Genomic DNA, 57,671 nt, shown 5'->3' with positions numbered 1-57,671 from the left:
CGAAGAACAATTTAAAGCTGAAATCGCTGACCGTAAATATCAAATACCAGATCTGGTAGCAAAAGAACTTAAAAAAAGCATTGAAGTACTAGATGTGAATCTTGAAGAACAAAGTATAAATGAGAATGGAACAATAGATTACACATACACAACTGTATTAAAGGTGTATGATGAGAATTCCTCTAAAATTTATGAGAAAGAGGGAGAGCTCACAATATCCACCATAAATAATGAATTGAAAATCACTCGTGAATGGAGTAGAGGGGTTAAAATTGAGGGTAAAGGGTTATCTTTAATGAGTTATCCGCCATCCTTTTTGATTTTTCTTCTGACATATGTAAATACATCCTTTCTTGATATTTATTACAGGATAAGTATATAAAGAAGTTATGAATTGAATATGAACTCCTGAGCATTTTTTCTATTTAGTCTTAGTTATTCCACGAAAATTCGTGTGAACCTTTTCTGAATGATAAAGTTGAAAAAATGCGGCGGACACTTAAAATAGTGTCGGCTTTTTTTAATGAAGATACAAGAAAATTAAATATTCGATGGTATGTGTAAGGACCTCAAGGCTAGATCTGGGCTTTTTTTCATGTCCCAAATGACCATTATGTCAAGTGGTATAGGTAAAAAGGCACAGTTAAATCTTGCTTTTTAATTCCTTTTTAATAATAAATACCTATTTACGCTAAAAACTTACCGGTTTTAACCGATTAAATATGGAGATACAAAAAACAGTATAAGTTAGGTGGAAAAAATGATTATTTTGAATGAGTCCATTGTGTCGCCAATTCTTCTAAAGGTGTTAGAGGAAAGGCAAATTCCAGTATTGGAACAAGGGCAATGGGGAGACGGATTCACATCAGAAAAGCTAAACATTCAAAAGGATACCGAATTTTTCAAGTCCATGGAAATGGACAAAAGAATTCTAACAAACTCCGAAAATGGCATAACATTATTAGGTCATTTTCAACCGAATAGCAATGAATACATATGGTCAAAGTTATTGAAGGATAAGAGTCAGGTACGAAATTTGACGAAATCTATATATCCTGATTTCTATTTCCAAGATATTGATTTATCCATAATAAGTGACCTGGATAAAAATCAAATACCGTTTCCGGTAGTTATCAAACCCAATATTGGCTATTCAAGTGTAGGGGTGCACAAAGTCAAGAATGAGCAGGATTGGGATATAGCCGTGAACCAGCTTAAAGCGGATTTACTTCATTCGGATGGATTATATGATTCAGAGGTGATCGGTTCCCAGACCGTTTTAATAGAAGAGTGGATTCAGGGTGAAGAGTATGCCATTGATGGTTATTACAATCAAGATGGTGAACCGGTCATTTTGAATGTCTTCAAACGATTATTCAAGGATGATTACGATACTTCCGATCGAATTTATTATACTTCCAAGCTGGCCATTAATGAAATCTATCATGATGCACTAAAGTTCATGAGGAATATCCAAACGGTCCTTCCACTTAGGAATTACCCTGTACACTTTGAAATTCGCAAAAAAGGAAACCGGGTGATACCGATCGAAATCAATCCCTTGCGTTTTGCTGGGGCGGGTACAACGGATCTAGGTTACCATGCCTATGGAATGAATATGTACGAACACTATTTTTCTGGGACGAAACCCGATTGGAATCGGATATTGGAAGAGATGGACGATCATATATATAGCTTTTTCTTTGCAGAGGTTCCGCTGGAAATAAATCTGGAAGATGTTGCACGCATTGATCATGACGGACTTCGCCATGAATTCGAACATGTCATGGAATATAGGCAGCTTCCTTTGCAAAATGACCGGAGCATGGCAATCATCTTTTATAGAAGTGAGGATTTGAATAAAAATCTCCAATTGCTTCATTTGGACTTAATACCATATTTGACTATAAAACATCTGGTTTTTAACTAAGGGGGCATGGAAATGAGATATTCAAAGCTGAATCCTAAAAAATCTCTATTGGCAAAACTATTCTTGTTTTATATTATTCCTTTCGTACTTTTCGCAGGGGCCATGGGTCTTTGCTTTTCCTATATTACTAATAAAATGATCAATGAGAATGTCCTTCCGCAATTCGATGATCGTCTTTCTGAAAATGCCCACAGTTTGGCAGCAAGCCTCAATCCCACTTTGATAAACAAAGCTTCGGTACGGGGAGAAGAGATCAAGCGGAAGTTAGATGCCTTCGTTAAAGATAAAAAGGGAATCGAATATGTTTATGTTTTGAAGCGGGAGAATGATACCGACATGATTGTAGCCTTGAACGGCAGCGAGGACTACATGGTGGAATCCCCCTTCACGCCGGAGCAGGCAAAATCGATAAATGGGAAAGAAGATGTATTAAGTGAAGTATATAAAGATAAGTGGGGTACACACAAGTCATACTTTACACCAATCGAAGGAACGGACGCGATTGTCGGAATCGATATGGATGCAAAATTCATTGATGAATTGAAAAGCACAATGATATTCTACAATATCTTATTTCTTGCAAGTGCCATTATATTGGGGGTGCTATGCTCCGTTGTCATCGGGAAAAAGATCTCGGGACCCGTCAATGAACTTGTCGGTTACACGAATGAAATGGCAAAAGGGGACTTAAGTAAATCGATTCCCGTTGATAGACGAGATGAGATTGGGGACCTTTCAAATGGGTTTGAAGATATGAGATTAAGTTTGGCCCATATTATCAAAAATGTCCGTGAACATGCTCAAACGATGAATCAAACGACAGTGTCCATTCAACAATCCTTTGAAGAGATGGTGGAATCCTATGGCCAGATAGTGACTGGGACAACGGAAGAAGCAAAAGCTTCAGAAGAACGTGCCCATCATATTGACCGAATATCCAATATGATCAGTGACTTATCGGATACAATCCGTTTAATGAACGAGCAAACGAATGAAATGAATGAATTTACCATGCATACGAATACACTTGCTGAACAAGGAAGTAAGCAAGTGCAAGATGTAACGAGCCAGATGGATAAAATCATGGAAAACGGCCAAGCGAATAAAGCCAATTTGGTGAGCCTGGAAGAGGATGTAGTGAAGATAAATGAAGTGATCGGACTAATAAGGATGATTGCTTCTCAAACGAACCTGCTATCCCTTAATGCCTCCATTGAAGCGGCACGGGCGGGGGATGCGGGCAGAGGCTTTGCCGTAGTCGCTCAAGAGGTGCAAAAACTGGCCGTGCAAACAGATGAATCCATCGATATCATTTCAGAATCCATTATGCGGATTAATGAACAAACAGCCAAAGTCATCCAAAATAATGATGAGAGTTTTCAGGATATATTAAATGGTGTTTCCTTAGTGGAAAACAATGGCGAGATTTTCAATAAGATCTTTGAATCCGTAGAGAAATTGCTGAAAGGAACAGAACAATTAGCCGCCCATTCGAAAAAAATCAATGAGTCTTCGGATGAAAGCCTGGCATCCATTCAGGAAATTGCGGCGATATCAGAAGAAGGAGTCGCAACAACGGAGCAAATCTCGGCAGCTGCCATTCAACAAAGTACCATAATGACTGGATTGAAGGAACAAAATGAAGATTTAGCAAAAGAATCGGCCATTTTAGAAGAAATGGTAGAAAAGTTCATTACCGAAAAATGAAAAAAGTAAACATCTACAAAATCCTCTCTTAACTTTGTATACGAGAGGTTTTTGCTTGGATGAATGCATGTGAGAGGTAATGAAGCCATTTTCTGAATAGATAGAGTCCATTGGTTACTGCTTAATTTTAAACGAATTTAGAGATTATTAAAAATTGCTGGAAAAAAGTTTACCCAAACTATTTGCAATCGCTACCATTTAATGTTATGCTTAGTCTTAATTATTTTTGTTCGGTACTAAGGATACTAAAAGTACTACTTTTCGTTTTCGATGATGACTTAGAGCAAGGATAGTAATACATTGTGCTTAGATGCACTAGGAGGCAACAACAATGGAACAAGGTAAAGTAAAATGGTTTAACGCAGAAAAAGGTTTTGGATTCATCGAACGCGAAAACGGAGACGACGTATTCGTACATTTCTCAGCTATCCAAAGCGAAGGTTTCAAATCTTTAGACGAAGGTCAAGAAGTTACTTTTGAAGTAGAACAAGGTCAACGCGGACCTCAAGCTTCTAACGTTCAAAAAGCATAATTTCAATAACAAAAAAAGACGGATCCTTGTAAAAGGGTCCGTCTTTTTTTTGGTTTGTGAAAATGCATAACAAAAAACCCTGCTCAACGTTAAGCAGGGTAAATGGTACAAGTAAAGTAAAACGCTTAAAAAGGTTTGACTAAGTATATCATAGTTTTTCTAAAAAATACTAAATTAAATATATTATACTTACCAAGTTATCAATAGGTAATTACTGAAATCATTGGATTGAAGGGGCGTAAAGAAATTTATCTCCCTTTTTTTTTCGCCTGAATATAGGAAAGAGGACATCTCGGCAAATTCCAGGGGAGCCACTCCAAAAAAACCCACATATAAAGACATATAGGGCACTTTCACTAACTTGAAGGAAGGAGAAAAGATTCCAAAACATTCAAATATGGATTTGAATATTCAGGGAATTGTGTTATATTATAATCAAACGAAGATTTGAATGAGAGGTGTGAGAAGATGACGGAACTGAAAGATATATGTGATGTTCACCTGCATGATGAAGTGAAGGTTAATCGCATTCAAGAAGAAATGAGCCAGGTGGATATATCCAGCATGTCGAAGCTGTTTAAAGTTATAGGCGATGAAAATAGGGCGAAGATAGCTTATGCGCTCTGTACGGACGAGGAATTGTGTGTGTGCGATCTGGCCAATATCATTGGTGCTTCGATGGCGACAACGTCACATCACCTTCGTACCCTTTATAAACACGCAATTGTAAAATACCGGAAAGAAGGAAAGTTGGCTTTTTATTCTTTGGATGATCACCATATAAAGCAATTGATTCTGATTGCATTAGAACATCAGCAGGAGGTAAGGGTCGATGGCTGAGTCCCCATTGAAAACATATCGTATCCAGGGTCTATCCTGCACGAATTGTGCGGCTAAATTTGAGAACAATGTCCGTGAACTAGAGGGTGTGAAGGATGCCAAAATCAACTTTGGTGCCTCGAAGATTTCGGTACAGGGCAGCGCGACTATCGAAGAGATTGAAAAGGCGGGGGCTTTTGATAACCTGAAGATACGTGGTGAACAGGAACAGGTAAAGCAAAAGGAACCATTTTGGAAGCAAAAAGAAAATATTAAAGTGGTGTTCTCGGTTATCCTATTGCTGGTCAGCTGGATATTGGATAATCGATATCCTGATGGAAGCATCATGCCAGTAATCGGTTATGCGGCTGCAATCATAATTGGAGGATATTCATTATTTGTCAATGGATTGAAAAACCTTGTAAGGCTTCGCTTTGATATGCACACACTTATGACGGTTGCCATCATCGGAGCGGCCGTGCTTGGTGAATGGGGCGAGGGCGCGACCGTTGTCATTCTATTTGCGATAAGTGAAGCGCTGGAAAAATATTCGATGGATAAAGCCCGTAATTCCATCGAATCATTAATGAACATCGCACCTAAAGAAGCCTTGATCCGCAGGGGGCATCACGAAATGATGGTTGCTGTTGATGAGATTGAAGTGGGCGACATCATGATCGTTAAACCGGGTCAAAAGCTTGCCATGGATGGAAGGATCATGAAAGGGGCCTCGACACTTAATCAAGCAGCCATTACTGGGGAATCCGAGCCGGTTTATAAAACGGTTGAGGGTGAAGTGTTTGCCGGAACCTTAAATGGTGAAGGGTTGCTCGAAGTGGAGGTCACGAAGCGAGTCGAGGATACGACGATTGCAAAAATCATCCACCTTGTTGAAGAAGCACAGGCCGAAAAGGCCCCTTCCCAAGCCTTCGTGGATAAATTCGCAAAATTCTATACGCCGGCCATTATGCTCATTGCCTTGGGGATTGCCGTGTTACCCCCGATTGCGATGAACGGTGATTGGAGTGAATGGATTTACCGGGGATTGGCTGTACTGGTTGTCGGCTGTCCTTGTGCTTTGGTCATTTCTACGCCCATCGCCATCGTGACGGCTATCGGAAATGCTGCGAAACATGGGGTGCTGATTAAAGGCGGGGTCCATTTGGAGGAAGCGGGAGCCTTAAAGGCGATCGCGTTTGATAAAACGGGTACTTTAACAAAGGGCGTACCTGTAGTGACTGATTTCAAGGTGTTATCTGATGTGTTGAATGAACAGGACGTGCTGGTTATCGCTGCTGCTTTAGAAAGCAGATCACAGCACCCTCTTGCCACGGCCATTCTTCAAAAGGCGGAAACCCACGATGTGGACTATCATTCTTTATTGGTAGAGGATTTTACTGCGATCACCGGTAAAGGCATAAAAGGGAAAATCAATCAAGAAATCTATTACATTGGTAAACCCCATCTTTTTGAAGAAGAGGCAGGCTTTGTTTTCTCTGATGATGTGCTTGAATTAATTGGCGGCTTTCAAAATACAGGGAAAACGGTGATGGTGCTTGGCGATCAAGTGAAGCTACTGGCACTCATCGCAGTGTCTGATGAAATAAGGGAAAGCAGTAAGGAAGCTATTCGGAAACTGCATGCATTGGGCATTGAAAAAACGATCATGCTGACAGGCGATAATATCGGAACAGCTAAAGCAATTGGAGCGGCAGCTGGCGTTTATGAGATTGAGGCGGAGCTATTGCCGCAGGATAAATTGACCATCATCAAACGATGGAAACAAAAATATGATCGAGTGGCCATGGTAGGCGATGGTGTCAATGATGCTCCGGCCTTGGCAGCTTCCACGGTAGGAATCGCAATGTGCGGGGCGGGTACAGATACGGCCCTTGAAACTGCCGATATCGCCTTAATGGGTGATGACTTATCGAAGCTGCCGTATACAATCCGCTTAAGCAGGAAAACATTAAAAATCATTAAGCAGAACATCACGTTTTCATTGGTGATTAAAATCCTGGCCTTATTATTGATAGCTCCAGGCTGGTTAACACTTTGGATGGCGATTTTTGCCGACATGGGTGCGACGTTATTAGTTACATTGAACAGTCTTAGGTTATTGAGAATAAAAGAATAGAATAATATGGGCTCCCTGGTGCATCTTAAGGTGCACCAGGGAGCTTTTATTTATCGGCTTTCCAATTGTTTCATGTGAAACTTTGAAAAAAATTAATCGGTCCTGTTATTTTTTTGTTGAGTAAAAGGAAGTCCGATAAAAACACTTAGATTTGGCGGCGATCGTTATGCAAGCGATGTCTGGTATGCTACAATGTGCTGGCTTTTAGGCAGCATGATAGGTTATTTTAAGGATAATATAGGGAGTAAGGTGTGTACGGAAGGGATTTGAAATGATGGAATTACAGCAGAGGGCAATCTTGGTTGGAGTTAATCTCAACGGTCAAAAGGATTTTGAGTATTCAATGGAGGAATTGGCCAATTTGACGGAAGCATGTGAGGTAGAGGTTGCAGGGACCATCACACAAAATTTGCATCGGGTGAACTCATCACATTTTATCGGTACCGGGAAGATCGAGGAAGTAAAGAATCTCGTTGAGTATAAAGAAGCTAATGTCGTCATTTTTAATGATCAGCTCTCCCCTTCGCAACTTCGTAATCTGGAGAGGGACATGGATTGCAAGGTGATCGATCGGACAATCTTGATTCTGGACATCTTCGCGCATCGGGCGAAAACGAAGGAAGCACAGCTTCAGGTAGAAGTGGCGAAGCTTCAGTATATGCTCCCGCGTCTTGTAGGTTTGAGGGAGTCATTAGGTCGTCAGAGTGGCGGAGTCGGTACAAACAAAGGTGCAGGTGAAAAGCAGCTAGAGCTTGACCGCAGGAGAATCGAGGAAAATATAAGTGTTTTGAATAAAGAATTGGAAGACCTTGTTGCGCACCGGCAAACGCAGAGGAAACAGCGGAAAAAGAATGCCATCCCTGTCGTATCCTTAGTCGGTTATACCAATGCAGGCAAATCTTCAATCATGAATGCATTGATCGAGGTGTTCCATCCAACAGCCGAGAAGCAGGTGTTTGAGAAGGATATGCTGTTCGCTACGCTTGAAACATCCGTCCGAAACATTCCGCTGCCGGATAATAAGGAATTTTTATTGACGGATACGGTGGGATTTGTGTCTAAATTGCCCCATCATCTCGTGAAAGCATTCCGATCCACATTGGAAGAGGTGGTAGAAGCGGATTTGTTGATCCATGTTGTCGATTTTTCCAATCCAAATCATGAGCAGCAAATAGAGATAACGGATAAGACTTTAAATGAGATAGGCATTAAAGGGATTCCAACGATTTTTGCCTATAATAAAGCGGACCTTACCGATTTGGAAATCCCTCAGGTGAATCGTGACTCTGTATATATGTCAGCAAAAAACAAAGTCGGCATCGAGGAATTGATAAATCAAATTCGCAAGCATATTTTTGTCGACTATGCTCACTGTGAAATGCTGATTCCATATGATCAAGGGCAGCTGGTTTCCTATTTCAATGAAAATGGACACATAACGGAAACTGAATATGAGTCAAACGGATATCGAATTAAGCTTGAGTGCAAGAAAACGGATTATGAGAAATATAAACGATACGTTATTCATCCAGAATGAACCTTTCTGTTGATAAAGTGTTAACGGCTTGTTGATAAGTGGAAAAGTAGATTCGATAGTGTGGATAACTTTTGTTAAAATGCTTCTGCTATGCACAGAAAAAGAGAATACTGCCATATAATATGTGAATAAGTTGTGGATAAAAGCGAAAAGCCCCAGGAAACCTTGAAATGAGTTTCTGGGCTTTTTTTATGTGGACAAAGTGTTGATAAGCAGGTATCAGAACAAATCATCCAAAGAATATCAGTAAGTATGATGAAAAGTACGTTTGATGTAGAAAAATGCCGATGTTTATCGTTTATTGTTAGGAAATATAACATGAATATTACATATTGCATATCTAGCATCTGGAAATGCTTTACACTTTGTATAATGTAACTTGCTTTTTAACATTATAAAATAAAGAATACTCATTTCTCTGATAATCATCAGGATTTGAGTTTTTAAGATTAGTAGGGGGGCTTTTTATGGCCGGAGGAAGCAGGGACCGAGGCGTGGCCAGTGAGAGAATGATAGAAAATAATAAACGGAATGAGAGAATTTTGGCTAGGAAATCGCCATGACTGTTTGTTGAATAAATTGAAAAACAATGTTGGCAATGATTTTAATATGAGGACAGTAGAGAGAAATGCATGCAATTCCTCCCTTTTTATTTTTTAAAATAAATTTTTGGAAGGAGAAATAGTGGATGAGTATGACGAGCCAGTTAAAAGGTGGCCTAGAGATTAACTTTCAGGAAGCGGAGAGGGGTTTATCCCCAAGGGAAGCTTTGGAAGAATCGAATCGGTGTTTATACTGCTATGATGCCCCATGTATCCAAGCCTGTCCGACCGGAATAGATATTCCAGGTTTTATCAAGAAGATAGCTTCAGGAAATTTTAAGGGGTCGGCCAAGACGATCATGACGGCCAATCCTGTCGGTGCCAGCTGTGCGCGGGTATGTCCGACTGAAGAGTTATGTGAGGGGGCTTGTGTCCTGAACCATTCTACAAAGCCAATCATGATTGGCAATCTCCAGCGTTATTCCACAGATTGGGCCATCCAAAATAAACAAGCCCTATTCAAGGCCGGGAAGCAGAATGGCAAAAAAGTTGCCATTGTAGGAAGCGGTCCGGCGGGTTTGTCTGCAGCAAGGGAGTTAGCCTTGCTTGGCTACAGTGTAACCATTTTCGAAGCTGAAAAGAATCCAGGCGGATTGAATACTTACGGAATTGTATCGTTCCGTTTGCCTCAGAGCATTTCTTATTGGGAAGTTGAACAAGTAAAGAGTTTGGATGTTGATATTAAAACGAATACACGGGTTGGAGTGGATGTTTCCGCAAATCAGCTGACTGCCGACTATGATGCGGTCATTTTAGCTATCGGCATGTCCGATGTCCCTAAGCTTGGAATTGAAGGGGAGGATTTGGCTGAAGTTTATGATGCGATAGATTTCGTAAAAGCAACGAAAACAGGGGCAATCACTGATAAATTCATTGGGAAGAAGATGGCGGTAATAGGGGCTGGAAACACGGCGATCGATGCCGCGACCTGTTCTGTACGCCTGGGCGCCGAACAGGTGAGCATTATTTATCGTCGTACCCAAAAGGAAATGACAGCCTATGATTTTGAATATGAGTTTGCCAAACAAGATGGTGTCGGGTTTCACTGGCTGACTAATCCCTCCAGGATCCTATCGGATGAAAGCGGTCAGGTTACGGGCATCGAGTGCGTGAAGATGGTGCTTAGCGAGGCAGGGGAAGATGGCCGGCGCCGTCCAGTCCAAATTTCCGGATCGGAGTTCGTCATACCGGTCGATGGGGTCATTCGTGCTATAGGCCAATCCAGGTATGTAGGATTGATTGAACAGTTCGGCATTCAACATGATGATGGTGTCGTTACATTGGAGGGGGATTCCTACAGGACATCGAATGAAAAGGTCTTTGCGTGCGGTGACGTGATCTTCGGAAAAGGCCAAGGTGAGGCAATGGTTGTTTCAGCTGCCCAGCAAGGGAAGAAGACAGCCTATGAAATTGACTCGATTTTAAATGGCGAATCGGTGGATATTGCTTAATAACTATGAAAATTAGGAGGCTTATCATGGCTGATTTATCAATTGATCTTGCAGGTATTAAATCTCCCAATCCTTTTTGGCTTGCTTCAGCACCACCTACTAATTCGGGTTATCAAGTTCAGCGCGCATTTGAAGCTGGCTGGGGAGGAGCTGTTTGGAAGACATTGGGTGATCCCATCCTGAATGTCTCATCACGTTTTGCAGCGGTCAGCTTTAATGGACAAAGAGTTGCCGGGTTCAACAATATAGAATTGATTACGGATCGTCCGCTTGAAGTGAATCTGAAGGAAATATATGAAACGAAGAAAAGGTTCCCTGATCATGCAATCATTGCATCGGTGATGGTGGAGCCGCAACAGGAAAAGTGGCATGAAATCATCAAGCGTATAGAAGATGTAGGGGTCGATGGTTACGAGTTGAACTTTGGCTGCCCGCACGGTATGGCAGAGCGTGGGATGGGAGCTGCTTCGGGACAGGTTCCAGAACTTGTGGAAAAGCAAACATACTGGGCGAAGGAAGCTGCATCCAAACCTGTCATCGTCAAGCTTACACCGAATATAACCGACATTACGGTTACGGCTGAAGCGGCGGTGCGCGGCGGTGCGGATGCAATAAGCATGATCAATACGATCAATAGCTTGGCAGGAGTGGATATCCATTCATGGAATACGATTCCCCATGTTGGCGGCAAGGGGGCTCACGGAGGGTATTGTGGTCCCGCTGTGAAACCGATTGCTTTGAATATGGTGGCAGAGTGTGCAAGGAATAAAAAGATAAATGTTCCCATTTCCGGAATAGGCGGGATTTCAAATTGGCAGGATACGGTGGAATTTTTATTGATGGGTTCGACTGGAGTGCAAATTTGTACGGCTGCCATGCATCACGGTTTTAGAATAGTAGAAGACTTGATTGATGGACTTTCCAATTACCTTGATGAAAAAGGGATTTCCTCCGTGATGGATATTGTCGGTAAGTCCGTACCGCGCTATTCCGACTGGGGGAATTTAGATCTTAATTATAAGGTCGTTGCGCGCATCAATAATGATGTGTGCATTAACTGCAATAAATGCCATATTGCCTGTGAAGATACTTCTCATCAATGTATAGATATGTTAAAGGACACGTCAGGCAGCTCCTTTTTGAGAGTGCGCGAAGAAGATTGCGTAGGCTGTAATCTTTGCTCGATCGTCTGTCCGGCCGATGGGGCGATCGATATGATCGAATTGACAAATGAATTACCGCCAATGACGTGGAATGAACGCCAATCGTTCCTTGGGGGCATAAGCAGTGAAAGTGTTGATTTCGTAAAATGATGGAGGGGATGAATATGAAGAAAATCATTAAAAATGGAACGATTGCAACGGCTGCAGATACGTATCAAGCCGATATATTGATTGAAAATGAGAAGATTGCAATGATTGGCAAGGATCTGCAGGCTGTGGGGGCCGAAATCATTGATGCAAAAGGCGCTTATATTTTTCCGGGGGGCATTGATCCGCATACACATCTTGATATGCCGTTTGGCGGGACAACGACAAAGGATGATTATGAAACGGGTACGATTGCTGCTGCATATGGAGGCACGACAACGATCATCGACTTTTGTTTGACCGAAAAAGGGGTGCCGTTAAAGAAAGCGATAGAAACATGGCATGAAAAGGCAAATGAAAAAGCGGCCATAGATTATGGTTTTCATTTAATGATCAGTGAGATTAATGATGATGTATTGGCTGAGCTGCCAAGTATCATCGATAATGAAGGGATTTCTTCCTTTAAAGTGTTCATGGCTTACAAGAATGTTTTTCAAGCTGATGATGCCACGCTATACCGCACTCTGTTGCAAGCAAAGGAACTTGGCGCACTTGTCATGGTTCATGCTGAAAATGGTGATGTCATCGATTATCTTACAAAGCAGGCGCTAGCTGAAGGTAACACCGATCCAATTTACCATGCATTAACAAGGCCTCCGGAGCTTGAAGGGGAAGCAACCGGACGGGCTGCTAAACTGACGGAAATGGCAAATGGCCAGCTCTATGTCGTTCATGTCACCTGTGAAGATGCGGTTGAAAAGATCACTGAGGCAAGAAATAAAGGGGTGGATATTTGGGGGGAGACTTGTCCGCAATATTTGGTCCTTGACCAGTCTTATCTTGAAAAGCCCCATTTCGAAGGATCTAAGTATGTATGGTCCCCGCCTTTAAGGGAGAAGAAAAACCAGGAAGTGCTATGGAATGCTTTGAAAACGGGACAGCTGCAAACGATCGGCTCCGATCAATGCTCTTTTGATTTTAAGGGACAGAAGGAACTTGGGCGTGAAGATTTCACGAAAATACCGAACGGTGGCCCAACGATTGAGGACCGCATGAGTATCCTCTTTTCTGAAGGGGTCATGAAAGAGCGTATTACCTTGAATCAATTCGTCGACATGACCTCTACGCGTGCTGCCAAACTATTTGGGTTATTCCCTAAGAAAGGGACGATTGCAGTAGGTTCGGATGCTGATATTGTCATTTTTGACCCGAAAGTTGAAAGGGCCATTTCTGCTGAAACCCATCATATGGCTGTGGATTATAATGCGTTTGAAGGTATGGAAATTACAGGTGAACCTGTTTCCGTTTTATCGAGAGGTCAATTCGTCATTAAAGACAAACAATTTGTAGGCGAAGCTGGAAAAGGGCAATTCCTGAAAAGGGCAAAATATAATGCGGCGCTGAAGCCAGATGCAGGGAAAAAGCTTCCAGTCTAACTTCGGTAAGGAATCTTGCAAATTAATTTAGGGGGATTTTCTATGGGTGAGAAGAAAGATTATTTAAAGTCTCCCGATTTGCTGCCTATACCTCATAGTGAGAAAAACATAAGTGCAGCCGGATTTGGTTTCATTTGGGTGGGGATGGCTGTAGTATTGGCAGCCTTCGCAATCGGTGGGAACGGTGTCCAAAGTTTATCCTTAGGCTGGGTCGTTCTTGCAACGGTCATTGCCTGTGTGGTTCTCGGCTTTTTGATGACAATGACAGGGGATATTGGTGTTGAACATGGAATATCCTTTCCAGTCTATATGAGGGCGCCGTTCGGTACGATTGGCACCCACATCCCTTCGGTTGTACGGGGTTTTGTAGCGTCATGCTGGTTCGGCCTGAATACTTACTTTGGAGCTACTGCCATGAATGCTATCTTCACAACCCTTTTTGATTTTGATAATTGGTTTATCTGCTTCCTCATTTTTGCCGTTTTACAATTAGTGAATACGGCAATGGGAATAAAGTCGATAGAACGATTCGCCGACTTGGCTGCGCCCGTCATCATTTTAATTTCCGGCTGGATGTATTTCACTCTATCCGATCAGGCTGTAGCCCAAGGAAGAGATGTATGGTCCTGGATTGAAAGTCCGGTCACCGGCGGGGCTGCCGGCACGGCTTTCATGGTCGTCATTATGGCAAATATGGGATTTTGGGGCACGTTGACTGCAGATATGCCCACGCTTTCCCGCTATATAAAGGCACCAAAAAATGAAAAAAATTGGTTCAAGCGCAATAAGGGGCAAATAATTGGGAATATTATCACCTATCCCATCACTCAGACGTTCATGGTGATTATCGGAGCGGTTTCTTATATGGCCGTTTCCAATTATGATCCTGTAGTTGCCATACAAGGATCTGCAAGCGGAATTGCTCTCGGCGTCCTTTTAATCATGATCGTATTTGCTCAATGGTCGACGAATACTACGGCCAACGTCATTCCAGCAGCTACCATTTTCTCCAATGTCATGGGTCCTAAAATGCCATTTTGGGCGGGGGTCGTTGTAGCGGGGGTGATTGGGATAGTAGTTCAGCCATGGAGCCTGTTCGGCATCATCATAGAAGTTTTATTAATAATAGGCGGAATCCTGGCATCCATTGTCGGCATCCTGGTAGCGGATTACTATTTCCTCCGTAAACGGCGAGTGAATGTACAAGAACTCTATGAGAGCGAAGGCCAGTATAAATACTTGAATGGAGTGAATTGGGCAGGAATCATTTCTTGGGTGATTGGAGGAATCGGTGCAATGGTTTTTTCAAATTATTCGTTTATTGTTGGCTTTGTTCTCGGCGGTGCAAGTTATTATATATTAGCCAAGTATTGGTGGTTCAAGCAATATGAACAAGCTGAAATCATTGATCCCAGCGATGAGAAATATTTAGGTATTTCCGTCGGCAGGGATTGGAAAATCGAAAAAGGTCCAGGACTTGAGGAAGAGATGGTTTTTACGGCTTCAACCGGCAAGGAGAACGTGTGAAAAAGGGGGAATGGAAATGTCCGAATATCAAGAGTATCGCTTAGAAAGGGAACAAATCGATTTTTTACTTGAAAGAGGATATCGAATCACCCGGGTTTCCGAAAGTTTAAGTGGAGCCTTTCTCGATTTTGAACTGATTGAAGGAACGAAGCAGGAATGGAAGCAATTGAACATCAAAACCCCGGAAGGAAGGAAATACTTCTCTACATTGCTTTTCAAAAAAAAATTGAATTGAAATAGTTATGGACCGGGCCTATTCCTCACGAATGGGTCCTTTTTGTTCGAGTTTTTTGTAGAATTTTGACGTTAGATTTTCTAACAAGTGTCTGGAGATTTAAGGGTTGTCCGTTTATAATAGGTTTTAAAGCAGTTTTATAAAAGGATGTGGATGGATGAATACATCGATTACAATCGAGGAAATTCTAACACGCAAGCATTTTAATCTGACGGATATAATTGCAGGAAGAAGTGGGATAAAGCGTCAAGTGAAGTGGGTACACTGCATGGAAGTCACCCAAATCAGCCATTTGTTAAATGGAAACGAACTGATTCTGACTACCGGTTTAGGGTGGAAAGATTGCGATGACACATTTCTATCCTACTTAAGGCAGTTAATTGAATGCGATGCAGCTGGACTCTGTATAGAGATTGGCGCCAACATCATGGAAGTGCCGAAATGTGCCATTGATCTCGCAAATGAACGGCAATTCCCTATCATCCTATTTCATGAAGAAGTCCCTTTCGTAGAAATCACCCAGGATATTCATTCCCTTATCATCAATAAACAATATCAGATGATCTCCAACTTAGAAAACTACTCCCAGCAGCTAAATAAAAATCTCCTCGAAATTGACCATTATGAACCAATTCTAAAATTTCTCCACAGCTATTTAAATGTACAGGTTATTCTTATCTTTAATGAAAATGATATAGCCAGCATTCCAAAAATAAAGAAAAAAATAACCTATCAAATGGTAGCGGACATATACGAAGAGAAGCGGAAATTGGATAAAACCGTTCTTGGACAGCCGATTCAAGTGCTCGGTGAAAATTATGCGGAACTGCTCATTTGCAGCAACGACAGAGAATTGACTGATTTTGATTCACTGATCTTGGATCGAACGGCTACCGCATTGGCACAGCATCTATTAAGGGAGTTATATATAGAAGAAAAGAAAATGTCGGAAGAAAGTAAATGGCTTACAAATTGGATTGAAGGTGAATATAGTGACGAAGCAATCCGGGAGAGGCTTTCCTATATTGATCCGAAAATGCAGTTGGATGGCGGAATTGTTTGCATTTGCAAACAACACCCAAAGTATAATAAAAGTTCCACCAAATTAGATGGAACTTATTTTAAGATAATGTTTAGAACGATTTTTGAACAGTACGGCTTTCAGATATTTTCCATGGAAGTACATCAGCATCTTGTTTTTATTTTGGGTGATAATCGTTCATCTGAAGATTGGAAATCAAGGGTTACAAGCGCGGTGGATCGAATCATGAAAATGGATGCAAGCGGTCGTAATCGTATGGGTCTGCTTTCCATTGGTTTTGGAAAGCATGTTCAAAAGTTAAGTGAGATTTATAAAAGTTATGAAACGGCCCGTGAGACCTTGCTGCTTCAGGATACGTTACCAGAGGATAACAGGAGCTTCTTTTATCAGGACTTACATATGCATCGCATGATTTCGCTGATAAATAAACATGGTAATCTGGAGGAAACGGTGTACGAATATTTAGGGCCTGTCATTGAATATGACAAGCAAAACAATGGTGAGCTAATGCCTACCTTAAAGACCTACCTTGCCTGTAACGGTTCTAAACAGGAAACATCGAAACAACTATTCATTGTCAGGCAAACGCTATATCATAGGCTTGAAAAATTGGAGAAACTGCTAGGTTCTGATTTTATGCGTTCAGATAAGCGTCTAGGCCTTGAATTCATGATTTTTGCATTGGACTTCTTACAATACAGCAGCAGGAAGATCAGTGGAAAATATGTAGACAATTATATTGGGAGATAAAAAATAAGTACGGCTGAAGGGTGTCCCGAGGACATCCTTTTTTGAATGCAAGGAAAGGGAGGCAGATAACAAGGTAATGCTGACATCAAAATCGCCTATATAGCTTATTGATGTCAGCATCTTTTATTAATATTCATCTTTTTTGGAAAGGCAGCGGTCACATTCCAAGAGGTAGGATTCAGCTTGTTCAATGATATGGGTCCCGCATTCCGTACATTGTTTAGGCGGAAGTGTCCTGAAGAATTCCAATGGGTTTTTAGTTTGCATGATGATTCCTCCTTATGATTTGGTTTAATCAGTCTTCTTGTTTGGAAAGGCAGTGATCACATTCCATCAAGTAGGATTCAGCTTGTTCAGTGATATGGGTTCCGCACTCCGTACATTGTTTAGGCGGAAGTGTCCTGAAGAATTCCAATGGGTTTTTGGTTTGCATGATGATTCCTCCTTTTTGATTTGGTTTAATCAGTCTTCGCGTTTGGAAAGGCAGTGGTCACATTCCATTAAGTAGGATTCAGCTTGTTCAGTGATATGGGTTCCGCATTCCGTACATTGTTTAGGCGGCAGCGTCCTGAAGAATTCCAGTGGATTTATAGTTTGCATGATGGTTCCTCCTTTTTGATTTGGTTTAATCAGTCTTCGCGTCTGGAAAGGCAGCGGTCACATTCCATTAAGTAGGATTCAGCATGCTCAATAATATGGTCACCGCACTCGGGGCAATGTTTAGCAGGGATATTGTTAAAAAACTCAATGGATTTTTTCCGTTGCATGATGATTTCCTCCTTTTAATATATATTTTCCGATCGCTTTATTCTTCACGTTTGGAAAGGCAGCGATCGCATTCCATCAGATAGGAATCTGAGTGGTCCACATGTGTTTCACCACATTCCGGGCAATGTTTAAATGTATCGATTATGAGTAGATCTGATTGATTTGCTTGCATGTCTCGCTCCCCCTCTTTATAGTACAGTTTTTCCTGTTTGCTTGTTGTTATAATACAGTATATACCCGAATTTGGAAAATGTATAGGTATTTTACAGAAAATTTGAAATTTATTTCGCGGACAGTCTGAAAACCCTATAGGGAAGGGGTTTATCATCTATTTACTTTTTTGTTTTTCTTCACGGCAAGTAGGAAATGGAAGATATAATGCTTTTTATAAAAGGAAAAAACAAAGAGGGAGTGAAAGGGACAGGCAATTTTCAATCGATTGAGATAGGCATTAATGTAACAGATGAGAAACAGGAAGAAGTGATCAATGAATGCCTGTTTCACAGTGCATGTAACATATAAGAGCTTGTTCTAATATGTCAGCCAAGCGGCAGCGATTATGTGTAAGTTCCTGTCTGTGTGGTTTTAATACATCAGTAAAGAGGTAACTTGCTAGTAGAAGTACAATAATGGGAGGTAGCATATGTCGAAAGCGATGATTATAGTCAATCCATCTTCAGGTAAGGAGAAGGCAGGAAAGATTTTGCCGAAAGCGGAAAAGGCACTTGGTGAAATTTTTGATGAGGTATGCGTTCGTAAAACGGAAGGAGAGGGGGATGCTACGGGTTTTGCCAAGGAGGCCTGTTCAGAGAGGTTCGATGCAGTCATTTCCATGGGTGGGGATGGAACGGTGAACGAGATAGTGAATGGCTTGGGCGAGCAGCAGCATCGGCCAATTTTCGGAATCATTCCATTAGGAACCATCAATGATTTCGCTAGATCTTTGGGAATACCCCTGAATCCCAATGCAGCCATCGAGATATTGAAGGATATGCATATTAAGGAATCGGACATAGGGAAGATCAATGACCGTTACTTCATGAATGTGTTGGCAGTAGGGGCGATCGCCGAGGCCACCTATAATGTTACCGTTGAACAAAAAACCCGCCTGGGATCTTTTGCATATTTCATTGAAGGAGCAAAAGCGATCATTAAAAAGACTCCGTTTCCTTTAACGGTTGAACATGATCAGGGAAAGTGGATGGGCGAGGCTCATTTACTAATTGCAACAATGACTAACTCTGTCGGCGGTTTCGAACAACTTGCACCAGAGGCGGAAGTGAATGATGGAAAGCTGCACACATTCATCATTAAGGATTTATCTCTTCCTCTCATCGTCAAGATCATTCCCAGTTTGATTAGGGGGGAGATCATGGGGAATGACGAAGTTGAATATATTAAAACATCCAAGCTCCATTTAACGACATCAGAGGAACTTGCAGTCAATATCGATGGCGATGAAGGCATTCTTCTTCCTTTCCAGGCAAATGTACTGCACAAACATCTTCGTCTCTTTGTCCCGGGAACTAAATAACTTGTTATGTGGGTTCATTGTCATTTATCATGTGGGAAAAGCTGATTATGGGTTAGCCAATCAGCTTTTTTTCTATGCGGTTATCCAAGTTTGTTGATGGAGTTGATTTGTGATGTTCATCGTGCACAACGTAAGCTCCTTCCCTTTTATAAAAGGTATCATTATTCAGGAGGATTCAGGGTTAGAATAGTTAATGCATGAATGACTTGGTATACATATGTTACGCTTATAGTTATGATTATAGATGAGAGAGGAAGTTTGATGTTTGTATGGAGTTTTTTCTTGTTATATTAGCTCTTCTTATATTGATTGGAGTGTCTAATGTAATTAACCATTTTATACCCTTTATACCTGTACCATTGATACAAATAGCACTGGGTGTCATTTTGGCACTTTTACCCCTCGGTATGCATGTTGAGATGGAGACGGAATTATTTTTGCTACTATTCATCGCACCCCTATTATTCAATGATGGCAAAAATGTACCCCGAACAGCACTATGGAAGTTGAGAGCACCCATTCTAATGCTTGCACTAGGCCTGGTATTCATAACGGTTTGGGCAGGCGGTTATTTAATTAATTGGATGATCCCCTCGATACCATTGCCGGCAGCGTTCGCTTTAGCGGCCATTTTGTCACCTACGGATGTAGTGGCAGTAAGCGCTTTGGCGAGCCGGGTCAAGTTACCGAAGAGCATCATGCACCTTCTCGAGGGCGAAGGGCTAATGAATGATGCCTCAGGTTTAGTTGCCTTTAAGTTTGCCGTTGCAGCTACAGTCACTGGTGTTTTCTCCTTAGTCGACGCAACTTTCAGTTTCATATGGATTGCAATTGGTGGGTTTGTAGGTGGAGCAATAATAGCTTTCATCATTATCAGGCTTCGTGTATTTCTTCGCCGTTTAGGGATGGAAGATGTCACGATGCATATGCTGATCCAAATCCTAACTCCTTTTATTATTTTCCTCGCTGTGGAACATTTCCACCTTTCTGGGATTTTAGCGGTCGTGGCTGGGGGAATTGTCCATGCCATTGAACGAGATCGGGAAATATCACCAACTGTAGAACTTCAGGTCGTTTCAAAGAGTACATGGTCCGTCATTTTATATGTATTGAATGGTCTTGTATTCGTTTTGCTTGGCCTGCAAATCCCAAGCGTTGCGAAAACTATCTTTCAAGATCCAGCCTTCAATAATGGACAAGTGATCCTTTATATCGTGATCATTACACTTTTCCTCTTCGCTTTACGATTCATTTGGCTTACGGCTGCCTGGTCGATTGGTTGGATGACGAAAAAAGCGGGAGCCCAAAAACCAGATTTCAAAGCTGCTGGAATCATTACCATTTCCGGTGTTCGCGGAGCTGTTACGTTAGCGGGTTCGTTCTCGATTCCATATGTGTTGGCGGATGGAAGTCCTTTTCCTGAGCGTTCGTTAATCATTTTCATTGCAGCAGGTGTCATATTGCTGACCTTGATTGTTGCTAGTGTATTCCTGCCAATCGTGGCACGGTCCGAAGAAGAGGAAGTGGTGGACAAGCAGGCTGACAAAACGAAAGCTGCTGCCATTCACTCACATCAAGCTGCTATTCGCGTGATTGAGTCCCAAATGACAGATGAAAACCGGGAAGCGGCTTTATCGATCATTTCGAGGTACTGTACCAAGATCAATGAACTGTCCTATGTAGAACAAGAGAAAGAACCAGCTGCATTAAGGGAGGAAGAGAAGGACCTTCGCTTTAAGGCCCTTGAAGCAGAGCAAAGATTCCTGGATAAACTTATTAAGGATGAAAAAGTGGACCGGGAAACGGCGTATATATGCAAGGAATACATCCAGCGTATGGAAGGTGCCGTAACAAATCGACTGAAGTTCCGTTTTTTCAGGACAGTTACGCTTTTCAGAAGAAGTATGCTGAGGGTTTTAAAATTATTTTTCCCTAATAAAAATGAAATAAGAAAAATCAATCTTGAGAGGTTGGAAAAGGTCAGAGATCTTAAAATCAGGATGTATAAAGCTGCCATCCAAGAGATACAAGCCGGAATTACAGCCGATAATCATAAGACATCCTCGATGATCATAGAAGAGTATAAAGTGTTGATTTTAAAGTGCAAACGTGAAAATAGAGGCCGTACCCCGAGTAAAATGGCCGAATATGAAAGAGAGCTATTCTATAAAGCGATCCAGGCAGAACGGGACGAAGTGCAGGATATGTTTGAAAAACGACAAATCTCCCGTGATGTTGCCAACATACTCCGCCAGCAAATCAATTTACGAGAAGCACTGACAATCAATGAAAATACACATTGATTAACAGAGGGAGCACTGCCGATATATTCGGCAGTGCTCCTTCCGGTTTGTGAAGGGAATATCGGACGGGGCATCGAATCATTATTGTATCCAATAATTGATGAAAGAGGGTGTCACTTAATGAAACAGGACAAGGATATCGAGACCATCACCTTAACGCCTTATTTACCGGAACATCTTCACCAGCTTTCCCAGTTTTATTTACCGGATACACAAACCCCTTTTTCAGCTCTGCCGGAAGAGTCACTCAAATATTGCCGGGAAGATTGCGACAGGCATCCTATCGTAATATTGGCTGAGGGTATTCCGGTTGGCTTTTTCGTTTTACACATTGGCGAGAACATCACCCCTTTCACCAGCGATGAAAAAGCGATATTACTCCGTGGATTTCTTGTTGATCAAAAACATCAAGGCAAAGGGATTGCGAAGAAAGCCTTGCAAATCCTTCCGGGATACGCAAAAGGGATTTTTCCAAACAAGGATTCGATCATTCTGGCAGTGAACGTCATGAACGTGATTGCAAAAACGCTTTATTCGAAATCGGGGTATCAGGATACAGGGATTCGAAAGGTAGGCAGAAGCGGGTTGATGGAGATAATGGAATATAGATTAGAAACGCTTAACAAGGAATAAGGACGAATAATAAATATTGTTGGCATGTAGACTTTTTCCAAAGAGGGGAGGTCTTTTTTTGTCCAATTTGTTACAGGTTTCATTATGAAACCATTGATTTGGAGGGGCCGCTTTTAATAAATGCCGCTGCCTTATGGTACACTTTACTTAATGCAAAATTCGTTAATCGAGGTGTAGTCCTAATGAAAACGGTCGTAGTCGTAGGTGGAGGAATTACCGGTTTATCAACCATGTATTATATACAAAAAACAGTTAAAGCGAGGAGTCTCTCCGTACGATTAATATTAATAGAAGGAAATGAGGAACTAGGCGGTAAAATAAGGACTGTGCATGATGGTCCTTTTAAAATTGAAGCCGGAGCCGATTCGATTGTCGCCAGGAAACAGAATATACAACCATTTCTTAAAGAATTGAACCTAGAGGATCAAGTTGTCTATAATGCGACGGGAAAATCATTTATCCATACAGATGGGATGCTGAAGGGAATCCCCGAAGATGCCCTATTCGGAATACCAATGAGCTTGGAGTCGCTGGCGAAAAGTGATCTGATTTCCGCCCAAGGGAAGGTTGACGCCTTAAAGGATTTCTATACAAAAAATGAGACCTTTACGAAGAATGACTCAATCGGTTTATTTCTTGAAAGCTTCTTAGGTAAGGAATTGGTGCAAAAGCAGATATCGCCTGTCCTATCTGGCGTTTACTCAGGAAAATTAAATGAATTGACCATTGCCAAAACACTGCCAGAGATGCTGGATTATAAAAATCAATATGGCAGTATAATACGCGGTCTATCGGAAAATAAGCAGAAATACCAAAGCAAGGGAAATAAGAAATTCCTTTCGTTTAAAAATGGCTTATCAACATTGATTGAACGAATTGAGGAAAGCCTCGATAGTGTCGAGATTTTAAAAGGGGTCAGTGTAGATGAAATTGGAAGAAATGATGAGAGGTATATCATTTCTTTGGCAAACGGTGAAACGCTGGAAACTGACTTTATCGTATTGAGTACACCGCATACAATTGCCCAGAAATTATTGGGTGATCGGGACTTGGATGAGGACTTCGACAGCTTGATCAATAGTTCGATGATTAGCGTTTATCTTGGATTCGATATCCCGGACAGCATGCTTCCTAAGGACGGGACAGGTTTCATTGCAGGTGACAATAGTGATTTGATCTGCAATGCATGTACTTGGACAAGCCGGAAATGGGAGCATACTTCTGAAAACAGTCAGCTTTTGGTCAGGCTTTTTTATAAAAGCTCAAGTCCGGACTATGAACGATTACGGTCCCTTACAAACCAGGAATTGATCTCTGTGGCTTTACGCGATATTAAAAACAGTCTAAGTATTTCTGGGGAACCAATTACGAGTGAAGTGACGAAGTGGCATGAAAATATGCCGAACTACCATATAAAACATCCTCAAATCGTTGAATCCCTGGAGGCGAAAATCTCCGAGAATTATCCGAATGTTTTACTTGCGGGCTGTTCATACAATGGTGTCGGAATCCCGGACTGTATTGCAGATGGGGAAAAGAAAGCGCAAGAGATATGTCTGAAGCTGTAAAAGGGGGACTGCCAGGTAGCGGTCTCAGACTTTAGACAAACTCGGGGAAAATTATCTACAGTTTTTTTGAGTGTTTGTAAAATTGGAACGTTGATTTCTACCCCAGGCACTCGCTTTCCGCGGGCGGTACGGGAACCTCCTCGGCGCGCTTTCCCGCAGGAGTCTCGTACCTTACGCTCCAATCAACTTTGTTTTACCTTATAGATAAAACCCTTTTACCTATTTTTAAAATTAAGGTGATAAAGATACTTTCTAAACATGAATAGTAAATCAGAAAGGACTGCCATGTGGCGGTCCTTTTTTATCATGACTGGAAATTCTGTTTGAAGTTTCCATCATTTCCTGTATAATGATATTCGTAAAATTAAACTGAAAGTTTACTTATATAAAACTTTATCTACTTTGGGTTTACTATAAGTAAACCGATTGAGGGTAATATGATGCAAATTGGAAAAAAAATAAAGAATCTTCGCTTGAAAAAAGGATTGACCCAGGAAGAATTGGGGGAAAGAACGGATTTAAGCAAAGGATATATTTCACAGTTGGAAAGGGATCTTAGTTCCCCTTCAATTGAAACTCTTTTCAATATTTTAGAAGTGCTTGGCTGCAAGCCGAAGCAGTTCTTCGATGAAGAGGATCAGGTCCAAAAAGTAGTGTATGAAGAAGAGGCACAAACATTTTTCATCGATGAAGAACGCGGGTATCAAATCCAGTGGCTCGTGCCTGAATCGAATGAGAAGGAAATGGAACCTATACGACTGACTCTCCAGGAAAAAGGGGAGTTCAAACAATTTGAACCATCCTTGTCGGAAACGTTCGGCTATGTATTAAGCGGAAGAATCATTGTAAAGCTTGGTAAACATACGTATTTCGTCAAAGCAGGGGAATCGATTTATTTTCATGCTTCAGATGAACATCAAATCATCAATGATTTTGAAGGTCCGTCCGAGTTATTACTCGTGGTGACGGAATCTTACTTATAGAATTCAAAACAAATGCAATCGTTGAAGAGTGATGAGTAAGGTAATGGAGAGAGGGAAGAAGCTATGGCAAACGGGAATATAATACGCTTCGATCAGGTTACGAAGCAATTCGATGATGATACGGTAGTTCTCGATAATGTTAGTTTTGAAATCGAGAGGGGGAAGTTCTATACGCTCTTGGGTCCTTCTGGGTGTGGGAAGACGACGATCCTTCGCTTGATTGCCGGTTTTACGGAAGCCTCCAAAGGTGATATTTACTTTGAAGGAAAAAAGATCAATGATGTGCCAGCCAATAAAAGGCAAGTGAATACGGTATTTCAAGATTATGCACTTTTTCCGCATTTAAATGTGTTTGAAAATGTAGCATTTGGTCTTCGGATAAAAAAAATGAAAAATTCGGAAGTGGAATTAAAGGTGAAGGAAGCCCTCAGCTTTGTTAATTTGGAGGGTTATGAAAAACGGGAGATCAGGGAAATGTCCGGGGGTCAGCGGCAACGGGTAGCGATTGCCAGGGCGATCGTTAATGAACCGGAAGTCATCCTTCTTGATGAACCACTATCTGCCCTCGATTTGAAATTGCGTACAGAAATGCAATATGAATTGCGGGAGCTGCAACAGAGGCTTGGAATCACGTTTATCTTCGTCACTCATGACCAAGAGGAAGCATTAGCGATGTCAGATGAGATTTTTGTCCTTAACAAAGGGAAAATACAGCAAAGCGGGACCCCTACGGATATTTATGATGAACCGCTGAATCGATTTGTTGCCGATTTCATCGGTGAGTCCAATATTGTAAAAGGAAAAATGATTGAAGATTACCTCGTGGAATTCGTCGGCAGACAGTTCGAATGTGTCGACCAAGGATTGAACAGTAATGAAGCTGTCGATATTGTCATCCGCCCGGAAGATTTAGAGATTACTACCGTCAATCGCGGGAAACTGCAAGTTCGGGTGGACTCCCAGCTATTTCGCGGTGTTCATTATGAAATCAGCTGCTATGACCATGATGGAAATGAATGGCTTGTCCAATCGACGAGAAAAGTGGCAGTTGGAGATGAAATAGGTCTTTATTTCGATCCAGAATCTATCCATGTCATGCGATTGGGCGAAACTGAAGAGGAATTCGACAAGCGTCTGGAAGCGTATCATGATGGGGAAAGTCATGAAGAATAAAATATCCCGCAATATTTACTTCATACCCTATGTCCTATGGATTGCTTTATTCGTGATCGCACCCATTTTGTTGATCCTTTACTATTCCTTCTTTGATATTGAAGGCAATCTATCTTTGATTAACTATCAAAAGTTCTTTACGCCAGTATATTTAAAAATGACTTTAAGCTCATTTTGGTATGCGTTCCTGATTACGGGAATATCCCTTTTAGTTGCTTACCCGACAGCATATTTGTTAACGAAAACCAAGCATAAGCAGTTGTGGCTTTTGCTGATCATCGTACCTTCCTGGATCAATTTACTTTTGAAGGCTTATGCCTTCATTGGTATTTTTGGCACGTATGGTGTGGCGAATGGTTTTCTGGAGGCGGTAGGAATCGGAAAGCAGCAGATTCTTTTTACGGATTTCAGCTTCATATTCGTTTCGGTTTATATTTTCATCCCGTTCATGATCTTACCGATATTCAATGCGCTTGATGAAATGAATCCAACCCTTCTTGATGCGGCCAATGACTTGGGGGCGTCCCGATGGATGACATTCCGCCGAGTCATTTTTCCATTGACGATGGATGGTGTAAAGACGGGATGCCAGGTAGTCTTCATTCCGGCACTTTCATTGTTCATGCTTACAAGACTGATTGCCGGTAACCGCGTCATTACGCTTGGTACGGCTATCGAGCAGCACTTCCTTGTGACACAGGATTGGGGAATGGGTTCCACAATCGCGGTATTTTTGATTATTATAATGTTCCTGATTATGTTTGTAACGGGTAACCGAAAGCAGGGTGTGTAAAATGGGTACTAAATTATCACCAATATCAAAAGCGTTTCTCGTTTTGATTTTTCTCATACTCTATGCACCGATTTTCTTTTTAGTCTTCTACTCTTTTAACAGCGGTGGAACGATGTATGACTTTAAAGGGTTCACGATGGATTGGTACAAGGAGCTATTCCAAGATACAAGGCTGTTGATCATTGTATTGAATACTCTTGTGATTGCTTTATTATCTGCCCTGATTGCAACGATCATCGGGGTGATAGGGGCGATTGGAATTCGGTCCTTTACGAGCAGCAAAGCTAAGAATACGGTATTGTCATTGAATAATGTTTTGATTGTCAGTCCCGATGTGATCATCGGTGCTTCCTTCCTGATTTTATTCACGATGGCCGGGATCAAGCTTGGATTCTACTCGGTACTGTTGTCGCATATCGCCTTCAGTATCCCGATCGTTGTGCTGCTGGTCCTTCCGAAACTTCAGGAAATGAGCCCTACTTTAATTGATGCGGCCCGAGATTTAGGGGCAAGCCGGTTGGATGTATTGACGAAGGTCATCCTTCCATATATCTCACCAGGTATCTTTGCTGGTTTTTTTATGGCATTGACTTATTCGCTTGATGATTTTGCGGTTACATTCTTTGTGACCGGTAATGGTTTCTCCACTCTTTCTGTGGAAATCTATTCATTGGCACGCCGTGGAATTTCATTGAATATCAATGCACTATCGACACTGCTGTTCGTCGTGACACTGCTGTTGGTTGTCGTTTATTACTTTATAACTCAACGTTTAAGGCAAACGGGAATGGGGGGGAAACGATGAAAAGGCTTGTCCAAATGTTTTTGATCATTTCCCTCGTATCCGCTTTGCTGCTATATGCGATTTCAAGATTGAATTCATCGCAGGGATTTACGAGCAGCAATACGCTTACCATCTATAATTGGGGCGATTACATCGATACCGATCTAATCGAACGTTTCGAAGAAGAGACGGGCATAAAGGTCATTTATGAGACATTTGATTCGAATGAGGCCATGATGACAAAGATCGAACAGGGCGGTACGACTTATGATATTGCCATTCCGTCTGAGTACATGATCGATAAGATGAGGCAAGAAGACTTGCTCGTTCCCTTGGATCATTCCAAGCTTCCGAATTTGAAAAATATCGATGAGCGATTCATCGATCTGCCATTTGATCCGGAGAATAAATATTCCGTGCCGTATTTCTGGGGAACGGTTGGAATTGTTTACAATTCCAAGATGCTCGGTGGAAAGGAAATAACGGCATGGGCGGATTTATGGGATAAAGATTTAAAAAATGAAATCCTTTTGACGGATGGAGCTAGAGAAGTGATGGGCATGGGCCTGAACTCTTTGAAATATTCATTGAATGATATAAATGAAGAACACCTTCAAGAGGCAAAAGCCAAGCTTGATGCCCTCACCCCGAATATTAAAGCGATCGTCGGAGATGAAAGCCGCATGCTATTGGAAGCCCAGGAAGCGGCGATTGGTCTGGTTTGGTCAGGTGTTGCTTCAGAAATCATGGCTGAAAATGAAGATCTCGAATACGTTGTTCCAAAAGAGGGGTCCAATTTATGGTTTGATAATATGGTCATCCCGAAAACAACCAAAAATGTCGATGCGGCTCACCAGTTCATCAACTTCATGCTGGACCCGAAAGTTGCGGCACAGAATGCTGAATATGTAAGTTACTCGACACCTAATAAAGAAGCACTGAAATATATGCCGGAAGAAGTGGTGAAGGATGAACGTTTCTATCCATCGCCGGAACTGACAAAGAAACTGGAAGTGTACGAAAACCTGGGGAAGAAAAACTTGGCCCATTACAACGAACTCTTCCTTGAATTCAAGATGCATCGTAAATAACACAGAAAAAAGCATGGTGTAGGAATTCCCTCCGTACACCATGCTTTTTCGTTTCTGTGTTTTTGGCACTCTGTTACCTATATATCAAAAATCGATATAACGGAATAATTACGTTTTTTGTAATGAGTAACCAAAATCTCAATGCAAATTGGTAGAAGAGAAATACTCTAAAATATCTGTAGAGATTTAAGTATGTTAGTATAATGATTGGATTAGTGAATAGTGAGCGCGGAACTAAAATCTTAAGGATTAATTAATATTTCCAAGCTATCATAATAGAAAAATTAAGGGAGAGTATTCATGAAACTTTTAAGAAGCACGAAGGCATATATTTGGGCAGGGAGCATTTTAATCATTGCCGGGATCATGGCATTTGCGATGATTTCGTCCAGTGATAAGACAATGGCTAGTATCGATGGCAAGAAAATCAATAAGGATGAGCTGTATGACGCGCTTGTTGCGGGATACGGAGCAGATACTTTAGACCTTTTAATTACGAATAAACTGGTTGAAATGGAAGCGGAAAAAGCAGGAATTAAAATTAAGGATGAAGAAATCCAGAAAGAAATCGATGTTATGGCTGAGTCCTATGGTGATGAAAAGGCATTAAAAAAGCAATTGGAAGCAAGCGGTTCTTCCATGGAAGCCTTAAAAAAGGACATCGTGGTTTATCTGCAAACGAAAAAACTGGTCGAACCGAGAATTACCGTGACGGACGATGAAATCAGTACTTATTTTGAGGATAATAAAGAAACATTTGCTCAAGCGGAACAAGTGGAAGCCAGTCATATTTTAGTCGAAGACGAAAAAACGGCTAAAAAAGTTGCAAAAGAAATCGCAGATGGCGGTGATTTCGCTAAATTGGCGGCTGAATATTCCACGGATACTGAAACGGCGGATAACGGTGGAAGCCTAGGATATTTTGGGAAAGGCGATATGGTTGCTGAGTTTGAGGATGTTGCCTTTGATCTTGATATAAATAAAGTCAGTGATCCAGTCAAAACTGATTATGGTTACCATATCATAAAAGTAACCGGTAAGAAGGAAGCGAAAAAAGCTAATTTAGAAGACAGTAAAGATGTAATTAAAGAAACGCTTCTTTCTGAAAAATTACAAGAGGAATATCCAGTTTGGTTGGCTGAAGTGAAAAAAGACCATGAGATAACGAATAAATTAGAGAGTTCTAACTAAGAACATCGAGTGAAATGATATATGGAAAAAAAAGCTGGGGCTTAATGCCTCAGCTTTTGTTTTTTTATGGCTTATACAATTTGGACGTTGATTTCTGCCCCAGGCACTCGCTTTCCGCGGGCGGTCAGGGAGCCTCCTCGGCATGCGCCCGCGGGGTCTTCCCTAGACGCGCTTTCCCCGCAGGATTCTCGCACCTTCCACTCAATCAACTTTGTTATTAAATATAGATAGAAACCATATCTAAGGAGTTGAAGGTGTTAATACGTGTTCCGAACCCCTTTTGTCTACAAAGTGAAGCTGAGGCATCATGCCTCAGCTTTTTTATATATTAGAAGTTGGATGAAATGGATTTTTGATTGGATAATCCTGATTTTTTAACGATTTCATCACTCTCTTTTTCACCTTTATCATTACCGGATTTCAATGATTGTGATGGCGTTTCTTTCAGCTGTTTACCGGCAACGACCACTTTGGAACTGATGTCTTTCAATTCACTTGTTGCGTCTTTAGCTGTACCAAGGGCTTCAGTGGAGATATCCTTTACTTCGGATACTTTACCGACAACGTCTTCATTGACGGTTTCATATAGTGTTTCGACGTCATTTATTGCCTCTTTAATCGTCTCCGTTGCCCCTTTGACCCCTGATACCATCTGTTCCTTCATTTCGCCTGGATTTTGCTTGACCTGTTCAATCATATTCATGGAGTTGTCTTTTAAAAGGACGGCTGAACGCTTTACTTTATTTCTTGTATTGGAGTCAAGCAAGGTCAACGCACCACCAACAAGCCCCCCAATCAGAATCCCTTTTAAAAGTTTGCTATTCGGTTGAGTTTCGATAGTCGATTGATTTTCGATAGTTGATTGATTCATTTATATTTCCTCCTTTAGAATAGTAGATTATTTGCTTACTTTGGGTTTTCCCTTATTTACCATAAGTTAAACTGGAAATAATAAACTGTCATGGGATTGACATAATAAATAAAACAATAGTAATCTACATATAGTTAAATGACTGAACTATTTTTTGGGAGGTGCACCGATGACTAATGACAAAGTTTCTGGATTGATTGATCGATATATGAGGGTATCCTTCTATGTCAATAAGATGGGTGAGCTTTTAATAAAAGACCAGATTTGTGATGTGCTGACGAACGAACAATACTATACTTTACGATTCATTCAACAACAGCGGCTGTGTACATCGACGGAAATAAGTGATGCCTTTTATATTAATAAGAGTGCCGTCACTTCCAACATCAACAGGCTGGAAGGCAAAGGGTTGATAGAACGTGAACAGGACCTGGTTGACCGAAGGGTCTTTCACTTGAAGCTTTCCAAAGAGGGAGAAGCATTGTTACAGGAAACGGAAAATAAGATTCATAAATTGGTAGAGACCATCATGACGAAATTCGATTATGAAGAGATCGTTAGATTCCTTGATACATATGAGAAGCTTTCACACATTTTCATTCAAATGAAGAATGAGGAATGGGAGGAAATATAAATGAGGGGGATCATAAAGGGAAGATGGCTGGTCATTATCGCTTGGGTTGCAATTACTGCAGGTTTATTGTTTGCGGCACCGAATATGGCGGACCTTGTCCGGAATAAGGGACAGCTGGATGTACCGGCAGAGTATTCCTCTGGGATGGCCAATGAGCTGCTGAAAGAGATCCAGGATAAGGATGAGTCACAAGTGGCTCTCGTATTTCATGGTGATAAGAAGCTGTCCTCCTCGGAATTGAATGAGATTGAGGTAGCGATCCAAAAGCTTGAAAAGAATAAAGCAGAGCTTGGCATCAAAGAGGTCATGACCCATTTTAAAGAGCCCTCGCTAAAAGGTCAGTTGGTCTCGGATAATGAAACCACGGTTTTGACATCCATCACGATGGTCAAGGGTGACCGGGAAGCTAAGGAAGTGATCGATGCCCTTTATAAAGAGTTGGAACAAGTGGATGTCGAGCATTATTACACAAGCAGCTGGATGATCGATGAGGATCTTAATGCCAATTCCCAAGAGGGGCTGAAGAAAACTGAAGGCATCACGGTTGTCTTCATTCTGGCTGTATTGCTGATAGTCTTCCGTTCAGTGGTGACACCGGTCATTCCGTTAGTAACAGTAGGTTTCACTTATTTATGTTCACAATCCATCGTCTCATTCCTGGTGGATAAATGGGACTTTCCGATTTCGTCTTACACCCAAATATTCCTGGTAGGTATTTTATTTGGAATCGGGACTGATTATTGCATCCTGCTGCTTAGTCGTTTCAAGGAAGAATTATCGTCACAGGAGTCCTTGCCTGAAGCGATCGTTGAGACATACCGAACTGCGGGTAAGACTGTCTTCTTCAGTGGGCTGACCGTAATGATTGGCTTTGCGGCAATCGGTTTTTCTACTTTTAAGCTCTATCAATCTGCGGCAGCCGTTGCCATAGGGGTTTTTATTTTAATGATCGCCCTTTATACAATCGTTCCATTTTTCATGGCGGTTCTTGGCAAAAAGCTATTCTGGCCGGCAAAAGGCAAGCTTGCGCATAGTGAAAGTAAACTATGGGGAATTCTCGGTAACTTCTCCATGAACCGCCCGTTGTTGGCGCTGATGATCGTTGCAATCGTCTGTGTTCCCTTTTTGTTTATGTATGATGGGAAGATTTCTTATAACTCCCTTGAAGAAGCGGGTGATGATGTTCCTTCCATTATGGCATTTAATATCATTTCCGATGAATTCGGGCCAGGACAATCCATGCCAACACAGATTGTCATAAAAAATGACGAACGCATGGATTCGGAGGATTATGTAGCACTTGCTGAAAAAATCAGCCAGGAAGTCGTCAAGGTGGATGAAGTCGATGTAGTTCGATCGATGACCCGCCCGACAGGTGAACCAATTAAGGACTTATTTGTCGCGAACCAGGCCGAAACTTTGGAAAAGGGAATCGGGGAAGGAAATGAAGGCATTAAACAAATCAGTGATGGATTAAAAACGGCAGGCAGTGAGCTTTCCGATTCAGGACCGCGCTTGAAGCAAGCGACGGACGGAATAGGGGGTCTCATATCCGGGACCAATGAATTAAAGAGCGGCGTAGGTCAGGTGGAGAAGGCGTTAACAAGCATTGAAGCAGGCATTCGCGATGGGTCGTCAGGGACTGGGGACATAAAAAACGGACTGAATGAGGTCAAGGCAAACTTGGAGAAGCTCGCCACCGGAAGTGGACAGCTCCTCGAAGGCTATAAACAATCAGCTAATGGGCTAAGTAAGCTCACAGCTGGATACAATGAGATTCAAACTAATCTTACGGGCGTATCACAAAGCCTTGCTGGTTTAAATCCTTCCTTTAAGCAAATGGAAGCCACTCATCCAGAATTACAGGCGGATCAGTCCTATCAAACGATCAAGCAAACAGTGCAAGGGGCACAGGGTGGCTTGGAGCCCATGGCCGCAGGCCTTTCCGAGCTCAATAGGAATCTTGGTTCAGTGTCCGGCGGTTTGAATACGGCGAACGAAAATATGGCAGAGATCGTAAAGGGTCAAACTTCTCTTGGGCAGGGCCTTAACCAATTGATTTCAGGTGTTGACACTTTACAAAAAGGTTTAAGCACGATGGCCAATGGCCAGGGGGAAGTCATAAATAATCTGTCAGGATTTAAAGGTGGCCTTACCAGCTTAAGTAATGGGCAGCAAGAACTCCTAAATGGTTTTTCAAGCCTCGGCGGGCAACTTACTGATTTGACAGATGGCTTAAATGAAGGTGCGGATGGTCTGAATGAAGTCCATGATGGACTATCGTCCGCACAGGGCTATTTATCAGGGCTGGCAAAAACGGATAAAACGGTAACAGGCATGTACATTCCCAAAGAAGTGGTCGAAAGCGAAGAATTCGGGGAAGCATTGAACGCGTATTTATCTGAAGATGGTAAAATCATGACCATGGATGTGGTGTTCAAGGCGAATCCATATTCCAATGAAGCAATCGAGCAAATCGATTCGATTGAGGCAACCGTCGAAAGAGTAACGAAAGATACAAAGCTTGAAAATGCGCAGGTGGCGATAGGGGGAATCACAAGTACACATCATGACTTGGGCATGATGTCTGAGGAGGATTTCTCACGGACGGTCGTTTTGATGCTGTCGGGTATCGCAATCATTCTCTTTTTCATGCTGCGATCCCTGGTCATGCCGGTCTATTTGATTGTGTCGCTCGTTTTGACTTACTATACAGCGGCAGCCATTACCGAGTTGATTTTTGTTAATATTCTCGGTTATGCCGGCATCGGCTGGGCAGTTCCTTTCTTTGCTTTCGTCATCTTGATTGCTCTTGGCATTGACTATAGCATTTTCTTGATGGATCGCTTTAACGAATGGAAAGATAAACCGGTCAAGGAAGCGATGTTACTGTCCATGAGAAAAATGGGAACGGTGATCATCTCAGCGGCTGTCATATTGGGAGGAACCTTTGCTGCCATGATGCCAGCAGGAGTTTTATCGCTCTTGGAGATAGCCACTTTAATATTGGTGGGGCTTGCTTTATATGCGTTTGTCGTATTGCCATTGTTTATTCCGGTTATGGTTGCGACGTTTGGAAACGCGAATTGGTGGCCGTTTTTGAAAAATAAAGAATGAACTTAAATTAAAGAAGGCATCCGCATGGATGCCTTTTAGTTTGTCGAATAAATATGGATGGAACCTCCCTGGATTGAATGAATTTGCGACACTCCTCGCCGAATAACCCCGCTAGATGCTTGGGGGAGGAGTTGGCAGACAGTCTGCGAAAAAGGGAGCGAATTTAATGAGTGGTCCGCAAAATAAATGCTCCGGAGTCCGAATAATGAGGTGAAGGTTGAATAAAAATCGTGAACGGTCGAATAAAGTGCGGGGTAGGTCGAATAAAATCGTGAACGGTCGAAAAAACTGCGCGTGCGGCCGAAAAAAGTGCTCCGGCTGAAATCAACTGAAACATTTTCAAATAAAAAAACTGCAGGCAAACTCGCTTTTCTTCGAGTTTGTCTACAGTAAGAAGGCATCCGCATGGATGCCTTCTTTAATTATGTATTCCTTTATGGCTGAATCGAATCATAATTGGGGGATTCTTGTTTTATATTTCGCAATGATCTTTTGATTGTGTTCATCTGCCCCTTCGATATTACTGCTTAGGAATACGGGAGGGGTTTCCCCTGATTCAATAATCGTTTGGATGACTTGCGTGAAAATCATATTGAGGAGAACGGCTCCGACCACCGTCGATCCAGAACCAAAAGGTATATTATTTGATTTCAGTAATGTGTCACCTTTGGCAATATGATTGTCTATGACCAAATCAACGACATCATGGAGATAATGCTTCTGTTTATGCCGTGAAGGACAACTTTTTGCATACTCCGGTGATGTTAGTCCAATGACGAAGGCCCCTTTTTCTTTTGCGATGGTGGCGACATCTATGGGAACGGGATTTACGCCGGATGATGAAATGACGATACAGACATCACCAGGACGGATATCCTCATCATGCATGAATTTCTCTGATAGGTCATTTTGCCGTTCAAGTTGGGATGATCTTGAAGCTCCCTTAAAAAGCATCAAATCTTCAACGAAAATAGGACGAATTGCGGCTAACCCACCTGCCCGGTAGAATACCTCTTCGGTCAAAATATGAGAGTGTCCGCTTCCGAATAGATGGATGATTCCGTCTGACATCACCGCTTTTGCGATATGTTCAACAGATTCCTTAATTGATTGCTTTTCCTGTTCTCCCACAATTGTAAGTAAAGCCTGCACTTCTTCAAAGTATGAGTTCATATATGTGACACCCTCCGATTACCTTTGGCATTTAAAAGACTATAGTGATGAAAATATTCAATTTTATCTGCTTATATTGATACTGAACTTATACCTGTCCGCACGATAAGCCGATTTAACATATTCAAGGGGAGTTCCATCTATTAGGAACGTATGCCTTTGAATGAATAATATGGGTGAGTGCTTTGGTATCGCTAAATGGGTGACTTCTAATTCAGAAGCAATCGATGATTCCAACGTTTGTGTAGCATAGTCTATTTTAAGTTTAACGTAATTCTCCACATATTGGTAAAGGGAAAGGTTAATGATTTCTTCCGTTAATCCTTTAATTAAATTGGCAGACATGTACACGGTCTCGAGCGCCATTGGAACATCATCAGCCAACCGAATGCGTTTTATTTCATAAACGGGAGCATAAAGGGAAATGTGCAATTCACTGGCAATCTTCTTATCCGCCGGAATGATTTCAAAGCTCAGCAGCTTACTGCTTGGTTTTAATCCCCTGGCTTTCATGTCCTCGGTAAAACTGGTCAACCCATTGAGCTGCTGCTCCAACTTCTTATCGGCGACAAAGGTTCCCCTTCCTTTTTGACGGTATAAGTATCCGTCATTCACCAAATTATTTATGGCTTGCCGGACGGTCATCCGGCTAATTTCGAATTTCTCGGCATATTCACGTTCAGATGGAAGGGCATCGTGCGCTTGGAACTCACCGTTTTCTATTTGTCTTTTTATTTGTTCTTCGATTTGAAAATAAATCGGAAGAGGTGAGTTTTTATCAATCATCGACTTTCGCTCCTTTTAGGGTATTATTACTCCCGATAACGCTTTTTGGTCTGCGATAATTGTAACATTATTATGTTTTTTTAGGATAGATGCAGGGAAATCCTCTGAAATGTCACCGTGTATCAATTTCTTCAAGGTTTCGGCTTTTTCTTCACCAGATATCAGCAGCAGAATTTCTTTGCTTTTCATGATTGTTGAAATGCCCATCGTAACGGCATGTGTAGGAACTTCGTCTATGGAATCGAAATAACGTGCATTCGCTTGGCGCGTTGAATCTTCAAGTGTCACGACATGTGTACCGGATGTGAAGGAAGTTCCAGGCTCATTAAAACCAATATGGCCATTTTGCCCAATACCGAGTATCTGAAGATCGATCCCTCCCACGGAATCAATCATTTCGTCATACCGTTTACATTCTCCATTAGTGTCATCGGCTGTGCCATTTGGCAGGTGAGTATGCTCTTTATTTATATTGATGTGAGTGAATAAGGAGTCATCCATATAATAATGGTAACTGTTTGGATCATTTGGTTTTAAGCCTATATACTCGTCAAGATTAAAAGATGTTACATTTTCATAAGAAGTATGATTACGCACGTGATCTTCAATCAAATTATCGTACATTCCTTTTGGGGTACCGCCTGTTGCAAGGCCTAATTTGATATTTGGATTTCCTTTGACTTTTCCGATCACTATTTCTGCGGCTGTCCGGCTCATTTCCATGTAATCCTGCACTTGTATGATATTCATTATACATTCTCCTTTTTAAAAGCTAAATTTCCTCTGCAGAACGTCATTTCAACGTCCAAGCGGTCATTCAATATTACTAGATCGGCGTCTTTGCCGACCCGGATGCTTCCTTTTCTGTCAAAAATCCGAAGCTGTTTGGCAGGGTTTTCTGCCGTCATTTTTATAATGTCAGTCATGGAACAATCGGTATATTCCATTGTGTTCTTGATGGCATCGTTCATTTTCAATATACTGCCGGCTAGTGTACCGTTTGAAAGCGTTGCTTTCGTTTCGTTAACATACACAGGCTGACCGCCTAAATCATAGGTTCCCTTTTCAAGCCATTTGGCACGAAGCGAGTCCGTTATCAAAATCATGCGTTCACTGGTAATTTGGTTATATGCCAGTTTCACCATTTCCGGCCTGCAGTGAATGCCGTCAGCAATAAGTTCAACATATAGCTCGTCTCGAAGATAAGCAGCTCCCAAAACACCAGGTTCGCGGTGATGGAGTCCCCGCATCCCATTATAAAGATGTGTAACGTGGGTGGTCCCTGCTTGGATTGCTTCATCGATTTGGTCATATGTTGCATCTGAATGTCCAATGGAAGCGACGACGCCAGTTGCCTTTAAGTGTGCGGCAAGATCTAATCCGTTTGGTTGTTCAGGCGCAAGCGTTACAAGCTTGATTTGATTTTGGGCCTTTTCCTGCCACCTTTTAAATAGAGTGACATCAGGGTCAACGATATGCTCTTCAGGCTGTGCTCCTTTACGGATCGGTGAAATGAAAGGACCTTCTAAATGGATCCCAACTATTTCAGCATATTCTTGAGTTTGATTATCGATATATTTACCAGCATTAAGAAGCGCTGATTCAATGGCTTCGGTAGATTGAGTCATTGTAGTGGCAAGAAAGCTGGTGGTTCCTTCTTTGGGAAGGGTCTCTGCCATTGTAGATAATGCTTCATGTGTGGCATCCATTGCATCGGAATTGGATGCTCCATGAATATGAATGTCGATCGCACCGGGAATTACCTGATAATCCGGTGAAAGAGTAATTATCTTGGCGTCATCGTCCTGTTTGTAGTGGCTGGCTGGACCAACTTCGGCAATTTTTCCATCCACGACTTTAATATACCCATTTTTGTATGTTTCCTTTTCGCTATGAACTATTAGATTATTAATAATGAATGTTTTCATACATAATCTCCTTTATGAAAGTAAAACTTAATGAATGAGTTATGAAATGGTCTCATATATTTTGCCCTCATTTTATCGCTTTTATTAAAAGTTGTCTAGACCAGTTAGGGTGTATCAGGACTGAAAAAGCTATTTTTGCTTTATTTTCGAAGAATATAGTATATTTTTAAGCAAATTGGTATAGACATCTATATATTTTATGTGCTAGTATAAGCCAAAGAAAAGTTATTATATTGATAAAATGAAAACGCTTTATACGTCTTTTCGTTCTGCTAAAATCAAAAGAAGTTAGGAACAAGGGAGATGAGTTCGATGTTAAATTTTTTACAAAAGATTGGGAAGGCATTAATGTTACCGATTGCTGTTTTGCCAGCAGCGGCTTTATTGCTTCGTTTAGGGCAACCGGATTTACTTGATATTCCATTTATGGCTGCCTCGGGACAAGCTATTTTTGATAATCTTGCCATATTGTTCGCTTTAGGTATTGCGATTGGATTATCCAAAGATGGAAGCGGTGCTGCGGCATTGGCAGGTCTTGTTGGTTACTTTGTTCTAACGAATGGTACACAAGCGATTAATAAAGATATCAACATGGCTGTTTTAGGCGGTATTATATCTGGTATAGTTGCCGCTCTTCTATATAATAGATACTCCGACATAAGACTCCCTGAATGGCTTGGATTCTTTTCAGGGAAACGATTCGTCCCGATCATCACTTCGCTTGCGATGATTATACTTGCAGGAATATTCGGTTTTGTTTGGCCGCCGATTCAAGATGTAATCAATAGTGTTGGAGACTGGATTACAGGTGCAGGGGCATTGGGAGCCGGCGTATTCGGCGTATTGAATCGCTTATTGCTTCCAGTAGGATTGCATCATGTCTTGAATAGTATGGTTTGGTTCGTTTTTGGTGAATACAATGGAGCGACAGGTGACATAAACCGTTTCTTCGCAGGGGACCCGACTGCTGGGCCCTTCATGACCGGCTTTTTCCCGATCATGATGTTCGGCCTTCCAGCTGCAGCGTTAGCGATGATTGCAGCTGCTAAGAAAGAGAAACGTAAATTGGTGACGGGGATGCTTGTTGGGTTAGCTTTCACTTCTTTCCTTACAGGAATCACTGAGCCGATTGAATTTCTGTTCATGTTCATCGCACCGGTGTTATATGTAATACATGCCCTTTTAACCGGGGTCTCTCTGGCACTTGCTGTTATATTGGATATCCATCATGGTTTTGGATTCTCCGCAGGAGCCATTGATTATTTCTTGAATTTTGGTATTGCGCAAAAACCGCTATGGTTAATACCGATTGGCTTAGTATACGCGGCAGTTTACTTCGTGATTTTCTATTTTGTCATCAAGATCATGGATTTAAAAACACCTGGCCGTGAAGATGATGAGGAAGATGTAGAAGAAGAAACTATTGTGAAAACAGGGGATAAATATACCGATATGGGATCGCTTTTCATTCAAGATCTTGGCGGTAAAGAGAATATTAAACTAATTGATAACTGTGCAACACGCTTGCGTTTACAAGTGGCCGATTCAGGAAATGTGAATGAAGCAGCCTTAAAACGGCATGGTGCGCGCGGTGTCATGAAATTGAATAAATCAAGTGTGCAGGTCATTGTTGGAACGAATGTTGAATTCGTTGCAAATGCAATGAAACAACTTGTCAAAAATGGCGTCGAGCCAAGCCAAATGAAAACAAGTCCATCTGCACAAGTGGCAGAGGATACAGTAGAAGAAAACCAAGCTTTGGGTGCAAATGACTTTGTCCTTCCAATTGAAGGAACCGTTTTACCGATAGAACAAGTTCCCGATCAAGTGTTTGCCATGAAAATGATGGGGGATGGCTTTGCTATCGAGCCGGTCAACGGAAAACTAGTATCCCCAATCGATGGGGAAGTTCTAAGCATCTTCCCGACAAATCATGCACTGGGATTGAAAATGGATAATGGTCTGGAAATTCTGATCCATGTTGGGTTGGATACAGTTAAATTAAATGGAGAAGGATTTACACCTCTTGTGCAAGAAGGTCAAAGAATAACAAAAGGAACACCTCTTTTGGAAATTGATTTAGATTTCATAAAGCGGAATGCGCCATCAACGGTCACTCCTATTATATTCACTAACTTACCTGAAGGAACGGCAGTGAAATTGCAAAAGTCAGGGATCCAGAAACAAAATGCACCAGATATCATCCAGTTGGAAAAAATATAAAACGTGTAAAAAAAGGGATGTCGACTTTGTCGACATCCCTTCAGACTGTAGACAAACTCGAAGAAAAGCGAGTTTGCCTGCAGTTTTTTTCTTTGAAAGAGGTTCCAGTTGATTCTCTTGGCTGAGCACTTGGAATCGGCAGGTTCGGTGCCATTCTGGGACCTTCGATTGGCGGAGTATTAATAGAGTTAAAGGTGCCCATTTATATGAATTTCATCAGTTTTGCACTTCCAGCCTTAATTGCAGCAGTGGCAATAATTTTCATTCAGGATAAATACAACAGTTCGAGGATCCCTATTGAGTTCCAACAACGGTACGAAAAGATAGATTGATAGAAGGCTAATGTTAGTTAGCATGATACGGAGGATATATAATGGCCAATTTCGTTTGCCAGATATGTGGTCGTGGATTTAAAAGTTATAACGAAAATGCTAAATACTGTTCCCAGAGCTGTAAAGGGACAGCCTACATAAAATATGAATTAAAGAAATGTGAACAATGCGGGAAGAAGTACAAACCAAGAAAGGCAAACAGTAAATATTGTTCTTTGGATTGCAGCAGCAAGGAAAGGGAAATCCGTAAAGGAACATATCGTGTTGACTAGGATGAGGATTTCCATCAGGTTAATTTCCCTGCATTCATTTCCGGTTTGCTTACATATATGGTCAAAAAAAAAAAGAGCCTGTTTTATCGCAAACAGGCTCTAAATATTAGGTCTTAAGACTCGGTGAATAAGAATATTAAGCATTTGAGCATATGCTGGTTATTTCTGAAGCATCAACGATACGCTGAACTTCAGATCCCTCAAGTGTCTCTTTTTTCAATAACTCTTCAACAAGCTCTTCATACTGTAGGCGATTCGAGTCAATCAACATTTCCGTTTCAGAAATCGCTTTCGTGAATAATTCCTGCATCTTTTGCTCCTTCTCACCTTTATTAAAGGTGAGGGTAAATCCATCTTGAAGCATTCCGGTATCGACCATTTGTTCAAGTAGATGTTTCGCCTGTTGCACATCTCCGCCTACACCGATGCTATGTTCTCCTAAATACATTCTTTCCGCCACGCCACCTGCTAAAATCATTTTGACTTGATCAAGCAATTCACTGGCTGTTGCCAGATGGAGTTCTTTAGGTATTGGCGCTACATATCCAAGGGCTTCCCCACGCGGAATGATGGTCGCCTTTCGAACGGAACCGGGCTTTGTCAAAGCTGCAATCAGGGCATGTCCACTTTCATGAATGGCCACGCGCCGCTTAGTATCCACATCATTCAAGGTACGTGATGTCGCTCCAAGTATCGTGCGGTCAATGGCGTAATCAAGATCCTGTTTACGAATCATATCCTGTTCATTCCTCAGGGCATGACGTGATGCAGTATCGAACAGGGAGCTTAAGTCAGCACCGGAGAAACCGGATGTGCTTTCAGCCAACTCATCCAGGGAAGCAAGGACATCTGTCGCTAGACGCTTTCCCTTCGTATGGATATTGATGATTTCCTTTCTTCCTTGTGTATCCGGAAGTGGAACTTGGAAAGAGAAATCGATCCTGCCCGGACGTAGAAATGCCTCATCGAGCATATCTTTCCGGTTGGTCGCTGCAATGAATAAAATGCCTTCATTTGGATGGCCTCCATCCAATTGCACAAGCAGTTCAGTTAACGTTTTTTCGCCTTCTTCCCCGCCATGAGCTTTCCTTTTACCAGCCAACGCGTCGACTTCATCAATGAAAATGACAGCTGGCGATTGCTTACGTGCATTTTGGAAAAGGCTGCGGACACGGGCAGCACCGACTCCAACAAACATTTCGTTGAAGGCTGAACCGCTCGTTGAGAAGAAGTTTGCACCAAGCTCTTTTGCGATTGCCTGTGCAAGCAAGGTTTTCCCCGTTCCAGGGGGGCCGTATAATAAAATGCCTTGAGGCGGCTTAATTCCAATTTTAGCTGAACGTTCAGGTTCCTTTAGTGTAGTGAGTGTCTGTAGGATTTCCTGTTTGATTTCGGATTGCAAACCGCCTACATCATCCAAAGTTATCTCTGGCAGGGGCTTTGGGGTGGAAAGGCTTTGTTTTTTACTGCCGATCCGCAATCCGCCCTTTGATTTTTTTTGTATAATGACAGCGGTTATGACGAGTGCCGCCATTAATCCGCCTAAAATCCATAATGCTGATTTATTAGTTGATGAAAAAGAATATTGAACGTTATAAGTTTCGACAAGTTTATTGATCATTTGACTGTTGGGAGGAATACTGGAAACGTATTCTCCATCTGGCGTGGAGATGTGAAGAGTGCCATTTCTTTTTTCTTCAATGGTGACAAGGGCTCCATTTTGGGCTTTAATCGTCTTTTCCACCGAAGAAAAGGGAATGACCATATCCTTTGACTGAGTGACAACATACCAACTGATTCCAGAAATTATCACAATGAGAGCCGTCAGGAACGGCAGCAATTTCGAAACTAATTTAGAGTTCGAGTTCAATTTTTCATCTCCTTTAAGTATATATATTCAGTATAAAATTTTTAAACATGTAATCTATAGGCCTTTATACCTTAAATTAAAGGTAAATAATGTAAAGGTGAAGAAATTACATATTTTGTGAAAAATTAAAGAATGAAGTCCGGTATTTAGAAGTATTTAATCTAACCTGGATATTAGACTTTTTAAATACGAAATGCTAAAGTGAAATGGTCTAAGTCATGAAAAAATAAAATGGTAGAAGAGTGTGAAGTTCTATGAGTAAATTTATAAAAGACTATATGATTACGATGAAGGATATCGTTAGAGAAGGAGATCCCATTCTGCGTCAGGTAACGGATGAAGTCAGCCTGCCGATTTCGGATGAAGATCGTGAAACGTTGGAATGCATGATGCAATACCTGAAAAATAGCCAGGACCCAAAACTCCAAAAGAAGTACAATTTGCGTGAAGGCGTTGGGTTGTCTGCCAATCAGATAGGCTTGAATAAACGCATGTTCGTCATGTATTTTCCAGACGAAAAGGGGAAGCTGTTTGAATATGCCCTTGTGAATCCGAAAATCATCAGCCATTCTGCCACAATGATCTATTTACCTCAAAGTGAAGGCTGCCTTTCAGTCGACCGTGATATTAAAGGATATGTACCGCGTTATGAACGGGTTAAAATTAAAGCTTTGGACGGTAATGGTGAGGAAATAGAGATGCGGCTGAAGGGCTTTGCTGCAATCGTGTTTCAACATGAGTTAGATCATTTAAACGGGATCATGTTTTATGACCGGATCAATACCGAAAACCCTTTCAAGCTTCCGGAAAACGTGGAAGTGAAAAGTCTGTAAACCAAAAAGGCAAAGCGCCATGCTTTGCCTTTTTACTGTTATATGGCTTAGGAAGCATATCCTCTTCCATATGCAGACCACTGAATATGGCCAGGTTCATTTGCTGGTATCCTTCTGAAGTGAGGTATCAAGCGACCCAAGTCGCAGGACGACTTAATATGGGGTCGAATATCGGATCAATGGCACCATTAGTTCCTCTGCAAGGCTTTTTGTTTATTGTAAGTATTCCTTTTTTGAAGGTGTTTCCACTCTTGTTTTTCCCATGAAGAACACAGTGATTGCTGCAAGACCGATCGGAATGAGAGCCAAGGTGAATATCAATGATATCGAATCGGACATCGCATGTACGATTTTATCCAGGATAAAGTCCGGAATCTCGGCACGTGCGTCCGATTGGAAGAGCTGTCTTGGGTCCTCCATCAATCCGGCTGTATCCGGACTTCCTTGCATTCCTTTAAACGCCTCCGTCATTTTACTTGTGAATACATTGGTCTGAATCGCTCCATAAATCGTTACACCGAGTGTCATCCCAAAAGAACGGAGGAATGAGTTTGTTGAGTTGGCCGACCCCCGGAATCTAGGTTCCAGGTTGTGAATGGATGCTATAGGCAAAAGGGAGAAGGAAAAGCCCATGCCAAATCCAGTCAAAATCATGTACAAAGTTAATAAAGTCCTGCTGGTATCAGGGGTGATGGTCCCTAATAAAAGCATTCCTGCAAAATAACAGATGACGGAAATCGTCATTAAGTTGCGAAAGCTTGTCTTTGTATTGAATATCCCCCCAACTGCACTGCCGAATACAGAACCAAGCATCATGGGAGTTAGGATCAATCCGGCATTTGTTGCGGAACCACCGTAAACTGCCTGCACGAAAATCGGGATATATACGGTTAATATAATGAATGTACCGCCATAAAGAATGGCTAAAATCTGAGAAGTGGCAAATAATCGCCTTTTAAACAGCCATAATGAAATGATTGGATCTTTTGCTCTTTTTTCGAAAAAGAAAAATGAAACGAAGAAAACCACAAAACTGGCAAACAGACCTATGATAGGAGAAGAACTCCAGCCATACTCCCCGCCTAGTTCGAGAGCGAACATTAAGCTGATAACCGCAATGACGAGAGTTGCTGCGCCACCCCAATCAACTTTTTGCTCTTGGGTGTTGGGTGACTCCTTGTAATAATTCCAGATGAAAAATAAAGAAATGATCCCAATTGGAACATTGACGTAAAAAATCCAGTGCCAGCTGGAGTATTCAGTAATATAAGCACCTAAAAGTGGTCCCAATACGCTTGAGGCCCCAAATACAGCGCCGAATAGGCCAGTTAATTTTCCGCGTTTTTCAGGTGGGAAAATATCAAAAATGATCGTAAAGGCTATAGGCATCAAAGCGCCTCCGCCTATCCCCTGGATTGCACGGAAGATACTTAACTGCACTATGCTCTGAGCCATACCACATAATGCGGAACCGATTAAAAAGACTATAAGTCCAAAAATAAAAAACCGCTTTCTTCCATACATGTCGGAAAGCTTACCGAATATCGGCATGCTTGCCATCGTGGCGACCATATAGGCAGATGTCACCCATACAAACTTATCGAATCCGCCTAAATCAGAAACGATCGTTCCCATTGCAGTCGCAACAATCGTATTATCCATTGCTGACATCAAGATACCCAATAGTAAACCGGCAACAATGAATTTTTGTTTTTTTTGAGCGTTCATTTATTTTCCTCCTTCGTATCAACCAGCTCATGAATTTCCTTTACATGGTTGAAGGATAAACGTTAAGATGAAACAAAACATTTATCTTGAAAATCAAGATAAATTTAAGTGTAAAAGGGGTGGCATTTTATGTCAAGCGATAATAGGGTGCATGCAGCTTTGTTAGAGAGTTTAACACACAGATTGCAGCGGTATGGAATGAGATCCGTTTTATTTCAACAAAATATGGCCCAGAAAATAGGGGTGTCCCATACGGACTTGAAGAGTGCTGAAATATTGAATGAAACAGGACCGATTACCGCTGGTGAATTATCCAAACTTACAGGATTGAGCACGGGATCGGTTACGGCACTGATCAATCGCCTTGAGAAATCCGGTTATGTTAAAAGAGGTCGAGATCAATTGGACGGAAGACGGGTAATGATTGCACCGATACCTGAAAGGCAGGAACAGATTAAATCACACTATCAATCGCTCTCTATGGCCACCAAGGAGTTATGTTCCGCTTATAATGAACAAGAGCTAAAATTCATCAATCAATTCATTGAGGATATTACAAAAATCATGGACAAGGAAAATGACAAATTAATGAGTGAGCGGGAAAGGTAGCCGATATGTAGGCTGCCTTTTTTATTTTTAGCCATCTGTGAGCTTCTTATCAAAAGTAAAAGGGATAGAGTGAAATTTTTTCGAAGAGGATGAACAATGTCACGTTTCCATTAAAATATATATTTATAATGATTTTCATTATCTTCTAATATGAATCTATCATTTCAAATGAAGGTAAAATCCGGAGAGCTTGAGGAAGTATCGAAAAATATCGATCTTTTCGAGAAAGATTGGCAAACGGTAAAAACGGAAAGCGAGAGTGCGAGGGAAGTCGACGAGAGGCTATCTGCGGTAAAAAGTGCTGTGTGAGAGCAAGCCTCCACAGATGAAATCAAGAAGCGATTATCGGCATTATCAAGTACTCTTGTTACTTATCTGCCGTTGATCAGCTAAATGAAATATTAACAATTTGGCCTAATGTCGAAGGGGAGGTCTCCACAAGGGACAGCAAGCTTTGCAGCGATATGGAAACGAAAGTCCCGGCAGCAATCAGCCTATTGCAATCGAAAAAGGTAAATGCGGATGAAGCGAAGGGAATCGTATCCGATTTAAACACAAGGTTACTCCCTTTAATTGATGATACGGGTTATACAACATGGGATGCCGCTTTGATCCTTTTACGGGAAGGGTTGGAGGCACTCTTGATTGTAGCTACATTATTGTTTCCTAAAGAAAATCGGGCAAGCGACAAACAAAAATGGATTTGGACAGGGTTTGGGCGGGTTTAGTTGCCAGTTCCATATTGGCGGTCATAATCAATATCGTTTTCTCTCAGATCACGGCTGCGTCAAGCCGGGAATATATTGAGGGAATCACTGGGATAATAGCCGTATCGATGATGTTGACAATTGGTCTTTGGCTTCATGGTAAATCGAATGTTCATGCATGGAACCGGTATATCGACAAGCAAATGAACCAAGCCAATGCGACAGGAAGCATCATCTCTTTCGCTTTGATCAGTTTTCTATCCATATTTCGTGAAGGTGCCGAGACGATTATCTTTTATGCCGGTATGGCTCCTTATATGGAATTAAAGCAGCTGCTGAGCGGGATTTTCCTTGCCTTCCTCATTTTAGTGGTAATTGGTTTCATCATGCTGCGCTATAGTGTGAAATTACCGATGACCCTATTCTTTAAAGTGGCAACGGTACTCATATATGCATTGCTTTCAAGATTCTTGGAGTCTCCATCCATTCACTTCAGGTTTCGCAGGTGATACAGACAAATACGATCACATCCTTTCCCTTTGTAGAAACGATAGGTCTTTATCCAACAATGGAAACGCTGGTGCCGCAAGCTGTATTAATTTTGCTGATCGCATTGGCCACCATTTGGGTCAAAAAGAGCAATTCCTTACGTGCAACCGAATAATAAAATGGGACTGACATGTGTCAGTCCCATTTGTGTGCAGTATTAGCGAATAGATCGCCGATAGGAATATTGCTTCCATTGATAAAGGATAAAGCAGCCGATGCAGAATCCAAGAATGGCTATGAGGGAAGCCAAGCCGACCATCAAGGTGAATATATAACCGGTAACATTCCAGCCAAGCAAAAAAGAAGTGAATCCAAGTCCTAAGCAAACGACTGCTATGGCCTGGTTGAATTGTTGCTGTGAATGATCTTCAGGAATATAATCGGACGGTTTCTTTTTCAGAAAAAGCTTTGCGAGACGCATCACTGGATTGAAATTAAAGAGAAGACCTAAAAGTCCTGCTGTTAGAGGAATCACTAATATCCATATTTGTCCCGTCAATAAGGCGGTGGCTACGCTTAACAAAATGACCCATTGATTCGTACGTACTAAGGGACGGGGGATGGAGCGAATTTCTCTCGACATACAACACCAACCTTCCTGATGTGTTTTATTATATTTTATCTTTATTTTAATCACTTGTGAAGTCTAATAAAATAAAGTCAAAAACTCGCCTTATTTATAATAATTTTAATTTAGTATTGATTATCATTATAAAAGTAGTATAATATGTATAGCAAGCAAATAAAGTGAGGAGGACGTATAAATGGCAGCAAAAGTTTGTGAAACATGCGGAACACCAATAAAAAAGCTAAAGCATTCTTCCCTATGCCAATGCGGTCCTAAGATATTGAGCAATCAATTCTCAGTTAAAACAAAAAAATAATATCCCATGGTATAGATTATAAATTAAACCGATTATCAATTAATCGGTTTTTGTTTTTAGACAAAAGGGGTTTTACCAAAAAATTCAAAACAAAGTTGATTGGAACGAAAAGGTGCGAGACTCCTGCGGGAAAAGCGCGTCGTGGGAGACCCCGCAGGCGCAAGGCGCCGAGGAGGCTCCCGGACCGCCCGCGGAAAGCGAGTGCCTGGAGTGGAAATCGACGACGTTCGAGGTTTTATAAACCCTCATAAAAATTGAGACAAACTTTATTTTTATCGAGTTTGACTACAGTCTGAAACCGATTAATCAAATTAATCGGTTTTTGTTTTTCCAATGAAGGGTAAAGAGGATAATAAATATTTTTCATTTACATTAAAATAATGTACGATTATGGAATAGAATAAAACGTCATGGAGGAAAAGACATACTTTCAGTTAGTCAAACCATCACGTGACGGTTAGGAGGGGTTATAATGGGAACGAGACTTTAAAAATTGGCGAATTGGCGGAAATGGCGAATGTTACGAAACGAACTGTAGATTATTATACAAACCTGGGCTTGCTTAAAGCAGAACGTTCCGCCTCTAATTACCGTTATTATTCAGTCGGTGAACTTGAAAGGCTTCGTCGTATCGAGGGATACAAAAGAGAAAACCTTTCATTGGAAGATATTAAAGAATTACTTAAAAAGGATAAGGAAGCCGCATCAGCAATTGAGGAAAAAGGTCTTCAACTCAAGAATAAAATGGATGGCCTAAACGAGGAACTCCAGGAATTCATCAGCTTGATTGAAAAGGACGGAAAAAGTGAGTTCCTTCTAAAAAAACAGATATCCCGCGAAAGCATGGCCTTGATCGAATCATTACTAGTGTTGCTGGTATGATTAAAATTTATCCCTATAGTTTTATGCACAAAGGTGCATATTAACGATATAGGCTAAATGGTTTTGATAAGGCAAAAATCGCTTTTTGAAACGAAAATAACCATTTATACAGGAGGTGCTTGGGATTAAGCCGTACATGTCTAATCCGAAGGTAATAAGGATAGGCATAATATGGCGAACCCACACATATTGGAGATTTTTATAAAATTATTAGCAGTAGCTGTATTAATAGCATTAACCGCATTTTTCGTTGCATCGGAATTTGCAATCGTGAAAGTCAGAAGTTCCCGAATCAATCAGTTGATTGAAGAAGGGCATAGAAATGCCCTTGCAGCCAAGAAAGTGACATCACATATCGATGAGTACTTATCTGCCTGTCAATTGGGGATTACGGTAACCGCCTTAGGTTTAGGGGTGTTGGGTGAACCGACGGTCGAGGCGATCTTAAAACCATTGTTCACTAAATGGGGATTAGAAGAGTCTGTAAGTCACATCATCTCGTTCCTGATCGCCTTCGGTTCTGTAACATTCCTTCATGTTGTAGTGGGCGAACTGGCACCGAAAACGGTTGCGATTCAAAAGGCAGAAGAGGTAACCTTGCTTTTTTCAAAGCCGTTAATTCTCTTTTACCGCATTTTGTACCCATTCATTTGGTTACTGAATGGTTCAGCGCGACTCCTGACGGGCATGTTCGGTTTAAAGCCTGCGTCTGAGTCCGAAATGGCCCATTCTGAAGAAGAGCTGCGCATCATTTTATCGGAAAGCTATAAAAGCGGTGAGATCAACCAATCCGAATACAAATATGTTAATCAGATATTTGAATTTGATGAGCGTATTGCCAATGAAATCATGGTTCCGCGTACGGAAATGACTGTTATCGAAAAGGGCATGCCATTATTGGAAGTTGTTGAACTGATTCAGGAAGAACAATACACGAGATATCCGGTCATAGACGGTGATAAAGATAATGTCGTGGGAATGGTCAATATCAAGCGGCTTTATACAGCGACGATTACAGAAGATAATGTAACAGCTTTGACGGTGGATTCCTTTGTAACACCCATTATCCGTGTTCTTGAAACGATCGCCATTCATGATCTGCTGCTGAAAATGCAGAAGGAACGGATCCATATGGCAGTATTGACTGATGAATATGGCGGAACTGCGGGTCTTGTTACGGTTGAAGACATCCTTGAAGAGATCGTCGGGGAAATCCGTGATGAATTTGACCAGGATGAACGTCCGCTCATTCAAAAGATTGATGAAGGGCACTATGTATTCGACGCAAAAACATTGGTTGAAGATGTCAATGATACCCTTGCGATCGATTTGCCGGAGGAAGATATCGATACATTGGGTGGATGGTTCCTGACAGGCAGATTTGAGATTGCTGTCGGGGATAAAATCGAATACGCCGGATATGAATTTACTGTAAAGGAAATGGACGGTCACCATATTTTATATGTTGAAGTGAAGAAGATTAAATAAACAGGATTACAACAAGGGCCGAAAGTGGAAACTTTCGGCTTTTTAATGTTCCTCGCTTCGAACGATGGCACTTATAACAATGTTCAAGGCAGACTGTTACTTAATTGGAAAATGAATTCATTTAAAATAACACAGTAGATAACAATTTTTGCTTGGAAAATGTTAAAATGACTCTGAGCAATGAATCTATCTATATATCATTTTAAAGTTTCAAAGAATATAAGTGAAAATTCTTCAAAAGTAATACTAATGATAGTATTAAGATTTATTTTGCAAAGCCGCTTTTTTTCGGGCTGGTATAAATAAGTATTGAAGGTGGGCGGAAAAATGGGTTTTAAGAAGAAGCAAATGTTGGGATTTGGTTTGATCTTGCTTTTCTTGGCTATTTTACTTTCTTTCATGATGGTTACGCTTAATAATTTAAAGAGCAGTATGACTGAAATAGTTGAAAATCGCTATGAAAAAGTATCAGCTTCGATGGAAATCCGTCAGCTTTTTTCCAGGTCGGACCGTGAGATCCTGTTTGCAGCTAATGATGCAAACAAAGAAGAAAGAGCAGGGAGCCTCGAAATCATCAACGAGAATCATAGTTTGATTGAATCAAAAATTGCCGGGTTATCAGGTTCGTTAAGTAAGGCGAAAGCAAAGCAATTATTGAAAGAGTTCGAGACTCAATATGCTTCTTACTCCATAACGGAGGCTGAGATCATCCAAAAGATAAAATCGGGAAACTCTTCGGATGACCTCTCTAGCCTGATGGAGGACCAAAGGGAAAAACGAACGAAAGTCATCAGTACGATGGATGACTTTAAGGATTACCAAGAAGGTGTCATGAAAGATACATTAAGCAATACAAAACAAACCTATGAAGATATGATCGGTTTTGTAATTTTCGCTGTTATTCTCAGCATTTTGGTTATTTCGGTAACGGTTGTTTGGATGATCCGCGGTACATCGAAAGATCTGCAATCGATTACGAAGGTCATCAAAAATATCGATTATAAAAATTTATCGGTCATACCAAGAGTTCCGGTTCGGACTACTGATGAAATTGGCGATATAGCAAGATCGTTCAACGATATGGCGGACTCGCTTGAAATCTATAATCAAAAAGAGAAAGAATTCACCGAAAAGATCAGTGAACAGAACTGGATCCAGACCCGTGTTGCAGATATAGCTACAATGTATCAGCGCATTGTTGATGTGGAAGTTCTGGCAGACCGGTTCATTACAAGACTTGCACCGATGATGGGAGCTTCAATTGGAGCTTTTTACGTCAAACGGGGCGAGGGCGTGGATATGCGTTTTGTGAAGCTTGCCAGCTTTGCGGGAGATGGCGAAGATTCAGGCAGACGTGAATTCCGTCTTGGCGAAGGTTTGATCGGACAATGCGCCCTTGAAAAGGAATCGAAAGTCATTGAAGATATCCCTGAAGATTTTCAATTGGTTACGACAGGATTAGGGGAAGTAAACCCGAAAAGCATTGTCATTGCGCCGGTCGTTTTTGAGGATGAAGTGGTGGCGATGGTTGAACTGGCAAGTTTGGAGACCTTTACGAAGCTGCAAAAAACTTTCCTGAACCAGGTTCTTGATACTCTGGGCATCACGATTAATAATGTAGAGGGCCGGATGGAAATAGAACGTTTATTGAAAGAATCTCAGGCACAGACCGAAGAGTTACAGGCTCAATCAGAAGAATTGCAATCACAGTCTGAGGAAATGCAAGCCCAATCGGAGGAACTGCAAACACAGGCTGAAGAGTTGCGAATGATCAATGAACAATTAGAAGAGAGAAATCGTGAAACGGAAGAAAAATCGAAAGAGCTTCAAGTCGCTAAACTGAATCTTGAAAAACAAGCGGAAGAATTGAAGTTAAGTTCCAAATATAAATCAGAGTTCATGGCAAATATGTCCCATGAATTGCGGACACCGCTCAATAGTATCCTGATTTTATCAGAAATGCTTTCAGATCCGAATGATAGTAAATTAAATGAAGAGCAACAGGAATTCGCTCGTGTCATTAATTCATCAGGCCAAGACTTATTAACGTTGATCAATGACATTTTGGATTTATCCAAAGTTGAAGTCGGAAAGCTTGAAGTGGTCTTTGACGAAATGAATTTGAGTGAACTTCCTGAGTTATTGCACCGTAACTTCGATCACGTAGCGAAGAAAAAGAACATTGACTTTATAATAGAAAAAAGTAAAAACGTTCCGGATATTTTCTTTACGGATGAACAGCGCTTCCAGCAAATTTTGAAAAACCTGTTATCCAATGCATTTAAATTCACGGAAAAAGGCTCTGTGACTGTACAAATCAAAAAAGCTGATGAAGAAAATGTAGCACAATGGATACAGACAAAAGGAGCTAGCAATTGGGTTGAAATTAAGGTGACGGATACGGGCATCGGAATTTCAAAAGAGAAGCAAAAGCTTATCTTTGAAGCGTTCCAGCAAGGTGACGGAGCTACAATGAGAAAATATGGCGGTACAGGACTAGGGCTATCGATTTGCCGGGAGTTTGCCAAACTTCTGGGAGGCTGGGTCATTGTAGATAGTGAGGAAGGGCAAGGCAGTACCTTTACTTTCTTTATTCCAAGCATGCCAGAGGGCTTCAAAAATGTCGGCGAAGCAATAGCTGCTTCTCCAGAAGTGGCAGCAGCCAACCACGATGATTCTGCCGCGCCTTTTGACGGTCAGGGAGAACAGGATGTAGTTATAATGGATGAAGAAGATCGGGAGAAGGCCAAACCATTCTGTAATAAAACAGTACTGGTCGTCGATGATGATCACCGTAATATATTTGCTCTGAAAAATGCGCTGAAGCATGAGGGGATGGAAATCCTTACAGCTGAAAACGGCTTTGAATGTTTGGAGCTCCTTGAAAAAGGAAACGATATAGATGTTATTTTGATGGATATCATGATGCCAGGCATGGACGGTTACGAAACGATGACCAGGATTCGCGAGCAAAGTAAGTTCGAGGATCTTCCAATCATCGCGTTAACTGCGAAAGCGATGAAAGGCGATAGGGAAAAATGCCTGAAGGCCGGCGCTTCCGATTATGTCAGCAAGCCGTTAAAATTGGATCAGCTGCTATCCGTCCTAAGAGTATGGCTGACTAATTGATTGATAGATAGTACGGGTAAGGAAGGTTTTGCATGAAGGATACTTTAACGATTGAGGAAAGAGAAGATTTAGAAATCGAATTATTGTTAGAGGCCATATATTCCGTTTCTGGCTTTGACTTTCGCAAATATATGCGTTCTTCAATAAAAAGAAGAGTTGAAAATAGAATGAGACTGGACCATGTTCGCAGGATTAGCGGAATGATTGAAATGGTTTTATATGAAAAAGGGTATGTTGAAAAGCTTTTGAAAGATTTTTCAATAAATGTCACTGAAATGTTTCGCGATCCGGATTTCTTTAAATCCTTTCGTTTAAATATTGTGCCGCTCCTGAAAAAACTTCCTGAAATCAGAATTTGGCATGCGGGATGTTCGACCGGTGAAGAAGCCTTTTCCATGGCGATCATCCTCAAGGAAGAAGGACTTTATGATAAGGCGAGGATTTATGCCACTGATATGAATGATGAAATCCTCCGTCATGCGGAAAAGGGAATATTACCTTTAAATAGAATGCAGTCTTATACGAAAAACTATTTGCAAGCTGGTGGCAACCAGGAATTTTCGGAGTATTATACAACCGATTATCAAAATGCTTATCTTGACCCGAATCTCCTTAAAAACATTGTGTTTTTCCAGCATAATTTAGTTACTGATGGTTCGTTCAATGAGTTTCATATCATCATGTGCCGGAATGTGATGATTTACTTTACCAGTGAATTACAGACCTATGTTAATCAGTTGTTTTATGACAGTCTTTGTAAAGACGGCTTCCTTGCGGTCGGCAGCAAGGAAACACTTCATACATCATCCTTTTCGGAAGATTATGAGGACTTTGACTCAAAGGAACGAATTTATCGGAAATTGTAAAAAGAAAGAGTTCGCATATAAGCGGACTCTTTCTTTTTAATTTAGTGTATTATTTTTCGTTTTTTTTTTCATTTCTATGTTTGAGGTATCGGAAGAAGGGGTATAAATAATGAGTTGGTCTCCATGTAGCATCACTATCGTGGTTTATTATTATTAAAAGAGACTGAACTTCGTTATAATATAATAGAAAAATCCCTATTAAGGGAGCTTTATGAAAGTACTGATCCATATAAAAAGATAAATGTTGCCGCTCGATATAAGCCAAAAGGGGAATGAAAGAATGACGATTTTAATCGTAGATGATAACCAGGTTAACCTTTTCGTTATAGAGAAAATTCTAAAACGAGCTGGCTATACGGATTTTCTATCATTAACTTCAGCTGTTGAGATGTTTGAATATTTACAGGTGGATAGTCCGCAACCTAAAGAGACTTCAGTTGATATCATTCTGCTTGATATCATGATGCCGGAGATCGATGGGATAGAGGCGTGCAGGAGACTTCAAAGTATTCCTCACCTTAGAGATATACCCGTCATTTTTGTGACCGCCCTTGAAGATTCAAACAAGGTCGCCGAGGCACTTGATGTTGGCGGAATTGATTATATAATGAAGCCTATCAATAAAATAGATTTACTTGCGAGGATTCGCGTGGGGTTAAGACTTAAATATGAAAAAGATTGGCATAAAATGCAGGATGAAAAAATCCGCAATGAATTGGATCTTTCCATGCAGGTTCAAAGCGGTTTATTAAGTGAACCCATTATAAATGACCACTTAACCATAAGGGCATCATACTTACCTGCGAATAAATTGGCAGGGGATATGTATTATTGGCACCGCATCGATGAAAGTCGGTATGGGATCATCCTGCTGGATATGATGGGGCATGGCATTTCCGCCTCACTTGTGTGCATGTTCATTTCCTCCGTATTGAGGGATGCCATCAGGATACATACGGATCCAGTGGCAGTGATAAACGAAATGAATCGCTGGATGAGTACCCTTAATAAAGAAGATAATCCAGTGCATTATTATTTTACCGCAATTTATATGGTCATTGATACAGAGCAAAAGACAGTGGAATATGTGAATGCCGGACATCCTCCGGGATTTGCTTTAATGGACGATGGAAAAGTGGCGTCACTTTCAAAAGGGACATGTCCTGTTGGGTTCTTCACCGAGATGAAAATAGAGAAGTCCGTCATTCATTATGAAGAGAAGATTCAGCTTATGCTATTTACGGATGGAGTCATGGAAGCGATAGATCGAGAAGGGACGGAAGGACTCGACCAAATAAAAGAAGCGGTCTCGACGAGATGGTTTGATTGTAAAGAATCTCCCCCTATCGATTTTTTGATGTCCCCGGAAATGCAGCAAGATCAACCTGATGATATGTGTGTTGTTGTTATTCAAGCAAATTGAAGAAGGAAGAGGCGGCAGATTATCTGCCGCCTCTTCTCTATAAAAGGGGGGATCACTTTTATGTGAAATGAGAATGTTCGTTAAGAGAGTGAATCATGTATTCGGCTATTTGCCATTAACGGTCATTTTTCAATTTACTAACGCCATCTTGGAGATTGCCTTTTAATTTATCGACTTTACCTTCTGCTTGTAAGTGAGGATCATTTTTCGCGTTTCCGACTTGGTCTTTCGTTTCACCTTTAACTTTATTCACAGTACTTTTTATTTTGTCTGATAAACCGCTCATTATGTTACCTCCTTTTTCTTTATATACTGTATATACCCATGAAGTATATGGATAAACCTGATTTATATGGAGAAAGGAGTTCAAGAAGCGATTATTACCCTTTTACTTAACCTTTGAATGAATTGATATGACCTTCCAATGATAAGGTCTTTGTCATGATCCAACGAGGCCACATGATATGAATTTTCAAGGGGCGCCATCTCCTTATCCCCGGACATGACAGTATCGTAAATCTGATAGGAACACGAGTCTGGTACAACGTGATCTTCTGGAGAGTGGAAGATAAGTATCGGGCACGAAACGTCTATTAGTTTTTGACTGGTATGTTCCATTATATCAAGCAATTGATTAATCGCTTGTGATGGAACTTGGTCATATGTGATTTCTTTAGTTGTATTGTCTTTTATGTCCGGCTTGCCTTCAGGAACGAAGCGTGGAACCGATTGGTTGCGATATATTTCATATTCAGGAACTTGGAGAGCGGCATTGATGGTGAGAATTCCATCACAAGCCACTTTGGTCGCTAAATCGAGAACAAGGGCGCCTCCCATTGATTGTCCGATGGCGAATACATGGGTGCAAGTTCGCTTTAATTTTGCATAAGCCATTTCAACATCCTGTATCCATTCCTGATAATTACTTCTTTCCATTTCATATTCATCCGTTCCGTGGCCCGCCAGTCGAGGAGCGAAGACAGTAAAGCCTTTGGCAGCGAACTTTTCACCTAAATACCTTACGCTTTGTGGCGTTCCGTTAAAACCATGGCAAATAAGAATGCCGATAGAATTGCCGGGTAAGAAAAAAGATTCCGCACCTGGTATTACCATTGCTGCTGTCATATTCCCATCTCCTTTAATTTAGCTAAGTTTTATTAAAAGAAAGTTCATAAATAAAATTAACTATTCCGATTATTTTACTTGGTTATATAATAGCATACTAAAAATTGTGAAGTCAACTTGGTTATATTCCAAACTTCATTATCATTAAGAAGCATTAAAAAAGGATATAAAGATACTTATTAGGTCTATTTCGTGTATGGTTGCCATTCTTAACTATAAGTACTGTCTTGTTGATTAACTGAACAAGCTAATAACAGGTCCAAGATATAAATATAAGAAATGAAGAAAAAGCGTTGACTTTAAAGTGAAATGGGATTAATATAAATAAGCACCAACTAAGACAAACGAAAAACTTCATCGCTTTTGGCTGATTGCTGAAAGAAATAATAATAACTATTGACTTCTT

At 41.2% G+C, this 57,671-nt stretch carries 54 protein-coding genes (1 of these 54 running past the window's edge); 39 read left to right on the top strand and 15 right to left on the bottom strand.

Features of this window, described 5'->3' with window-relative positions; genetic code table 11:
* From J7E52_RS13330 to J7E52_RS13270, 13 genes are all read left to right on the top strand, one after another.
* Window positions 1–382 carry the 3' portion of a hypothetical protein gene (locus tag J7E52_RS13330; RefSeq protein ID WP_214747203.1) on the top strand. 104 nt of this gene lie to the left of the window's left edge, so 382 of the gene's 486 nt are visible here — the last part of the coding sequence; the start codon falls outside the window, past its left edge; it ends in the stop codon at window positions 380–382.
* Between the two features lie 378 nt (window positions 383–760).
* A complete protein-coding gene (locus tag J7E52_RS13325) occupies window positions 761–1,930 on the top strand; it encodes an ATP-grasp domain-containing protein (RefSeq protein WP_214747201.1) in 1,170 nt (389 codons plus the stop codon).
* Between the two features lie 12 nt (window positions 1,931–1,942).
* On the top strand, window positions 1,943–3,637 hold the full coding sequence (locus J7E52_RS13320; protein ID WP_214747199.1) for a methyl-accepting chemotaxis protein: 1,695 nt from the start codon (window positions 1,943–1,945) through the stop codon (window positions 3,635–3,637).
* 331 nt (window positions 3,638–3,968) lie between these two features.
* The gene (locus tag J7E52_RS13315; RefSeq protein ID WP_034304915.1) at window positions 3,969–4,169 is read left to right on the top strand and encodes a cold-shock protein; all 201 of its coding nucleotides are present in this window, start codon (window positions 3,969–3,971) and stop codon (window positions 4,167–4,169) included.
* 468 nt (window positions 4,170–4,637) lie between these two features.
* Window positions 4,638–5,009, top strand: coding sequence for an ArsR/SmtB family transcription factor (locus J7E52_RS13310; protein ID WP_214747196.1), 372 nt, complete (start codon window positions 4,638–4,640; stop codon window positions 5,007–5,009).
* A complete protein-coding gene (locus J7E52_RS13305; RefSeq protein ID WP_214747193.1) occupies window positions 5,002–7,125 on the top strand; it encodes a heavy metal translocating P-type ATPase in 2,124 nt (707 codons plus the stop codon). Before J7E52_RS13310 ends, J7E52_RS13305 begins: the two co-directional genes overlap by 8 nt.
* A 271-nt stretch (window positions 7,126–7,396) precedes the next feature.
* Window positions 7,397–8,662 (top strand): GTPase HflX, encoded by a 1,266-nt coding sequence (gene hflX, locus J7E52_RS13300; protein WP_214747189.1) that lies wholly within the window; start codon window positions 7,397–7,399, stop codon window positions 8,660–8,662.
* Between the two features lie 694 nt (window positions 8,663–9,356).
* A complete protein-coding gene (locus tag J7E52_RS13295; RefSeq protein ID WP_396020277.1) occupies window positions 9,357–10,715 on the top strand; it encodes an NAD(P)-dependent oxidoreductase in 1,359 nt (452 codons plus the stop codon).
* Between the two features lie 26 nt (window positions 10,716–10,741).
* Window positions 10,742–12,028 (top strand): NAD-dependent dihydropyrimidine dehydrogenase subunit PreA, encoded by a 1,287-nt coding sequence (gene preA, locus J7E52_RS13290; protein ID WP_214747183.1) that lies wholly within the window; start codon window positions 10,742–10,744, stop codon window positions 12,026–12,028.
* A gap of 14 nt (window positions 12,029–12,042) precedes the next feature.
* Window positions 12,043–13,461, top strand: coding sequence for a dihydropyrimidinase (gene hydA / locus J7E52_RS13285; protein ID WP_214747180.1), 1,419 nt, complete (start codon window positions 12,043–12,045; stop codon window positions 13,459–13,461).
* 42 nt (window positions 13,462–13,503) lie between these two features.
* Window positions 13,504–14,988, top strand: coding sequence for an NCS1 family transporter (locus tag J7E52_RS13280; protein WP_214747177.1), 1,485 nt, complete (start codon window positions 13,504–13,506; stop codon window positions 14,986–14,988).
* 16 nt (window positions 14,989–15,004) lie between these two features.
* Entirely contained in the window at window positions 15,005–15,223 is a 219-nt protein-coding gene (locus J7E52_RS13275; protein WP_034304894.1) for a hypothetical protein, read from the top strand.
* 157 nt (window positions 15,224–15,380) lie between these two features.
* Window positions 15,381–17,015, top strand: a complete 1,635-nt coding sequence (locus J7E52_RS13270) for a PucR family transcriptional regulator (RefSeq protein WP_214747174.1) — start codon at window positions 15,381–15,383, stop codon at window positions 17,013–17,015.
* A 126-nt stretch (window positions 17,016–17,141) separates the two neighbouring features.
* Here J7E52_RS13270 and yhfH (J7E52_RS13265) read toward each other — a convergent pair whose 3' ends face one another.
* Genes yhfH (J7E52_RS13265) through yhfH (J7E52_RS13245) form a run of 5 tightly spaced genes read right to left on the bottom strand, consistent with a single transcriptional unit; the run spans window position 17,142 to window position 17,955 of the window.
* Window positions 17,142–17,282: a protein YhfH gene (yhfH, locus tag J7E52_RS13265; RefSeq protein WP_072274044.1), complete on the bottom strand. Its 141-nt coding sequence runs from the start codon at window positions 17,280–17,282 to the stop codon at window positions 17,142–17,144.
* Window positions 17,283–17,310: 28 nt separating this feature from the next.
* On the bottom strand, window positions 17,311–17,448 hold the full coding sequence (gene yhfH, locus J7E52_RS13260) for a protein YhfH (RefSeq protein WP_214747171.1): 138 nt from the start codon (window positions 17,446–17,448) through the stop codon (window positions 17,311–17,313).
* A 29-nt stretch (window positions 17,449–17,477) separates the two neighbouring features.
* Window positions 17,478–17,615: a protein YhfH gene (gene yhfH / locus J7E52_RS13255; RefSeq protein WP_082196596.1), complete on the bottom strand. Its 138-nt coding sequence runs from the start codon at window positions 17,613–17,615 to the stop codon at window positions 17,478–17,480.
* Window positions 17,616–17,644: 29 nt separating this feature from the next.
* Complete coding sequence (gene yhfH / locus J7E52_RS13250) at window positions 17,645–17,782, bottom strand: protein YhfH (RefSeq protein ID WP_214747168.1); 138 nt, start codon at window positions 17,780–17,782, stop codon at window positions 17,645–17,647.
* Between the two features lie 38 nt (window positions 17,783–17,820).
* Complete coding sequence (yhfH, locus tag J7E52_RS13245; RefSeq protein ID WP_214747165.1) at window positions 17,821–17,955, bottom strand: protein YhfH; 135 nt, start codon at window positions 17,953–17,955, stop codon at window positions 17,821–17,823.
* Between the two features lie 206 nt (window positions 17,956–18,161).
* Here yhfH (J7E52_RS13245) and J7E52_RS13240 point away from each other — a divergent pair, with 206 nt between their 5' ends.
* From J7E52_RS13240 to J7E52_RS13190, 11 genes are all read left to right on the top strand, one after another.
* Window positions 18,162–18,305 (top strand): hypothetical protein, encoded by a 144-nt coding sequence (locus J7E52_RS13240; RefSeq protein ID WP_214747162.1) that lies wholly within the window; start codon window positions 18,162–18,164, stop codon window positions 18,303–18,305.
* 121 nt (window positions 18,306–18,426) lie between these two features.
* Window positions 18,427–19,317, top strand: coding sequence for a diacylglycerol/lipid kinase family protein (locus tag J7E52_RS13235; protein WP_214747159.1), 891 nt, complete (start codon window positions 18,427–18,429; stop codon window positions 19,315–19,317).
* A 269-nt stretch (window positions 19,318–19,586) separates the two neighbouring features.
* On the top strand, window positions 19,587–21,620 hold the full coding sequence (locus J7E52_RS13230) for a Na+/H+ antiporter (RefSeq protein ID WP_214747157.1): 2,034 nt from the start codon (window positions 19,587–19,589) through the stop codon (window positions 21,618–21,620).
* A 120-nt stretch (window positions 21,621–21,740) separates the two neighbouring features.
* A complete protein-coding gene (locus tag J7E52_RS13225; RefSeq protein WP_214747154.1) occupies window positions 21,741–22,253 on the top strand; it encodes a GNAT family N-acetyltransferase in 513 nt (170 codons plus the stop codon).
* Between the two features lie 182 nt (window positions 22,254–22,435).
* Window positions 22,436–23,821 carry a protoporphyrinogen oxidase gene (locus tag J7E52_RS13220; RefSeq protein ID WP_214747152.1) on the top strand — a complete coding sequence of 462 codons (1,386 nt, stop codon included), beginning with the start codon at window positions 22,436–22,438 and terminating at the stop codon, window positions 23,819–23,821.
* Window positions 23,822–24,261: 440 nt separating this feature from the next.
* Window positions 24,262–24,804 (top strand): helix-turn-helix domain-containing protein, encoded by a 543-nt coding sequence (locus J7E52_RS13215; RefSeq protein WP_214747229.1) that lies wholly within the window; start codon window positions 24,262–24,264, stop codon window positions 24,802–24,804.
* Window positions 24,805–24,867: 63 nt separating this feature from the next.
* The gene (locus J7E52_RS13210; RefSeq protein WP_214747149.1) at window positions 24,868–25,977 is read left to right on the top strand and encodes an ABC transporter ATP-binding protein; all 1,110 of its coding nucleotides are present in this window, start codon (window positions 24,868–24,870) and stop codon (window positions 25,975–25,977) included.
* A complete protein-coding gene (locus J7E52_RS13205; protein WP_214747146.1) occupies window positions 25,967–26,770 on the top strand; it encodes an ABC transporter permease in 804 nt (267 codons plus the stop codon). Before J7E52_RS13210 ends, J7E52_RS13205 begins: the two co-directional genes overlap by 11 nt.
* Before the next feature lies 1 nt (window position 26,771).
* Window positions 26,772–27,575, top strand: a complete 804-nt coding sequence (locus J7E52_RS13200) for an ABC transporter permease (RefSeq protein ID WP_214747143.1) — start codon at window positions 26,772–26,774, stop codon at window positions 27,573–27,575.
* Window positions 27,572–28,645, top strand: a complete 1,074-nt coding sequence (locus J7E52_RS13195) for an ABC transporter substrate-binding protein (RefSeq protein ID WP_214747140.1) — start codon at window positions 27,572–27,574, stop codon at window positions 28,643–28,645. The genes J7E52_RS13200 and J7E52_RS13195 overlap by 4 nt, the downstream gene beginning before the upstream one ends.
* A gap of 300 nt (window positions 28,646–28,945) precedes the next feature.
* On the top strand, window positions 28,946–29,836 hold the full coding sequence (locus J7E52_RS13190; RefSeq protein WP_214747138.1) for a foldase protein PrsA: 891 nt from the start codon (window positions 28,946–28,948) through the stop codon (window positions 29,834–29,836).
* 328 nt (window positions 29,837–30,164) lie between these two features.
* On the opposite strand, the gene J7E52_RS13185 is transcribed toward J7E52_RS13190, so the two are convergent.
* Window positions 30,165–30,707: a YtxH domain-containing protein gene (locus tag J7E52_RS13185; protein WP_214747135.1), complete on the bottom strand. Its 543-nt coding sequence runs from the start codon at window positions 30,705–30,707 to the stop codon at window positions 30,165–30,167.
* A gap of 169 nt (window positions 30,708–30,876) precedes the next feature.
* On the opposite strand from J7E52_RS13185, the gene J7E52_RS13180 reads away from it, so the two are divergent.
* Together J7E52_RS13180 and J7E52_RS13175 are read left to right on the top strand one after the other, a co-directional pair.
* Window positions 30,877–31,341, top strand: coding sequence for a MarR family winged helix-turn-helix transcriptional regulator (locus J7E52_RS13180; RefSeq protein ID WP_214747132.1), 465 nt, complete (start codon window positions 30,877–30,879; stop codon window positions 31,339–31,341).
* Window positions 31,342–34,458: an MMPL family transporter gene (locus J7E52_RS13175; RefSeq protein WP_214747129.1), complete on the top strand. Its 3,117-nt coding sequence runs from the start codon at window positions 31,342–31,344 to the stop codon at window positions 34,456–34,458.
* Between the two features lie 450 nt (window positions 34,459–34,908).
* Here the strand turns inward: J7E52_RS13175 and J7E52_RS13170 are convergent, their stop codons facing one another.
* The 4 genes from J7E52_RS13170 to nagA all read right to left on the bottom strand — a co-directional run bounded on the left by J7E52_RS13170 (window position 34,909) and on the right by nagA (window position 38,345).
* Window positions 34,909–35,631: an SIS domain-containing protein gene (locus tag J7E52_RS13170; protein WP_214747126.1), complete on the bottom strand. Its 723-nt coding sequence runs from the start codon at window positions 35,629–35,631 to the stop codon at window positions 34,909–34,911.
* 63 nt (window positions 35,632–35,694) lie between these two features.
* A complete protein-coding gene (locus J7E52_RS13165; RefSeq protein ID WP_214747123.1) occupies window positions 35,695–36,417 on the bottom strand; it encodes a GntR family transcriptional regulator in 723 nt (240 codons plus the stop codon).
* 15 nt (window positions 36,418–36,432) lie between these two features.
* On the bottom strand, window positions 36,433–37,167 hold the full coding sequence (gene nagB / locus J7E52_RS13160) for a glucosamine-6-phosphate deaminase (RefSeq protein WP_214747120.1): 735 nt from the start codon (window positions 37,165–37,167) through the stop codon (window positions 36,433–36,435).
* Window positions 37,167–38,345 (bottom strand): N-acetylglucosamine-6-phosphate deacetylase, encoded by a 1,179-nt coding sequence (gene nagA / locus J7E52_RS13155; RefSeq protein ID WP_214747117.1) that lies wholly within the window; start codon window positions 38,343–38,345, stop codon window positions 37,167–37,169. The genes nagB and nagA overlap by 1 nt, the downstream gene beginning before the upstream one ends.
* 312 nt (window positions 38,346–38,657) lie before the next feature.
* Here nagA and nagE point away from each other — a divergent pair, with 312 nt between their 5' ends.
* Both nagE and J7E52_RS26985 read left to right on the top strand, forming a co-directional pair.
* On the top strand, window positions 38,658–40,568 hold the full coding sequence (gene nagE / locus J7E52_RS13150; RefSeq protein ID WP_214747114.1) for an N-acetylglucosamine-specific PTS transporter subunit IIBC: 1,911 nt from the start codon (window positions 38,658–38,660) through the stop codon (window positions 40,566–40,568).
* A 206-nt stretch (window positions 40,569–40,774) separates the two neighbouring features.
* The gene (locus tag J7E52_RS26985) at window positions 40,775–40,900 is read left to right on the top strand and encodes a hypothetical protein (protein ID WP_286197733.1); all 126 of its coding nucleotides are present in this window, start codon (window positions 40,775–40,777) and stop codon (window positions 40,898–40,900) included.
* A 408-nt stretch (window positions 40,901–41,308) separates the two neighbouring features.
* On the opposite strand, the gene J7E52_RS13145 is transcribed toward J7E52_RS26985, so the two are convergent.
* Window positions 41,309–43,042, bottom strand: coding sequence for an AAA family ATPase (locus J7E52_RS13145; RefSeq protein WP_214747112.1), 1,734 nt, complete (start codon window positions 43,040–43,042; stop codon window positions 41,309–41,311).
* A 254-nt stretch (window positions 43,043–43,296) separates the two neighbouring features.
* Between J7E52_RS13145 and def the strand changes: the two genes are divergently transcribed.
* Window positions 43,297–43,875, top strand: a complete 579-nt coding sequence (gene def, locus J7E52_RS13140; RefSeq protein ID WP_214747110.1) for a peptide deformylase — start codon at window positions 43,297–43,299, stop codon at window positions 43,873–43,875.
* A gap of 213 nt (window positions 43,876–44,088) precedes the next feature.
* On the opposite strand, the gene J7E52_RS13135 is transcribed toward def, so the two are convergent.
* Window positions 44,089–45,603: an MDR family MFS transporter gene (locus tag J7E52_RS13135; protein ID WP_214747107.1), complete on the bottom strand. Its 1,515-nt coding sequence runs from the start codon at window positions 45,601–45,603 to the stop codon at window positions 44,089–44,091.
* Between the two features lie 129 nt (window positions 45,604–45,732).
* Between J7E52_RS13135 and J7E52_RS13130 the strand changes: the two genes are divergently transcribed.
* From J7E52_RS13130 to J7E52_RS26970, 5 genes are all read left to right on the top strand, one after another.
* A complete protein-coding gene (locus tag J7E52_RS13130) occupies window positions 45,733–46,212 on the top strand; it encodes a MarR family winged helix-turn-helix transcriptional regulator (RefSeq protein ID WP_214747104.1) in 480 nt (159 codons plus the stop codon).
* Between the two features lie 168 nt (window positions 46,213–46,380).
* Window positions 46,381–46,521 (top strand): hypothetical protein, encoded by a 141-nt coding sequence (locus J7E52_RS13125; protein WP_214747102.1) that lies wholly within the window; start codon window positions 46,381–46,383, stop codon window positions 46,519–46,521.
* A 155-nt stretch (window positions 46,522–46,676) separates the two neighbouring features.
* Entirely contained in the window at window positions 46,677–46,940 is a 264-nt protein-coding gene (locus J7E52_RS26980; RefSeq protein ID WP_286197732.1) for a hypothetical protein, read from the top strand.
* Window positions 46,910–47,428 (top strand): FTR1 family iron permease, encoded by a 519-nt coding sequence (locus tag J7E52_RS26975; RefSeq protein WP_286197731.1) that lies wholly within the window; start codon window positions 46,910–46,912, stop codon window positions 47,426–47,428. The genes J7E52_RS26980 and J7E52_RS26975 overlap by 31 nt, the downstream gene beginning before the upstream one ends.
* On the top strand, window positions 47,425–47,583 hold the full coding sequence (locus tag J7E52_RS26970) for a hypothetical protein (protein WP_286197730.1): 159 nt from the start codon (window positions 47,425–47,427) through the stop codon (window positions 47,581–47,583). The genes J7E52_RS26975 and J7E52_RS26970 overlap by 4 nt, the downstream gene beginning before the upstream one ends.
* 42 nt (window positions 47,584–47,625) lie before the next feature.
* Here the strand turns inward: J7E52_RS26970 and J7E52_RS13115 are convergent, their stop codons facing one another.
* Window positions 47,626–48,051: a DUF4395 domain-containing protein gene (locus J7E52_RS13115; protein ID WP_214747099.1), complete on the bottom strand. Its 426-nt coding sequence runs from the start codon at window positions 48,049–48,051 to the stop codon at window positions 47,626–47,628.
* A 751-nt stretch (window positions 48,052–48,802) separates the two neighbouring features.
* Between J7E52_RS13115 and J7E52_RS13110 the strand changes: the two genes are divergently transcribed.
* From J7E52_RS13110 to J7E52_RS13090, 5 genes are all read left to right on the top strand, one after another.
* Window positions 48,803–49,234 (top strand): MerR family transcriptional regulator, encoded by a 432-nt coding sequence (locus J7E52_RS13110; protein WP_309476887.1) that lies wholly within the window; start codon window positions 48,803–48,805, stop codon window positions 49,232–49,234.
* Between the two features lie 171 nt (window positions 49,235–49,405).
* Window positions 49,406–50,722 carry a hemolysin family protein gene (locus J7E52_RS13105; RefSeq protein ID WP_396020276.1) on the top strand — a complete coding sequence of 439 codons (1,317 nt, stop codon included), beginning with the start codon at window positions 49,406–49,408 and terminating at the stop codon, window positions 50,720–50,722.
* 327 nt (window positions 50,723–51,049) lie between these two features.
* The gene (locus tag J7E52_RS13100; protein WP_214747093.1) at window positions 51,050–53,851 is read left to right on the top strand and encodes a response regulator; all 2,802 of its coding nucleotides are present in this window, start codon (window positions 51,050–51,052) and stop codon (window positions 53,849–53,851) included.
* 32 nt (window positions 53,852–53,883) lie between these two features.
* Window positions 53,884–54,717 carry a CheR family methyltransferase gene (locus tag J7E52_RS13095; protein WP_214747090.1) on the top strand — a complete coding sequence of 278 codons (834 nt, stop codon included), beginning with the start codon at window positions 53,884–53,886 and terminating at the stop codon, window positions 54,715–54,717.
* A 280-nt stretch (window positions 54,718–54,997) separates the two neighbouring features.
* Window positions 54,998–56,140, top strand: a complete 1,143-nt coding sequence (locus J7E52_RS13090) for a PP2C family protein-serine/threonine phosphatase (RefSeq protein WP_101225714.1) — start codon at window positions 54,998–55,000, stop codon at window positions 56,138–56,140.
* Between the two features lie 115 nt (window positions 56,141–56,255).
* Here the strand turns inward: J7E52_RS13090 and J7E52_RS13085 are convergent, their stop codons facing one another.
* Together J7E52_RS13085 and J7E52_RS13080 are read right to left on the bottom strand one after the other, a co-directional pair.
* Window positions 56,256–56,426: a CsbD family protein gene (locus tag J7E52_RS13085; RefSeq protein WP_214747087.1), complete on the bottom strand. Its 171-nt coding sequence runs from the start codon at window positions 56,424–56,426 to the stop codon at window positions 56,256–56,258.
* Between the two features lie 80 nt (window positions 56,427–56,506).
* Window positions 56,507–57,265 (bottom strand): alpha/beta hydrolase, encoded by a 759-nt coding sequence (locus J7E52_RS13080; RefSeq protein WP_214747084.1) that lies wholly within the window; start codon window positions 57,263–57,265, stop codon window positions 56,507–56,509.
* Window positions 57,266–57,671 lie beyond the last annotated feature (406 nt).

The organism is Bacillus sp. ISL-34, from assembly GCF_018613325.1.
Lineage (GTDB): Bacteria > Bacillota > Bacilli > Bacillales > DSM-1321 > Peribacillus.
Note: the sequence above shows the minus strand (reverse complement) of the source record. Positions and strands in the feature narration are given on the sequence as shown.

Coding starts and splice junctions, on each gene's coding strand:
- J7E52_RS13325 (WP_214747201.1), top strand. CDS start 761: ATGATTATTTTGAATGAGTCCATTGTGTCGCCAATTCTTCTAAAGGTG.
- J7E52_RS13320 (WP_214747199.1), top strand. CDS start 1,943: ATGAGATATTCAAAGCTGAATCCTAAAAAATCTCTATTGGCAAAACTA.
- J7E52_RS13315 (WP_034304915.1), top strand. CDS start 3,969: ATGGAACAAGGTAAAGTAAAATGGTTTAACGCAGAAAAAGGTTTTGGA.
- J7E52_RS13310 (WP_214747196.1), top strand. CDS start 4,638: ATGACGGAACTGAAAGATATATGTGATGTTCACCTGCATGATGAAGTG.
- J7E52_RS13305 (WP_214747193.1), top strand. CDS start 5,002: ATGGCTGAGTCCCCATTGAAAACATATCGTATCCAGGGTCTATCCTGC.
- hflX (WP_214747189.1), top strand. CDS start 7,397: ATGATGGAATTACAGCAGAGGGCAATCTTGGTTGGAGTTAATCTCAAC.
- J7E52_RS13295 (WP_396020277.1), top strand. CDS start 9,357: ATGACGAGCCAGTTAAAAGGTGGCCTAGAGATTAACTTTCAGGAAGCG.
- preA (WP_214747183.1), top strand. CDS start 10,742: ATGGCTGATTTATCAATTGATCTTGCAGGTATTAAATCTCCCAATCCT.
- hydA (WP_214747180.1), top strand. CDS start 12,043: ATGAAGAAAATCATTAAAAATGGAACGATTGCAACGGCTGCAGATACG.
- J7E52_RS13280 (WP_214747177.1), top strand. CDS start 13,504: ATGGGTGAGAAGAAAGATTATTTAAAGTCTCCCGATTTGCTGCCTATA.
- J7E52_RS13275 (WP_034304894.1), top strand. CDS start 15,005: ATGTCCGAATATCAAGAGTATCGCTTAGAAAGGGAACAAATCGATTTT.
- J7E52_RS13270 (WP_214747174.1), top strand. CDS start 15,381: ATGAATACATCGATTACAATCGAGGAAATTCTAACACGCAAGCATTTT.
- yhfH (WP_072274044.1), bottom strand. CDS start 17,282: ATGCAAACTAAAAACCCATTGGAATTCTTCAGGACACTTCCGCCTAAA.
- yhfH (WP_214747171.1), bottom strand. CDS start 17,448: ATGCAAACCAAAAACCCATTGGAATTCTTCAGGACACTTCCGCCTAAA.
- yhfH (WP_082196596.1), bottom strand. CDS start 17,615: ATGCAAACTATAAATCCACTGGAATTCTTCAGGACGCTGCCGCCTAAA.
- yhfH (WP_214747168.1), bottom strand. CDS start 17,782: ATGCAACGGAAAAAATCCATTGAGTTTTTTAACAATATCCCTGCTAAA.
- yhfH (WP_214747165.1), bottom strand. CDS start 17,955: ATGCAAGCAAATCAATCAGATCTACTCATAATCGATACATTTAAACAT.
- J7E52_RS13240 (WP_214747162.1), top strand. CDS start 18,162: ATGCTTTTTATAAAAGGAAAAAACAAAGAGGGAGTGAAAGGGACAGGC.
- J7E52_RS13235 (WP_214747159.1), top strand. CDS start 18,427: ATGTCGAAAGCGATGATTATAGTCAATCCATCTTCAGGTAAGGAGAAG.
- J7E52_RS13230 (WP_214747157.1), top strand. CDS start 19,587: ATGGAGTTTTTTCTTGTTATATTAGCTCTTCTTATATTGATTGGAGTG.
- J7E52_RS13225 (WP_214747154.1), top strand. CDS start 21,741: ATGAAACAGGACAAGGATATCGAGACCATCACCTTAACGCCTTATTTA.
- J7E52_RS13220 (WP_214747152.1), top strand. CDS start 22,436: ATGAAAACGGTCGTAGTCGTAGGTGGAGGAATTACCGGTTTATCAACC.
- J7E52_RS13215 (WP_214747229.1), top strand. CDS start 24,262: ATGCAAATTGGAAAAAAAATAAAGAATCTTCGCTTGAAAAAAGGATTG.
- J7E52_RS13210 (WP_214747149.1), top strand. CDS start 24,868: ATGGCAAACGGGAATATAATACGCTTCGATCAGGTTACGAAGCAATTC.
- J7E52_RS13205 (WP_214747146.1), top strand. CDS start 25,967: ATGAAGAATAAAATATCCCGCAATATTTACTTCATACCCTATGTCCTA.
- J7E52_RS13200 (WP_214747143.1), top strand. CDS start 26,772: ATGGGTACTAAATTATCACCAATATCAAAAGCGTTTCTCGTTTTGATT.
- J7E52_RS13195 (WP_214747140.1), top strand. CDS start 27,572: ATGAAAAGGCTTGTCCAAATGTTTTTGATCATTTCCCTCGTATCCGCT.
- J7E52_RS13190 (WP_214747138.1), top strand. CDS start 28,946: ATGAAACTTTTAAGAAGCACGAAGGCATATATTTGGGCAGGGAGCATT.
- J7E52_RS13185 (WP_214747135.1), bottom strand. CDS start 30,707: ATGAATCAATCAACTATCGAAAATCAATCGACTATCGAAACTCAACCG.
- J7E52_RS13180 (WP_214747132.1), top strand. CDS start 30,877: ATGACTAATGACAAAGTTTCTGGATTGATTGATCGATATATGAGGGTA.
- J7E52_RS13175 (WP_214747129.1), top strand. CDS start 31,342: ATGAGGGGGATCATAAAGGGAAGATGGCTGGTCATTATCGCTTGGGTT.
- J7E52_RS13170 (WP_214747126.1), bottom strand. CDS start 35,631: ATGAACTCATACTTTGAAGAAGTGCAGGCTTTACTTACAATTGTGGGA.
- J7E52_RS13165 (WP_214747123.1), bottom strand. CDS start 36,417: ATGATTGATAAAAACTCACCTCTTCCGATTTATTTTCAAATCGAAGAA.
- nagB (WP_214747120.1), bottom strand. CDS start 37,167: ATGAATATCATACAAGTGCAGGATTACATGGAAATGAGCCGGACAGCC.
- nagA (WP_214747117.1), bottom strand. CDS start 38,345: ATGAAAACATTCATTATTAATAATCTAATAGTTCATAGCGAAAAGGAA.
- nagE (WP_214747114.1), top strand. CDS start 38,658: ATGTTAAATTTTTTACAAAAGATTGGGAAGGCATTAATGTTACCGATT.
- J7E52_RS26985 (WP_286197733.1), top strand. CDS start 40,775: ATGAATTTCATCAGTTTTGCACTTCCAGCCTTAATTGCAGCAGTGGCA.
- def (WP_214747110.1), top strand. CDS start 43,297: ATGAGTAAATTTATAAAAGACTATATGATTACGATGAAGGATATCGTT.
- J7E52_RS13135 (WP_214747107.1), bottom strand. CDS start 45,603: ATGAACGCTCAAAAAAAACAAAAATTCATTGTTGCCGGTTTACTATTG.
- J7E52_RS13130 (WP_214747104.1), top strand. CDS start 45,733: ATGTCAAGCGATAATAGGGTGCATGCAGCTTTGTTAGAGAGTTTAACA.
- J7E52_RS13125 (WP_214747102.1), top strand. CDS start 46,381: ATGAAGGTAAAATCCGGAGAGCTTGAGGAAGTATCGAAAAATATCGAT.
- J7E52_RS26980 (WP_286197732.1), top strand. CDS start 46,677: ATGGAAACGAAAGTCCCGGCAGCAATCAGCCTATTGCAATCGAAAAAG.
- J7E52_RS26975 (WP_286197731.1), top strand. CDS start 46,910: ATGGATTTGGACAGGGTTTGGGCGGGTTTAGTTGCCAGTTCCATATTG.
- J7E52_RS13115 (WP_214747099.1), bottom strand. CDS start 48,051: ATGTCGAGAGAAATTCGCTCCATCCCCCGTCCCTTAGTACGTACGAAT.
- J7E52_RS13105 (WP_396020276.1), top strand. CDS start 49,406: ATGGCGAACCCACACATATTGGAGATTTTTATAAAATTATTAGCAGTA.
- J7E52_RS13100 (WP_214747093.1), top strand. CDS start 51,050: ATGGGTTTTAAGAAGAAGCAAATGTTGGGATTTGGTTTGATCTTGCTT.
- J7E52_RS13095 (WP_214747090.1), top strand. CDS start 53,884: ATGAAGGATACTTTAACGATTGAGGAAAGAGAAGATTTAGAAATCGAA.
- J7E52_RS13090 (WP_101225714.1), top strand. CDS start 54,998: ATGACGATTTTAATCGTAGATGATAACCAGGTTAACCTTTTCGTTATA.
- J7E52_RS13085 (WP_214747087.1), bottom strand. CDS start 56,426: ATGAGCGGTTTATCAGACAAAATAAAAAGTACTGTGAATAAAGTTAAA.
- J7E52_RS13080 (WP_214747084.1), bottom strand. CDS start 57,265: ATGACAGCAGCAATGGTAATACCAGGTGCGGAATCTTTTTTCTTACCC.